The 53,929-nt window shown below is 65.7% G+C and carries 51 protein-coding genes and 4 pseudogenes; 28 read left to right on the top strand and 27 right to left on the bottom strand.

Annotation, left to right across the window (positions count from 1 at the left end; all coding sequences use genetic code 11):
* Together LB547_RS30955 and LB547_RS30950 are read left to right on the top strand one after the other, a co-directional pair.
* A partial coding sequence (locus LB547_RS30955) for an NAD(P)/FAD-dependent oxidoreductase (RefSeq protein ID WP_224703002.1) occupies window positions 1-867 on the top strand: 867 nt, incomplete at its 5' end.
* Window positions 864-1,817 (top strand): annotated as a pseudogene (locus LB547_RS30950) (ABC transporter substrate-binding protein); the annotation flags it as partial. The gene LB547_RS30955 and the pseudogene LB547_RS30950, both read left to right, overlap by 4 nt.
* Before the next feature lie 60 nt (window positions 1,818-1,877).
* Here the strand turns inward: LB547_RS30950 and LB547_RS30945 are convergent.
* A pseudogene (locus LB547_RS30945) lies at window positions 1,878-2,582 on the bottom strand (3-keto-5-aminohexanoate cleavage protein); the annotation flags it as partial.
* Between the two features lie 205 nt (window positions 2,583-2,787).
* Here LB547_RS30945 and LB547_RS30940 point away from each other — a divergent pair.
* On the top strand, window positions 2,788-2,985 hold the full coding sequence (locus LB547_RS30940) for a hypothetical protein (protein ID WP_181165267.1): 198 nt from the start codon (window positions 2,788-2,790) through the stop codon (window positions 2,983-2,985).
* A 120-nt stretch (window positions 2,986-3,105) separates the two neighbouring features.
* Here the strand turns inward: LB547_RS30940 and LB547_RS30935 are convergent, their stop codons facing one another.
* The gene (locus tag LB547_RS30935) at window positions 3,106-5,202 is read right to left on the bottom strand and encodes an EAL domain-containing protein (protein ID WP_140516024.1); all 2,097 of its coding nucleotides are present in this window, start codon (window positions 5,200-5,202) and stop codon (window positions 3,106-3,108) included.
* 216 nt (window positions 5,203-5,418) lie between these two features.
* Between LB547_RS30935 and LB547_RS30930 the strand changes: the two genes are divergently transcribed.
* Both LB547_RS30930 and LB547_RS30925 read left to right on the top strand, forming a co-directional pair.
* A complete protein-coding gene (locus LB547_RS30930; RefSeq protein ID WP_140568049.1) occupies window positions 5,419-5,868 on the top strand; it encodes an ester cyclase in 450 nt (149 codons plus the stop codon).
* A 243-nt stretch (window positions 5,869-6,111) separates the two neighbouring features.
* On the top strand, window positions 6,112-7,203 hold the full coding sequence (locus LB547_RS30925) for a phosphatase PAP2 family protein (RefSeq protein ID WP_140568050.1): 1,092 nt from the start codon (window positions 6,112-6,114) through the stop codon (window positions 7,201-7,203).
* A 54-nt stretch (window positions 7,204-7,257) separates the two neighbouring features.
* On the opposite strand, the gene LB547_RS30920 is transcribed toward LB547_RS30925, so the two are convergent.
* Both LB547_RS30920 and LB547_RS30915 read right to left on the bottom strand, forming a co-directional pair.
* A complete protein-coding gene (locus tag LB547_RS30920) occupies window positions 7,258-7,758 on the bottom strand; it encodes a hypothetical protein (protein ID WP_140500172.1) in 501 nt (166 codons plus the stop codon).
* Window positions 7,759-7,915: 157 nt separating this feature from the next.
* Window positions 7,916-8,242: a DUF1330 domain-containing protein gene (locus tag LB547_RS30915; protein WP_140500048.1), complete on the bottom strand. Its 327-nt coding sequence runs from the start codon at window positions 8,240-8,242 to the stop codon at window positions 7,916-7,918.
* 177 nt (window positions 8,243-8,419) lie between these two features.
* On the opposite strand from LB547_RS30915, the gene LB547_RS30910 reads away from it, so the two are divergent.
* Window positions 8,420-9,112, top strand: a complete 693-nt coding sequence (locus LB547_RS30910) for a winged helix-turn-helix transcriptional regulator (protein WP_140500050.1) — start codon at window positions 8,420-8,422, stop codon at window positions 9,110-9,112.
* Window positions 9,113-9,126: 14 nt separating this feature from the next.
* Here LB547_RS30910 and LB547_RS30905 read toward each other — a convergent pair whose 3' ends face one another.
* Complete coding sequence (locus LB547_RS30905; RefSeq protein ID WP_140561099.1) at window positions 9,127-9,525, bottom strand: helix-turn-helix domain-containing protein; 399 nt, start codon at window positions 9,523-9,525, stop codon at window positions 9,127-9,129.
* 123 nt (window positions 9,526-9,648) lie between these two features.
* Between LB547_RS30905 and ada the strand changes: the two genes are divergently transcribed.
* The 4 genes from ada to LB547_RS30885 all read left to right on the top strand — a co-directional run bounded on the left by ada (window position 9,649) and on the right by LB547_RS30885 (window position 12,414).
* On the top strand, window positions 9,649-10,728 hold the full coding sequence (ada, locus tag LB547_RS30900; protein ID WP_181177970.1) for a bifunctional DNA-binding transcriptional regulator/O6-methylguanine-DNA methyltransferase Ada: 1,080 nt from the start codon (window positions 9,649-9,651) through the stop codon (window positions 10,726-10,728).
* A 12-nt stretch (window positions 10,729-10,740) separates the two neighbouring features.
* Entirely contained in the window at window positions 10,741-10,971 is a 231-nt protein-coding gene (locus LB547_RS30895; protein ID WP_140500055.1) for a hypothetical protein, read from the top strand.
* 157 nt (window positions 10,972-11,128) lie between these two features.
* Entirely contained in the window at window positions 11,129-11,674 is a 546-nt protein-coding gene (locus LB547_RS30890; protein WP_140547273.1) for a methylated-DNA--[protein]-cysteine S-methyltransferase, read from the top strand.
* A complete protein-coding gene (locus LB547_RS30885) occupies window positions 11,671-12,414 on the top strand; it encodes a 2OG-Fe(II) oxygenase (RefSeq protein ID WP_140547272.1) in 744 nt (247 codons plus the stop codon). The genes LB547_RS30890 and LB547_RS30885 overlap by 4 nt, the downstream gene beginning before the upstream one ends.
* A 150-nt stretch (window positions 12,415-12,564) precedes the next feature.
* Here LB547_RS30885 and LB547_RS30880 read toward each other — a convergent pair whose 3' ends face one another.
* On the bottom strand, window positions 12,565-13,152 hold the full coding sequence (locus tag LB547_RS30880; RefSeq protein ID WP_140516033.1) for a dihydrofolate reductase family protein: 588 nt from the start codon (window positions 13,150-13,152) through the stop codon (window positions 12,565-12,567).
* Window positions 13,153-13,292: 140 nt separating this feature from the next.
* Between LB547_RS30880 and LB547_RS30875 the strand changes: the two genes are divergently transcribed.
* Complete coding sequence (locus LB547_RS30875) at window positions 13,293-13,709, top strand: winged helix-turn-helix transcriptional regulator (protein WP_140500061.1); 417 nt, start codon at window positions 13,293-13,295, stop codon at window positions 13,707-13,709.
* Window positions 13,710-13,853: 144 nt separating this feature from the next.
* Here the strand turns inward: LB547_RS30875 and LB547_RS30870 are convergent, their stop codons facing one another.
* Window positions 13,854-14,090: a hypothetical protein gene (locus LB547_RS30870; RefSeq protein ID WP_140500063.1), complete on the bottom strand. Its 237-nt coding sequence runs from the start codon at window positions 14,088-14,090 to the stop codon at window positions 13,854-13,856.
* A gap of 141 nt (window positions 14,091-14,231) precedes the next feature.
* Here LB547_RS30870 and dinB point away from each other — a divergent pair.
* Window positions 14,232-15,471: pseudogene (gene dinB, locus LB547_RS30865) on the top strand (DNA polymerase IV).
* Window positions 15,472-15,518: 47 nt separating this feature from the next.
* On the opposite strand, the gene LB547_RS30860 reads toward dinB, so the two are convergent.
* On the bottom strand, window positions 15,519-16,052 hold the full coding sequence (locus LB547_RS30860; protein ID WP_140500066.1) for a sterol desaturase family protein: 534 nt from the start codon (window positions 16,050-16,052) through the stop codon (window positions 15,519-15,521).
* A gap of 279 nt (window positions 16,053-16,331) precedes the next feature.
* On the bottom strand, window positions 16,332-17,516 hold the full coding sequence (locus tag LB547_RS30855) for a Gfo/Idh/MocA family protein (protein WP_140759772.1): 1,185 nt from the start codon (window positions 17,514-17,516) through the stop codon (window positions 16,332-16,334).
* 331 nt (window positions 17,517-17,847) lie between these two features.
* Here LB547_RS30855 and LB547_RS30850 point away from each other — a divergent pair, with 331 nt between their 5' ends.
* The 8 genes from LB547_RS30850 to LB547_RS30815 all read left to right on the top strand — a co-directional run bounded on the left by LB547_RS30850 (window position 17,848) and on the right by LB547_RS30815 (window position 27,239).
* Window positions 17,848-18,741, top strand: a complete 894-nt coding sequence (locus tag LB547_RS30850; RefSeq protein ID WP_140670998.1) for a MurR/RpiR family transcriptional regulator — start codon at window positions 17,848-17,850, stop codon at window positions 18,739-18,741.
* A gap of 70 nt (window positions 18,742-18,811) precedes the next feature.
* A complete protein-coding gene (locus LB547_RS30845; RefSeq protein ID WP_140759769.1) occupies window positions 18,812-19,594 on the top strand; it encodes an SDR family oxidoreductase in 783 nt (260 codons plus the stop codon).
* Window positions 19,591-21,126: a mannitol dehydrogenase family protein gene (locus tag LB547_RS30840; protein ID WP_140759766.1), complete on the top strand. Its 1,536-nt coding sequence runs from the start codon at window positions 19,591-19,593 to the stop codon at window positions 21,124-21,126. Before LB547_RS30845 ends, LB547_RS30840 begins: the two co-directional genes overlap by 4 nt.
* Before the next feature lie 38 nt (window positions 21,127-21,164).
* The gene (locus LB547_RS30835) at window positions 21,165-22,079 is read left to right on the top strand and encodes a sugar phosphate isomerase/epimerase family protein (RefSeq protein ID WP_140759763.1); all 915 of its coding nucleotides are present in this window, start codon (window positions 21,165-21,167) and stop codon (window positions 22,077-22,079) included.
* A 101-nt stretch (window positions 22,080-22,180) separates the two neighbouring features.
* Complete coding sequence (locus tag LB547_RS30830) at window positions 22,181-23,230, top strand: ABC transporter substrate-binding protein (protein ID WP_140500077.1); 1,050 nt, start codon at window positions 22,181-22,183, stop codon at window positions 23,228-23,230.
* Window positions 23,231-23,504: 274 nt separating this feature from the next.
* Window positions 23,505-25,055 carry a sugar ABC transporter ATP-binding protein gene (locus LB547_RS30825; protein WP_140759760.1) on the top strand — a complete coding sequence of 517 codons (1,551 nt, stop codon included), beginning with the start codon at window positions 23,505-23,507 and terminating at the stop codon, window positions 25,053-25,055.
* Window positions 25,052-26,023, top strand: coding sequence for an ABC transporter permease (locus LB547_RS30820; protein ID WP_140500081.1), 972 nt, complete (start codon window positions 25,052-25,054; stop codon window positions 26,021-26,023). The genes LB547_RS30825 and LB547_RS30820 overlap by 4 nt, the downstream gene beginning before the upstream one ends.
* Before the next feature lie 229 nt (window positions 26,024-26,252).
* Entirely contained in the window at window positions 26,253-27,239 is a 987-nt protein-coding gene (locus LB547_RS30815; RefSeq protein ID WP_140759757.1) for an ABC transporter permease, read from the top strand.
* 48 nt (window positions 27,240-27,287) lie between these two features.
* Here LB547_RS30815 and LB547_RS30810 read toward each other — a convergent pair whose 3' ends face one another.
* Window positions 27,288-27,728 carry a hypothetical protein gene (locus LB547_RS30810; protein WP_140500175.1) on the bottom strand — a complete coding sequence of 147 codons (441 nt, stop codon included), beginning with the start codon at window positions 27,726-27,728 and terminating at the stop codon, window positions 27,288-27,290.
* A gap of 296 nt (window positions 27,729-28,024) precedes the next feature.
* Here LB547_RS30810 and LB547_RS30805 point away from each other — a divergent pair, with 296 nt between their 5' ends.
* Complete coding sequence (locus LB547_RS30805) at window positions 28,025-30,010, top strand: ABC transporter ATP-binding protein/permease (protein ID WP_140630638.1); 1,986 nt, start codon at window positions 28,025-28,027, stop codon at window positions 30,008-30,010.
* Between the two features lie 18 nt (window positions 30,011-30,028).
* On the opposite strand, the gene LB547_RS30800 is transcribed toward LB547_RS30805, so the two are convergent.
* The 12 genes from LB547_RS30800 to LB547_RS30745 form a co-directional block, all read right to left on the bottom strand.
* Window positions 30,029-30,571 (bottom strand): invasion associated locus B family protein, encoded by a 543-nt coding sequence (locus LB547_RS30800; protein WP_140630635.1) that lies wholly within the window; start codon window positions 30,569-30,571, stop codon window positions 30,029-30,031.
* Window positions 30,572-30,717: 146 nt separating this feature from the next.
* Window positions 30,718-31,185 (bottom strand): DUF4189 domain-containing protein, encoded by a 468-nt coding sequence (locus LB547_RS30795; protein WP_140759754.1) that lies wholly within the window; start codon window positions 31,183-31,185, stop codon window positions 30,718-30,720.
* A gap of 50 nt (window positions 31,186-31,235) precedes the next feature.
* Window positions 31,236-31,922: a hypothetical protein gene (locus LB547_RS30790; protein ID WP_140759751.1), complete on the bottom strand. Its 687-nt coding sequence runs from the start codon at window positions 31,920-31,922 to the stop codon at window positions 31,236-31,238.
* A gap of 13 nt (window positions 31,923-31,935) precedes the next feature.
* Window positions 31,936-32,523 (bottom strand): invasion associated locus B family protein, encoded by a 588-nt coding sequence (locus LB547_RS30785; protein WP_140500091.1) that lies wholly within the window; start codon window positions 32,521-32,523, stop codon window positions 31,936-31,938.
* A 7-nt stretch (window positions 32,524-32,530) separates the two neighbouring features.
* Window positions 32,531-36,934: a YadA-like family protein gene (locus tag LB547_RS30780; protein WP_140759748.1), complete on the bottom strand. Its 4,404-nt coding sequence runs from the start codon at window positions 36,932-36,934 to the stop codon at window positions 32,531-32,533.
* A gap of 196 nt (window positions 36,935-37,130) precedes the next feature.
* Complete coding sequence (locus tag LB547_RS30775; protein ID WP_181177969.1) at window positions 37,131-37,550, bottom strand: helix-turn-helix transcriptional regulator; 420 nt, start codon at window positions 37,548-37,550, stop codon at window positions 37,131-37,133.
* Between the two features lie 273 nt (window positions 37,551-37,823).
* The gene (locus LB547_RS32585) at window positions 37,824-39,014 is read right to left on the bottom strand and encodes a helix-turn-helix domain-containing protein (protein ID WP_224655996.1); all 1,191 of its coding nucleotides are present in this window, start codon (window positions 39,012-39,014) and stop codon (window positions 37,824-37,826) included.
* Between the two features lie 107 nt (window positions 39,015-39,121).
* The gene (locus LB547_RS30765) at window positions 39,122-39,322 is read right to left on the bottom strand and encodes a hypothetical protein (RefSeq protein ID WP_140500096.1); all 201 of its coding nucleotides are present in this window, start codon (window positions 39,320-39,322) and stop codon (window positions 39,122-39,124) included.
* A gap of 187 nt (window positions 39,323-39,509) precedes the next feature.
* Window positions 39,510-40,601: a BsuBI/PstI family type II restriction endonuclease gene (locus LB547_RS30760; protein ID WP_140622960.1), complete on the bottom strand. Its 1,092-nt coding sequence runs from the start codon at window positions 40,599-40,601 to the stop codon at window positions 39,510-39,512.
* Window positions 40,598-42,370, bottom strand: coding sequence for a class I SAM-dependent DNA methyltransferase (locus LB547_RS30755; protein ID WP_224655997.1), 1,773 nt, complete (start codon window positions 42,368-42,370; stop codon window positions 40,598-40,600). The genes LB547_RS30760 and LB547_RS30755 overlap by 4 nt, the downstream gene beginning before the upstream one ends.
* A 136-nt stretch (window positions 42,371-42,506) precedes the next feature.
* A complete protein-coding gene (locus LB547_RS30750; RefSeq protein ID WP_224655998.1) occupies window positions 42,507-44,051 on the bottom strand; it encodes an ATP-binding protein in 1,545 nt (514 codons plus the stop codon).
* 254 nt (window positions 44,052-44,305) lie between these two features.
* Complete coding sequence (locus LB547_RS30745; RefSeq protein WP_140759905.1) at window positions 44,306-44,947, bottom strand: glutathione S-transferase family protein; 642 nt, start codon at window positions 44,945-44,947, stop codon at window positions 44,306-44,308.
* 221 nt (window positions 44,948-45,168) lie between these two features.
* Here LB547_RS30745 and LB547_RS30740 point away from each other — a divergent pair, with 221 nt between their 5' ends.
* Together LB547_RS30740 and LB547_RS30735 are read left to right on the top strand one after the other, a co-directional pair.
* Window positions 45,169-45,474, top strand: coding sequence for a hypothetical protein (locus tag LB547_RS30740; RefSeq protein ID WP_140500102.1), 306 nt, complete (start codon window positions 45,169-45,171; stop codon window positions 45,472-45,474).
* 248 nt (window positions 45,475-45,722) lie between these two features.
* Window positions 45,723-46,093, top strand: a pseudogene (locus LB547_RS30735) (endonuclease domain-containing protein).
* 200 nt (window positions 46,094-46,293) lie between these two features.
* Here the strand turns inward: LB547_RS30735 and LB547_RS30730 are convergent.
* The 3 genes from LB547_RS30730 to LB547_RS30720 form a co-directional block, all read right to left on the bottom strand.
* Window positions 46,294-47,124, bottom strand: a complete 831-nt coding sequence (locus LB547_RS30730; protein WP_140759745.1) for an aldo/keto reductase — start codon at window positions 47,122-47,124, stop codon at window positions 46,294-46,296.
* A 160-nt stretch (window positions 47,125-47,284) separates the two neighbouring features.
* Complete coding sequence (locus tag LB547_RS30725; RefSeq protein WP_140759742.1) at window positions 47,285-47,917, bottom strand: PQQ-binding-like beta-propeller repeat protein; 633 nt, start codon at window positions 47,915-47,917, stop codon at window positions 47,285-47,287.
* A 35-nt stretch (window positions 47,918-47,952) separates the two neighbouring features.
* Window positions 47,953-49,173 carry a helix-turn-helix domain-containing protein gene (locus tag LB547_RS30720; protein ID WP_140521470.1) on the bottom strand — a complete coding sequence of 407 codons (1,221 nt, stop codon included), beginning with the start codon at window positions 49,171-49,173 and terminating at the stop codon, window positions 47,953-47,955.
* A gap of 110 nt (window positions 49,174-49,283) precedes the next feature.
* Between LB547_RS30720 and LB547_RS30715 the strand changes: the two genes are divergently transcribed.
* The 3 genes from LB547_RS30715 to LB547_RS32450 all read left to right on the top strand — a co-directional run bounded on the left by LB547_RS30715 (window position 49,284) and on the right by LB547_RS32450 (window position 50,638).
* Window positions 49,284-50,036, top strand: coding sequence for a DUF899 domain-containing protein (locus LB547_RS30715; RefSeq protein WP_140671010.1), 753 nt, complete (start codon window positions 49,284-49,286; stop codon window positions 50,034-50,036).
* A gap of 120 nt (window positions 50,037-50,156) precedes the next feature.
* Window positions 50,157-50,477, top strand: coding sequence for a hypothetical protein (locus tag LB547_RS30710; RefSeq protein WP_140759739.1), 321 nt, complete (start codon window positions 50,157-50,159; stop codon window positions 50,475-50,477).
* Window positions 50,478-50,509: 32 nt separating this feature from the next.
* Window positions 50,510-50,638, top strand: coding sequence for a hypothetical protein (locus LB547_RS32450; RefSeq protein ID WP_263483591.1), 129 nt, complete (start codon window positions 50,510-50,512; stop codon window positions 50,636-50,638).
* A 93-nt stretch (window positions 50,639-50,731) separates the two neighbouring features.
* Here LB547_RS32450 and LB547_RS30705 read toward each other — a convergent pair whose 3' ends face one another.
* A complete protein-coding gene (locus LB547_RS30705; protein ID WP_140500113.1) occupies window positions 50,732-51,730 on the bottom strand; it encodes a bestrophin family protein in 999 nt (332 codons plus the stop codon).
* Between the two features lie 57 nt (window positions 51,731-51,787).
* Window positions 51,788-52,402: a TetR/AcrR family transcriptional regulator gene (locus LB547_RS30700; protein ID WP_140500115.1), complete on the bottom strand. Its 615-nt coding sequence runs from the start codon at window positions 52,400-52,402 to the stop codon at window positions 51,788-51,790.
* A gap of 302 nt (window positions 52,403-52,704) precedes the next feature.
* Here LB547_RS30700 and LB547_RS30695 point away from each other — a divergent pair, with 302 nt between their 5' ends.
* Both LB547_RS30695 and LB547_RS30690 read left to right on the top strand, forming a co-directional pair.
* Window positions 52,705-53,184 carry a (2Fe-2S)-binding protein gene (locus LB547_RS30695; RefSeq protein WP_140759736.1) on the top strand — a complete coding sequence of 160 codons (480 nt, stop codon included), beginning with the start codon at window positions 52,705-52,707 and terminating at the stop codon, window positions 53,182-53,184.
* On the top strand, window positions 53,181-53,929 hold a 749-nt coding region (locus tag LB547_RS30690; protein ID WP_224703001.1), incomplete at its 3' end, for an FAD binding domain-containing protein. The genes LB547_RS30695 and LB547_RS30690, both read left to right, overlap by 4 nt.

The following is a 53,929-nucleotide window of genomic DNA, read 5'->3' as shown; positions in this document are numbered from 1 at the left end:
CCCCCCCCCCCCCCCCCCCTCGACCGGCTGGCCGGCGAATTGCAGGCCATGGTGCCGAGCGTACGCCGCCTCTCCGCCGCTGAGCTGCATGCGCTGGTTCCCGTCATCGATCCGCAAACCACATGCGGCGGTGTCCATGAACCGGGTGCGGTGGACGTCGATACCGGCAAGATGCTTGCGGCCTGCGCTTCGGCACTGAAGGCCAGGGGCGGCATCATGCGCACGAGCGAAGAGGTGCGCGCGATCGCGCGCGCCGGCAATGGCCTGCGCGTCGCCACCAGTGCCGGCGCCTATCCCGCCGACATCGTCGTCAACGCCGCCGGCGCCTGGGTCGATGTCGTGGCCGGCCTGGCGGGGCTCACCGGCCTCGGCTTCCAGCCCAAGCGGCGCACCGCCTTCCTGTTCGACCCGCCCGCGGGCGCCGACATTGCCGGCTGGCCGCTGGTGGTCGATCTGCACGAACAATTCTACTTCAAGCCAGACGCCGGCAGGCTGATCGGCTCGCTGGCCGACGAAACCGATTCCGAGCCTTGCGACGCCTGGCCGGAAGACATCGACGTCGCCATCGCCGTCGACCGGATCGAGCAGGCAACGTCCATGCGCATAGGCCGCCCGTCGACGCCCTGGGCCGGCCTGCGCACCTTCGCGCCCGACCGCACGCCGGTCGCCGGCTTCGACCCGCGCCTGCCCGGCCTCTTCTGGCTCGGCGGCCAGGGCGGCTATGGTTTCCAGGTGTCGCTGACATTGGCGCGGCTCGGCTCGGCGCTGATGCGCGGCCAACCCTTGCCCGACGATGTCACCGCGCTTGGCGTCACCGCCGCGGGGCTGGCGCCCGACCGCTTCCTGGCCCCGGCGGCGAAGCCATGAATTTCATGCCCTTCCCTCAACCAGAAAAAGTGTCATCAGGAGCGTTTGCGATGAAATCCACCGTTCTGCGCACAGTGCTTGGCTCGATCCTTCTGGCCTCGTCCGTCCTTCTCGGCGGGCAGGCTCATGCCAAGACGCTCGTCTATTGCTCGGAGGCCAATCCCGAGACCTTCAACCCGGCGATCGGCATCGCCGACTCCACCATGGATGCCGCCGCCAAGACGATCTTCAACCGGCTGGTGGAGTTCAAGCCGGGCACGACCGAAGTCGGACCGGCGCTGGCCGAGAGCTGGGATGTCTCGCCGGACGGCAAGACCTACACATTCCACCTGCGCCAAGGCGTGAAATTCCAGTCGAACGAGCATTTCACGCCGACGCGCGAGTTCAACGCGGACGACGTCCTTTACACGTTCAACCGCCAGCGCGACGCCAACAATCCCTACCACAAGCTCGGCGGCGGCTCTTACGAATACTTCAACGCGCTGGGCATGGGCACGCTGATCGACAAAATAGACAAGGTCGACGATTACACCGTGCGCTTCACGCTGACGGCCCCCAACGTCACCTTCCTGGCCGGGCTGGCGCTCGACTACCTCTCGATCTTGTCGCTGGAGCAGACCGAAAAGATGGTGGCCGCCGGCACGCCGGAGCTGATCGACAGCCAGCCGGTCGGGACCGGCCCGTTCATGCTCGAGGCCTATGTGCCCGACAGCCAGGTGCGCTACGCCGCCAACAAGGATTACTGGCGCGGCGCGCCGAAGATCGACACGCTGGTCTTCGCCGTCACGCCCGAGCCGACCACCCGCGTCGAGCGCCTCAAGGCCAATGAATGCCAGGTGGCGGCCCCGCCCCCGCCCAGTGCCGTCGCCGAATTGCGCGCCGATCCAGACATCACGGTCCTCGACCTCAAGGGCCAGAATATCGGCATCCTCGGCTTCAACGTCGAACATCAGCCGCTGGGCGATGTCCGCGTGCGCACCGCGCTTGCCAAGGCCGTCGACCGCAAGGCAAAACACCGCCGCCGCCGCCGCAACGATCTCCGCATTGTCCTGCGCCACCTTTCCATCGGGAAGCGTCCTGCCGTCTTCCAGTCCGACCCGCGTCGACCAGCGCCTTCGACGCCCCAGTTCCACGAACGGCCAGACCGTGGCATCGGCGCCGTGCAGCAGGATCGGCCGCCGCACCCCGGCCCGGTCCAGCACGGCGGCGATGCCGTGCGCCTCGGCGAGTGCGGCGGGCAATTCCTGTATGTCGATCTCGATCAGGATGCGCAGCACCCGGCCGTGATCGGCAAGACTGACGAACCGCTCGGCATCTTCCGTTGTGGCAAGGCCGGCCTCGATGCCGACGCCGCGCTGGCGCAAAAGCTCCATCACGGCGGGCGCGTCGGCCTCCGAAAGATTGACCGAGGCATAATCGGGCAGTTCGCGCCAGCCGGCGATCGCCGCGCGGGTGCGCTCGACGTCATTCTCGATCCAGGCGCCTGTCGACACGCCGATCAGCGTGCCGGGACAGGCCCGGCGCACCGCCAGCACGGTCGTGTCCACGGCGGCCAGGCTCTCGCGCCCGTCCACGCCGCGCGGATGGATGTGCAGCTCGGCTGCGCCCGCGACGACGCAGGCGGCCGCATCGCTCGCCATCGCCTGCGCCGTCAGCGGCAATTTCGGATGAAAATCGCGCGGTCGTGCGCCATTGATGCAGGCCTGGACGATCATGGCTGCCATCCTCGGACAAGGGAGTAGCATTCTAGCCGCGTGGCAAGGCATGGCAAAGGGGTTGGGCGTTGTCTCTCCTGACAGCCACCGCCTCGCCCTTCTTGCCGGAATCCCCCGGCATTTGAATAAAATCCGCCTGTGGATATTTACCCTGCGTTCCGCCGGACCGGCCAAGGTATATTAGGGCGAGGTAATGGAGGGATCATTGACCAGCGATTTTTCAGCCGCCCGGGTGCATCTCGAACGCGCCTATCACTATTTGCGCGGCGACGACGAGACAAGCCGCTCGGCATGCGAAGCCCTCGACCTGCTGATCGAAGCGGTCGCGGAGGCGCAGCACAGGCGATCGGAGGCAGAGGTGTTGGAGTTTCCGCGATCGGCACGGTTCGCCGACCGCCAGTGATCGTTCCACCGCGCCCGGCCGACCTCCCGGAGCCGTTCCAGGGCCGTGCTTAACAGCTCTTCGGGATTGCCTAATGGAGTGTTGGAGTGGCTCGGCGATCTGGCGGGCGGCTTGCCCGCTTCAGGCGCGCCGCCTGTCGGGCGTTCCGGCCGTCGCGCGCGAAACGATCGCCTCCAGCGGCTCGGGACGATGCAGAAAGAAGCCCTGACCGTAGGCGACCCCCATGTCCTGGAGCATCGCCAGCGTATCGTGCCGTTCGATCTTCTCGCCCACCACGGCGAAGTCGAGGCTCCTGGCAATGCCGGTCATCGCCAGCACGATCTCGCGGTCGAAGCGGCTGTCGGTGATATGTTCGATGAACGAGCCGTCGATCTTGATCGCATCGACGGGAAAGCGCCTGAGATACTCGAACGAGCTCATGCCGGCGCCGAAATCGTCGAGGCTGACCCGGCAGCGTCGCTCACGCGCCTTGCGCACGAAGTCCTCCGCGGCATCGAAATTGGTGACGGCCGCGGTTTCGGTGATCTCGAATCCGATGCCGGAATGCGGCGCACCGGTTTCCTCGATGGTGTTGTCGACGAAATCCCACAGCCCCGGATCGCTCAATGTCTGAGCCGACAGGTTGAAGCCCAGCGTCAGCGCCCCGGCACGCAGCGCCGGTCCGTGCCGCAACAGCGCCGTGCGAATGATCCAGCGGTCGAGTTTCGAGGCGATACCGAAACGCTCGGCCACCGGGATGAATTCGCCCGGCGGCACCAGCCGCCCGTTGCGCGCGGCGAGCCTCGCCAGCACTTCGACGTGCCGGCACTCTTGCCATGGCTTTCCCAGGAGATGGATTTCCTGGCCGAACAGTTTCAGCCGCCCGTCGTCCATGGCATCGACGGTGTCGGCTGCGATGCGCGCCGCATTGAGGCCGGCGGCTCCCGATCGCGCCGCGGCCGAAAACACAGCGAAGCGGTTGCGCCCCGCCGCCTTGGCCGCGTAGCAGGCGTCGTCGGCGCAAGCCAGCGCATCGGCCACGGTGGTCGTGGCGTCATCGATGAAGGCGATGCCGATCGAGGCCGCCAGTCGGCGCGATGACGCGGCCGGACCGAGATCGGCCTCGCGCACCGCCCCAAGCACGGCCCCGGCGATCCGCTCGGCCTGCACCGCGTCGCAATGCGGCACCAGCAGCGCGAACTCGTCACCGCCCAGGCGCGCCGCATGCGCCGACGACGGCAGGCAGCCGCGTATGCCCCCCGCGACGCTCTTCAGCGCCAGATCGCCGGCGGCATGCCCGGCGAAATCATTGAGCGCCTTGAAGTAATCGAGATCGACATAGAACACCGCCAGCGGCGCCCCCACCGCAATATGCTCGCCAAGCAGCCTGTCGAAGGCGGCGCGGTTCCACAGGCCGGTCAGCGCGTCGTGGCGGGCGGCATAGGCCAGTTCCTGTTCGCGCAGCTTGTCCTCGGTGATGTCGCGCACCGTGCCGAGGATCTGGCCGGCGGCACCGGCGGCGGCGACGAAACGCACCAGCGATTCGACATGACGGATATCGCCGTCGCGCCTGATGATGCGATATTGCGCGGCAATGACGCCGTCGGTTTCCAGCGGCGCCCTGTGGGCGCGTTCGGCCGCCTGCTTGTCGTCGGGATGCAGGTAGCTGTGCCACAGGTCGGCCGTCACCTCGTCGGTAACGGCGACAAGGCCGAAAATTTCCCTGGTGCGGAAATCCCAATAGCTTTTGTTGCTGGCGATGTCGTAGTGCCAGATGCCGGTGCCGCTGGCCGCGAGCGCCAGGCGGAAGCGGATGTTGACCTGTTCCAGCGCGGCCTCTGCCGCCTTCTGTTTCGAAATATCGGTCTGCACGCCCATCAGCCGGATCGGCTGGCCGTCGCCGTCGCGTTCGACGATGCCGCCGCGGTCGAGCACCCAGACCCAGTGGCCTTGCTTGTGCCGGAGCCTGAGCTCGGTCTCGATGGTGTCGGTCAGGCCGGCGATGTGACGGTCGCCGCTGGCCAGCGCCTGCTCGCGATCGTCGGGATGGGTAAGCCGCAGCCAGAGGTCGCTGCTGTTGGCGAGCTCGTCCTCGTCATAGCCCAGCATCCGCGCCCAGGTGGCGGAATAGAAACACTCGCCTGTCCGAAGGTCCCAGTCCCAGACGCCAAGTTGGGCGCGCTCCAGGGCCTTCTCCCAGAACGTTCCATCACGGCTTTTCTTGTCCTGACCCGCCATCTTCCGTTTCGTCCAACCCCGCCGGGGACAATCTGCGGCAAAACCAGAGAAGAAAGCGTTACCACGCCGGTGCCTCCGCCGCGTTCCTCGCTTGCGGTCCCGACTTTCGATTGGCGGGCAAGAAGCGGAGTTTGCCCGCCCGGCGATCCTCCTAGTGTTTGCGCGGGGTCGCCGCCCGCCCTGGCGATCTCGTGCAAACACAAGAGGACTTTTCCCATGACCAAACAGGAAGACAACAAGGCCGTCGTCGTTAGATGGTTCACTGATTTCTGGGGTGAAACCTGCGATCTTTCCGTCGTCGACGCCATCGCCGCGCCCGACATGCTGCTCAAATATTCGCTGCATGAACCGCGCCGCGGCCGCGAGGACATCAAGGCCTTCATGACCGATTTCCGCGCTGCCTTCCCGGACCTCAACTTCTGGGCCACCGCCGACCTCATCGCCGAAGGCGACTATGTCGTCGGCCAGTGGGAAGGCGGCGGCACCCATGCCGGTCCGGCCTTCAGCGATTTTCTCGTCGGTTCGCTGCCCGCCGCCACCGGCCGCACCATGCGCTTCACCGGCACCACGGTGCTGAAGGTGATCGACGGCAGGATCGTCGAGGAGATCGGCCTCGACGACGGCGTCGCGGCGTTGACCCAGCTCGGCCTGATCAAGGCGGCTTGAATGAGAGGGACCATCGCCGTCCAGGCAGTGGTCCCTCTCGATTGCACGTGCGTGACGAAAGGCCTCTTGGCAGCAACCCAACACAGGGCCAGCACCGCCATCGACCTCAGCCCGTATTTGAATACAATACTACACTATTGAGTATTATATTGGAAACCAGACACCATTACGGGTGCAACAAGATATTAATACGTTGCCGCCAGAACAATCATAACAAGTTCGAAAGCTGGCGGGACCTCCCTGATGAGTGGGCACACCGGAACACAGGGCGGCGATCTCCGATCGGTTTCCACTGTTGATCTTGGCGTGGCGACAACCAGAAGCAGCTGGCTGCTGACGGGCCTGTGCCTGGTCTGCGTCGCGACGGCGCTTTGCCTGCGGCCTGAGCGATATCTTCTGCTGTCCATAAAGTACTTCGGGACATTCCTCGGCTTGCTGCCGGTGCTGCTGGTGGTTGGCCTCGGGTTAACGGCATTGGTGTATGGCGGGCCCAGGCCGACAAGATTCATGGTGCACATACTCAAGGAACGCGGGCCGGCGGCCGCGCGGGTCGTCTTGCTATTCTTTCTCGGCATCATCGCTTTCACGACATTCAGGATCACCATACCGGAGATCGTGCCTTACTATGCCGATCCCATGCTGGCCGACCTCGATCGTTGGCTGCACGGCGTCGATCCTTGGGTATGGACGCACGGCATCGTTTCAGAGCCCGCCTCCATGCTGGTTTTCAAGGCCTATATGTCCTGGTGGTTCATGCAATGGCTTGGCGTCGTGCTCTTCGTCGCCTTCTGGAACAGTCCCGCCCGGCGCATCCGCTATCTCTGGGCGTTCGCGCTCACCATGATGTTGTGTGGCACCGTTCTTCCAATCATGCTGTCATCCAGCGGGCCGATATTCTACGACCGGTTCTATGGCGGCAGCCGATTTGCCGGGGTGCTCGCAGCGCTGATGGCAGACCCGTATGCCTTGCCGGTGCGGTTCGCCGCCAGCTATCTGCTCGATGCACACGACAGCGGCAGCTCCGCGCTGGGCAGCGGCATCACAGCAATGCCGAGCATGCATGTCGCCATCGTCACGCTCAATGCCTTCTTCCTCACCGGCTTTGGTCGCCGCTGGGCCGTTGCCGGCTGGTCGTTCGCCGCACTCATCCTGTTCGGCTCGGTCTATACCGGCTGGCACTATGCCGTGGACGGCTACCTGTCGATCCTCGTGGTCTCTCTGCTCTGGTACCTGACCGGACGCTTCGTTCTACCGGCATCCGGGCAGCAGGCTTCCGACGTGGCCCAACAGACTTCCGATACGGGATTGGCGGCCCCCAATCCCGCGCCGCGATAACGGCCGGAGCGGACAGCGTCGAGCCAGGCGGCCTGCACCGCCTGGCTTCATTGCTTACTGGCTGGGTGCCGCCGCGTGTTCGCACGACACTTTCGGGTTCATGTCGGCGAAGGTGCCGGTCGGGTTGCCCTTCCAGGCCCAGACATGCAGCTCGTAGAATTCGCCCAGGCCGTAACGGTTGGGCGCACTGTTGAAGTTGAACAATTGGCCGTCCAGTGACGCCGGCCCCTTGGCGGTGATGTATTCGACCGCCACCAGCTTCAGTGTGCCGTCGGCCATCGGCTCGTACATCACGGCCTCGGGACGCGCGATGTCGATCTTGTCGTCCTTCAGGTATTGCCCGTTGACATAGTGAATGCCCATCGCGCCGCCGGTGATGCCGCTGGCGCAGGGAATGGGCGCATAGCCTTCGTCCGTAGCGACCTTGGCGTCGAGGAACCGGCTGTTCGCCGCCCGCACCTTGCCGGCCAGTGGATTCGCGCCGGATGCAGGCACGGCCTCTTGCTGATGGGCGTGGGCGAAGGTGGCGCAGGCGGCCAGCATGGCCCCCGCCATGAGAAGCCCGTTGCGGAATTTGCGTATCATGTTCATTCCATTCTTCTTGAAAAGGCCCAGCGCGCTGACCGCCGGAAATACGGAGGCGCGGCAGGCAAGCGCCGTGATTGTCGTTGCTCGGAGCACCCGAAAGCGATGCGACGGATGGAGGAAAGCTTCATCCCTTCGGCAGATACGGGATCGTCCCCGCCAGGTCGGTGTTGTCGATCATCTGGAAGCGGCTGTCGCTACCGTCCTGACGGGCCGAGACGAAGGGCGCGTAGGCCGGATCGTTGGCGAAGGCGCGCGCCGCCGCTTCCGACGGGAATGCCATCAGCGCGATCAGAGTGGTGTCGAGCGGCTTGCCTTCAAGCGTCTTCACATTGCCGCTGCGCGACAGATACTTGCCGCCATGCTTGTGGACGAGGTCGTGCACCGATGCGGCGTAGGCCGGCATCCACTGCGGGTTCTTCACCTTGATGTCTGCGATCACGTATGTGGTCATGGTATTCTCCCTGTTACGGCGCACAGGGGAGATCCCCGCGGCCGGTCAAAGGGCTCGCATGGCAGGGCCGGCGCCGGCCAGTCCGCGATCTGTACCGGGCCGGTACAGTTTCCGTACTGGCCGCTTCCTTCATGAAGGCCTAATGTTCAGCCCAGTTTCGAGGGAGGACGTCGGATCATGGCCCAGCACGGATACAAGCAGTTCTGCCCGCTATCGATGGCCGCCGAGGTGCTGTGCACCCGCTGGACGATGGTGCTGATGCGCGAATTGGTGGCGGGTTCGACCCGTTTCAACGACCTGCGTCGCGGCGTCCCCAAAATGTCGCCCAGCCTTCTGTCGCAACGGCTGAAGGAGCTCGAGCTCGCCGGGATCGTCGAGCGCAAGGAGGTGCCGGGCGAGAAGGGCATCTCCGAATACCGGCTGACGGAGGCCGGCCGGGATTTGCGCCCCGTCGTCGAGGCGATGGGCTTTTGGGGACAGAAATGGGTCGAGTCCCGGCTGTCCCTCAAGAACCTCGATCCGTCGCTGCTGATGTGGGACATGCGGCGCAATCTGAACCCCTCGCCGCTGCCCGACGGGCGCACCGTGATACAATTCCTGTACCAGGAGCTGCCGGCGTCCAAACGGTCGTGGTGGCTGATCGTCGAAAAGCATGGCGAGGTCGATCTGTGCTGGTACGATCCGGGCTTCGATATCGACCTCTACGTCTCGACCGACCTGCACACGATGACGGCGATCTGGATGGGATTGATCACCGTCGAGAAGGCCGGCGCGAAGGTCGCCTTGACCGGCGATCAGCACATCGCAAGGAAGATGCAGACCTGGCTCGGCCTCAGCCCGTTCGCGGTCGAGCCCAAACGGGCGGCGTAGGATTCTGGAGCCCGTTAGGCGCGCTTTCGACCCCGATCATTTGCAAGATGATAGGGTTGCACGAGGATTTCGGCCGGAATGTTCCATTCCTTGTTCAGTTTGAAGACCATGTCCAGGGTCAAGGCCCGCTTCCTGTTCAGCACCTCCGTTGCCCGGGGTGATGATCCGATCACCTCGGCCAGAGCCTTTCGCGGCAAGTTGAACAACTCCATGTGGGATTGAATGGCTTCAACGGGATCGGGTGCTTCAATGGGATAGTGCTTGTCCTCATAGGCCTCGATCAGGGTTGCGAGAACATCAAATCGGTCGCCATCGGGAGAGCCGATTTCCGGCTCGTTCTCGAAATATTGGGTGATTTCGGCAATTGCCCAATCGTAATCGGCTTCGGTCTTAAGAGGTCGAATGTTTTCCATCACACCTTCTCCGGATCAATCTTGTCATATCCTTTGTGTGTCCCGACGAATACGCTCGCGTCCACCTCTCAATTGGCAGGAAACGGGTGGCGACGCGGGTCGTCTGCGGCTTCAATGCCGGCCATGTTCATCACCCTTGCCAAGTATCTCAAACCCGCGCCGCTGCCGGTCGCCGACGATCCGCGCTGGACGCAAGTCGTGGCGCGCGACAAATCGGCCGATGGCAGCTTCTGGTATTCGGTGGCGACGACCGGCGTCTATTGCCGGCCCTCCTGCCCGTCGCGGCGCGCCAACCCGAAGAACGTGCAGCTCCACGACACGCTGGACGAGGCCAGGGCGACCGGCTTTCGCGCCTGCCGGCGCTGCAATCCCGACGGACCTTCGCTCGAGGCCGGCAACGCCGCGATGGTGGCCGAGGCCTGCCGCAGGATCGAACAGAGCGAGGAGGAACCGTCGCTCGGTGAACTGGCCGCCGCCGCCGGCCGCAGCGCCGGCTATTTCCACCGCACCTTCAAGGCCGTCACCGGCCTGACGCCAAAGGACTACGCGGCCGCCCGGCGCGCCGAAAGGGTGCGCCGGCGCCTGGAAGACGGCGCCAGCGTGACAGCGGCGATCTACGATGCCGGCTTCAATTCGAGCGGACGCTTCTATGAGAAGTCGGCCGGCATGCTCGGCATGACGCCGACGCGCTACCGCGCCGGCGGCGCCAGCGAGGAGATCCGCTTCGCCGTCGGCGAATGCTCGCTCGGCGCCATCCTTGTCGCATCGAGCAGGAAGGGCGTCGCCGCGATCCTGCTCGGCGACGACCCGGACGCGCTGGTGCGCGACCTGCAGGACCGTTTCCCCAAGGCGCGCCTGATTGGCGCCAACCGCGATTATGAGGCGCTCGTCGCCCGCGTCGTCGGTTTCGTCGAGGCTCCAAGGCTTGGTCTCGACCTGCCGCTCGACCTGCGCGGCACCGCGTTCCGGCAGCGCGTCTGGCAGGCCCTGCGGGACATCCCGGCCGGCCGCACCGTCTCCTATGCCGAGATAGCAGGGCGCATCGGTGCGCCGAAGGCGACCCGCGCCGTTGCCGGCGCCTGCGCCGCCAACGCGCTCGCGGTCGCCATTCCCTGCCACCGCGTGATCCGCAAGAACGGCGCACTGTCCGGCTACGCCTGGGGCGCGGAGCGCAAGCGCGCGCTGCTCGGCCGCGAGGCCTGAGGAGGAGCGGCAATGGGCGCAATGGCAAGGTCTTCCACCACCGATGCGGACATTGGGATCCCACATCGCGGCGCCGTCAGACGCGCCAAAGATGCGCGGTCGCTGGTGATGGCTGCGCTCGGGGAGCTTGTCGAGAGCGGCAAGGCCGAGTGGAGCCGTGGCGCGACCGGCGAGATCGAACTGCGGCTGTTATCAGGCGAGGTTTTTTTGCTTGGCGAGGTTGCTGTCATTCGTATCGCATAAATCAGCGCTCTACGGCGCCCCCCTCTGTCCTGCCGGAGGGGGGCGCCGTAGGGTACTTACCTCCGCACCGTTCCGGAAATTGAATTTGAAAGCAAGCATCGGAGTGAGGAACGGAAGGCACGCGGCTAGGGTTCAGGCACACAGAAGGAGTGAAGCAATGAACCTCATGCAAACCCACACGCCGGCGACAGCCTCCGGCGCCGACACCATCACCTACGCCATCGCCCAATCCGCGATCGGCAAAATCCTCGCCGCGCGCGGTTCCCTCGGCGTCTGCGCCATTCTGATCGACTCCGACGCCGAGGCGCTGGCGCAGGATCTCGCCAGCCGCTTCCCCGGCAGGATGCTGGTCGAGGACGAGACCGCCTTGCAAGGCGATCTTGCGGCGATAACGCGTTTCATCGAAACGCCCGCCGCCGGCCTGGACCTGCCGCTCGACATCAGCCACGGCACGCCGTTCCAGCAAAAAGTTTGGGGCGAGCTTCGCAGCATCCGCCGCGGCGCAACCATCACCTACGCCGCCCTTGCCCAGCGTCTCGGCCAATCGAACGGCGCCCGCGCCGTGGCGACGGCCTGCGCCGCCAACGCGATCGCGCTCGGCATTCCCTGCCACCGCGTCGTCCGCGCCGACGGCACGCCCTCCGGCTACCGCTGGGGCACTGAGCGCAAGCACGCTTTGCTCGACAAAGAGGCCGCGATATGAACGCCCATGCCAAGGTTGCGGCATCGGTGGTGAAAGCCGCCGAGGAACGCGTTGCCGCTTACGACTGGCCAGCCCTAGCCGCCGAACTCGACGGCTTCGGCTGTGCGATGATGGAAAAGCTGCTCACGCCGCAGGAGTGCCGACAACTCGCCGGGCTCTATCCGCATGAGGAACATTTCCGCAGCCATATCCACATGGCCAGGCACGGCTTCGGCAAGGGCGAATACCGCTATTTCCGCTACCCCTTGCCAGACCTGATCGGCGGGCTGCGCACGGCGCTCTATCCCAGGCTCGCCGAGGTCGCCAACCGGTGGAACGAACGCATGGGCATCGCCACGCGCTATCCCGAAACGCATGCCGCCTTTCTCAAGCAGTGCCACGCCGCCGGCCAGGTCAGGCCGACGCCACTTCTGCTGCAATATGTGCCCGGCGACTTCAACTGCCTGCACCAGGACCTCTATGGCGACCTCGCTTTTCCGGTGCAGGTGGCGGTTCTGCTTTCAGAACCCGGCGAGGATTTCACCGGCGGCGAGTTCGCCCTGACCGAACAGCGGCCGCGCATGCAGAGCCGGGTGGAAGTGGTGCCCTTGCGCCAGGGCGATGCCGTCTCCTTCGCCGTCCACAATCGGCCGGTGCAGGGCACCAAGGGCAATTACCGCGTCAATCTGCGCCACGGCGTCAGCCGCCTGCGCTCGGGCATGCGGCACACGGTGGGCATCATTTTTCATGATGCGAAGTGAATTGGTGAGGCCAAGGTGTTGACCAAGAGTACATCGAGGCGCGTGTTCCCTTCGCCCCTGGGGCTAAGGCACAACCGCGCTTGGTGCTGCATCGCCGACTGCCATGCCCAAGCTCAACGGCAGGCATGATATCAGTGCAATGCCTTTCGATTAGCCGGCCGGCGCGTAGCGGCTCACCACCATGCCGCTCGCATAGGATTTCGAGCCGAGCAGCCGCAGCCTGCCGAACCCGCCTTGGTCGAAGATGCGGCGGCCGGCGCCCAGCACGGCCGGGTTGATGAACAGCTGGAACTCGTCGACCAGCCTGGCCGCGATCAGCGCCGAGGCGAAGCCGGCGCCGCCGAACACCGCGATGTCGCCGCCCTCACCCCTCTTCAGCAAGTCGACCTCCCGCGGCAGGTCGCCGCTGACCACTGTCGTGCCCTCCCATCGCGAGGCCTTGAGCCTGTCGCTCGGCACCACCTTCCTCGCCTCGACGATGCGCTGGGCGAAAGCATAGAACGGGTCGCGCGGATATCTCTTCGCCGCATTGCCCCAATGGGTAAGGTAGCCTTCCTCGGCCATCTTGCGGCTCAAGAGGATGGTATCGATGCCGGCGAAGACGGCGTTGAAGTCCCGCTTCAGCTCCTCGTCCCAGGCGCTGTCGTCGCCCCATTCCCAGAGCTGCCAGCGATGATCCCCGGCGGCGCCGACAAAACCGTCGACCGACATCTGCATCTGGAGGATCAGCTTTTTCATTATGGTTCTCCCAGTCAAGGGCCGAGCGGCTCGTTTTACCCGTCCGGCCGGCACGGTTGCCGATGGTTTACATTTGGAACTATTGACCTGAGATGAAAATGATGTCAATAGTAAAGCGATTTAAAAATGGAACCATACACATGTCGACACGGGACCGGTCTGGCTGCCCCATCAACCTGTCGCTCGAACTGCTCGGCGACCGCTGGACGCTGCTCATCATCCGCGACCTGGTCTTCGCCGGAAAAAAGCACTTTCGCGAATTCCTGCAATCCGATGAGGGCATTTCCTCGCGTACGCTGGCCGAGCGCCTCCAGACATTGCAGGACGAAGGTATCCTCACCCGCAGCGGTGATCCCACGCATGGGCTGAAGGCGATCTATCGCCTGACCGAGGCCGGCATCGACCTTGTGCCCGTGCTGGCCACGCTCGGCGCCTGGGGCAGCAAGCACCGCAAGGCCGACGATGATCTGGCAAGGATCGCCGATAAGCTCGCTGCCGACGGCGAGCCGGCGCTGGAGCGCCTCAAGCAGGCGCTGCGGGCGGAGCATCTCGGTTGATGGATGTCGCCAAGGCGGCCTCGGGGACAACGACCCGCACAGGCAACGCGCGTTAGAAAGTGCGTCACGGCCCTCTGTTCGGAATAGCGCAAAAACAAGCAATTGGAACGGTTGCGTGATGCATTGCAGCACGCCGGCGACGAGCTATGGCGTGCGCAATATGTCGGCGCCCGCCTGCTCATCGAACAGCACGGCGCAGCCGCACTGCAGCGCGACTTCACTCAGCGCATTCGCGACCGTTTCGTCGGCCGAGACGAAATCGCCGGTCAGCACCCGCAATTCCTCCACGGCCTTGGCCATCGAAACCAGCCGCCCCGCGGCGCGGTCGGTCGAGCAGGCGTTGACGACGCAAACCAGATCGATCATTTCAAAGTTGCCCATGCCAGCCTCCGCACGCGGCGCCCTTCGGCCGTCAACGCGATTGTGAGCGACAATGTTCCGGCGGATCGCGACCTCGCTTGACAGCGAGCAATGTTTGTTCTCTTTGTGTTCCATACTCTACAACGTCGCGAGGAACCGGGGATGGAGCCCACCATCCTGCATGCCGATCTCGACGCTTTCTACGCCTCGGTCGAGCAGCTTCTCGACCCGTCGCTGCGCGGCAAGCCGATCGCGGTCGGCGGCGGCGTCGTGCTCGCCGCCTCCTACGAAGCCCGCGCGTTCGGCGTGCGCGGCGGCATGCCGGGGCGCAAGGCGCGCGAGCTCTGCCCGCAGTTGATTTTCGTCGGCGGAAATTTCCGCGACTACCAGCGGCTCGGCGACGCCGCGATGAAGGTGCTCGACGATTTCACGCCGCTGGTCGAGCGCATCTCCATCGACGAGGCCTTCCGATGTCGCCGGTTGCACGCATCTGTTCGGCCAGCCGCGGGAGATCGCCTCGACCATTCGCCGCCGCGTGCGAAGCGAACTCGGCCTGCCGATCTCGATCGGCGTGGCGCGCACCAAGCACCTGGCCAAGATCGCCTCGCAGGTGGCCAAGCCCGATGGGCTGGTGGTGGTCGAGCCCGGCACCGAGATCGCCTTCCTGCATGACCTGCCGGTCTCCCTGATGTGGGGCGTCGGCCCGGCGACCAGCGCGCGGCTGGCCGAGATCGGCGTCCAGACAATCGGCGAACTGGCCAGGACGCACAGCGGCGCGCTGGCGCGGCTGCTCGGCCCTGCCGCCGGCGAAAAGCTTGCCGCCTTGTCGTGGAACCGCGATCCGCGCAAATTGGAAACACGTCGCCGCGCCCATTCGGCCGGTGCCCAGTCGGCGCTTGGCCGCAAGCCGGCACTGGAATGCGTCTACATCCCCGTCCTGCTGCATCTGGCCGACCGGGTCGCCAGCCGGCTCCGCGCCAAGGCGCGCCCCGGCCGCACGGTGACGGTGCGCGTGCGCTTCGCCGACCTCAGCGCCGTCACCCGCTCGATCACGCTCGACCAGCCGATCTCGGCGACGGTGATGCTGGCCGAGATCGCGACAGACCTAGTGCGGGGCGTGCTTGCCGATCATCCGCATGACAGGACGATTTCGCTGCTGGCGATCTCGGTCTCGCATCTGGAGGAAAGTGCCGAATTGCAGCTCGAACTGCCGCTCGGCCTCGCCGACGAAAAGCGCCGCCCCGGCACCAGGAAGGGCCTCGCACGCTTCGGCGCCGACCGCGCCATCGACAAGATCCGCGAGCGCTTCGGCAAACAGGCCGTCGGCTACGGCACCGTGGCGCTGGAGGCGGCCCGCTCCGTGCCCGACGAGTTCAGGGAATTGGCGCAGAAGGAATTGTAAGCGGGAATGGCTGTCTGCGCTCCTCGAATGGCGCACACCAGTTGGCTTCAGAGCCGCATCGTGCCGAAGACCCGATCCCAGAACAGCGACGTCACGCCGAAATTGACATTTTCGTCGACATGATGATGCAGCGCGTGGCGGCGCTTCAGCGTGTAGAGATAGCTCGGATGAGTGGGATGCCAGTGATGGATCACATGGTGGATGCTGACGTACCATAGGTAGCCCAGCATCAGCCCGCAGCTCGCCGCGCTGGCGACCGCGAAATCCGAGACCATCCATACGGGAAAGAACGCGACAAGCGCATGCACGCCGAGGCTGAGCCAGGTCGGCGTGCCCACCGGACTGCGCTCCTCGACATGATGGCGGGCGTGCAGATCCCTGATCCAGGGAATGTGGTGAAGGACGAACCGGTGCATGACGTATTCGATCAGCGTCCACAGACACAGGCACGCCAGCGCCGTCGCCAGCCAGCCTGGCGCGCTCTCTTCGCCGGCCTCGATAAGCCCGGCCACAGCCAGCAGGGCGATCGCCAGGGGGTAAACCACGAAGTCGCTGTAGTATCCAATGAGACCGAGTTCCATCGGAGCAAGCCTTCAACGCCGAAGAAGCGACAGATTGCCGAATGCGCGGGCGGGGAGCAACGCGGATGCGCCTGACATAGCGTCGCAATCACCTCGCGCAAGGTCGGCGGCAACGATTTGGAAGCCAGTCAACCGGCTGTTGCCTTCGAAACCAGCCTCGCAACGAGCTGAAAAATGGCGGAACACAGCGCGGTCCCGAATGGACGGCCAACTCTTGATCGCCGTCAACCGCGCGGCACCGTCGGGCGTGGCCGCGATGTCACATTGGATGGCACACCCTCACCCGAACCTTGCCGCCGTCCACGCCCCGTCAGCCGCGTTCGACTCCACCGCCGCGGCGACGAACTTCACGCCGCGCGCGCCGTCGACCACATCGGGCACCTGCGCCGCCCGGGCCGCATCGACGGCGGCGCCCGAACGATGCGCGCGGATGATGTCGGCGGCGTCGCGGTAGAAATTGGCGAAGGCCTCGATATAGCCTTCGGGATGGGCGGCCGGCATGCGCGACACGCGCCGGCTTTGCTCGGTCGAGCCATGGCCGCCGCGCACGAGCGTGCGGCTTTCCTCGCCATATCTGGAGAAGCGCAGTTCCTCGGGCCGCGTGCCCGACCATTCAAGCCCCGCCTTGTCGCCATAGATGCGCGCGGAGAGATCATTATAGTGGCCGGGCGACGTCTGGCTGGCCAGGATCGTGCCGCGTGCCCCGCCCGCCCAGCGCACCAGCACATGCGCGTTGTCATCGAGCCGCCGTCCCGGCACGGCGGTGAACAGGTCGGCCGACACCGTCTCGGCCTCGCGGCCGCTGATGAAACTCGCCAGGTTGAAGGCATGCACGCCGATATCGGCCAGCACCGCGGACTGGCCCGCGCGCGCCGGGTCGGTGCGCCATTCCGCCTGTTTCTGGCCGTCGGCATCGATCGGCCTGGTCAGCCAGTCCTGGATATAGGCGCCGTGCACGGAGACGATGCGGCCGAGTTCGCCCGCCGCCACCATCTCGCGCGCCTGGCGCACCATGGCGTAGCCGGTGTTGTTGAGGGTGACGACGAAGCGGCGATTTTTCTCCCGCGTCAGCGCCACCAGGGCTTGCGCCTCGCCCAGCGTCGTCGACAGCGGCTTGTCGCAGATCACATCGATGCCGGCTTCCAGAAAGGCTGTCGCGACCGGCGCGTGCAGGTGGTTGGGCGTGACGATGACGACCGCCTCGATGCCGTCCGGGCGCGCCGCCTCCGCCTTTGCCATCATGCGGTAATCGGCATAGCTGCGCTCCGGCGCGATGCCGATCTCGGCGGCCGAGGCGGCGGCGTTCCCGGGGTCGGACGACAGCGCGCCGGCCACCAGCGCGATCTGGTCGTCGAGCCGCATGGCGAGGCGATGCACCGCGCCGATGAAGGCGCCCTGCCCGCCTCCCACCATGCCGACGCGCAAACGCTTGCCCGCCGATCCGTCCGATGTCGCATAAACCATGTTTGTCTCCTCCGATTTAAGGATGTTAAGCCAGCACCCACCGTCGAGTTCTGTAGCGCCCCCCTCTGTCCTGCCGGACATCTCCCCCACAGGTGGGGAGATTGGCAGCGTCGACCGCGACGCCTTTCATGCAACGCTGGCAATTTGGCGAAAGCCGGCGTGACATCCGATCTCCCCCCTTGTGGGGGAGATGTCCGGCAGGACAGAGGGGGGCGCCATAGGGTGCTATGTTGAATGCATCGAACTTCTTCGCTGCAGAACAGCTACCACCCTCGAACAGGATTTCCAATTTTCATATTGTAAAACGATCGTATCGCGCTAGCCTGAAATCATGAGCGGGACGCGCAAATCATCCGGACGGTCCAGCGCCGACGAGGCGGCGACCCGCAAGCGCGGGCGTTCGCTGGCGGCGCTCGGCTATATCAAGCCGCAGACTTACGAGGAACTGCGCGCGGTGCTGTCGTCGGGCACTGTCCATTTCCCCAAGCGGCTGCGCCAGGTCGCGATCTTCCTGTGGCAGCATCCGAGCGACGTCGCGCTCGGCACCATCGCACAGGTCGCCGCGCAGGCAGGGGTGCAGCCTTCGACGCTGGTGCGCTTCGCCCAGATCTTCGGCTATGCCGGCTTTTCCGATTTCCAGGGCCTATTCAAGGACCATGTCAAGGCGTCCTGGCCGGAAGGGCGCGGCCAGGAACGCACGCCGCGCGTATCCAATGCCGACCTGCATTTCCTGCGCGGCATGGTCGGCGCCTCGCAGGCCTCGCTCGGCCGCATCGAAACCGGCTTCGATATCGAGAGCTTCGAGAAAATGGTGGCGTTGCTTTCGGCCGCCGAGCTGATCTACGTCATCGGCTCCAAGCGCGCCTTTCCCGTCACCAGCTATCTCTCGCTGACCTTGTCGCAGCAAGGCGTGCGCAATGTGCTGGTCGACAATGTCGGCTCCACCGCGCTCGACCAGGTCGGCTGCATCGGCAGACGCGACGCGGTGCTGGCGGTCTCCTTCAGTCCCTACAATTCGATCACGCCCGACCTCGTCTCGGTCGCCCACGAGCGGCGCGCGCGGATCGTCACCATCACCGACAGCACTTTTTCTCCGCTGGTCAAGTTCTCGGACACCTGGCTGGAAGTTGTGGAACAGGACTTCGCAGGCTTCCGCTCGCTGGCGGCGTCGCTCGCCGTCGGCATGGCTTTGGTCCATGGTGTCGTGGCCCAACGGGCAGAATGATTGCGCGGTTGACTAACGGGAACTGACATTCCATATCTTCAGAAATAGAAACTTTGTTCCGGGAGGAGGAATGGAGCTTCAGCTCGACGGCAAGATGGTGCTGGTCACCGGCGCGACGCAAGGCATCGGCCGGGCAGTCGCCGAAACCTTGGCGCGTGCCGGCGCCGGCGGCCTGCTGGTCACCGGCCGCGACGGGACGCGCGGCGAGGCCGTTGCTGCGGAGCTTTCGCAAGCGGGCACGCCGGCACACTTCATCGCCGCCGAGCTTTCCGACCCGGCAGCCCCTGCCCTCCTGGCGCAAGCCTGCATCGACCGCTTCGGCCGTATCGACGGTCTCGTCAATGCCGCCGGCCTGACCGACCGGGCCTCCTTCCTCGATGCGACCCTCGACGACTGGGCCTCGCTGTTCGCCGTCAATGCCCGCGCCCCTTTCTTCCTCATGCAGGCGGCGATTGCCGACATGCGGAAGCGGGGCCAGGGCGGCGCGATCGTCAATATCCTGTCGATCAATGCCCATTGCGGCTCGCCCGAGCTCGCCGTCTATTCCGCCACCAAGGGCGCGCTGGCGACGCTGACCAGGAACGCCGCCAACGCCCACCGCTTCGACCGCATCCGCGTCAACGGCATCAATGTCGGCTGGACCGATACGCCCGCCGAGCGCGTCATGCAGGCCGAGACGCTCGGCCACGGCGCCGGCTGGCTCGATGCCGCCAACGCCGCGCAGCCCTTCGGCCGGCTGTTCTCGGCGGAGGACGTGGCCAGGCTCGCCGTCTTCCTTCTCTCCGACGCTGCGGGACCGATGACCGGCGCGCTGATCGACCAGGAACAGTGGGTGATCGGAGCCAACCGGTGAGCACAGCCGCGCCCGAGACGCTCGGTCCGGCCTTGCTCGGCCGCCTGCCGGCGACGGTGCAAAGCCCCGGCTATGACCGTGCCTTGCTCCAGGCAGGCATGGCGCACCTCGGCGTCGGTGCCTTCCACCGCTGCCACCAGGCCGAATACACCGACGACCTCCTGGCGCGGAGCTTCGGCCGCTGGGGCGTGGTCGGCATCAACATCCGTCCGCCGGCGCTCGCCGATACGCTCGGCCCTCAGGACGGGCTCTACACCAGGCTCATCCGCCAGGATTCCCATGTCGAGGCCCGCGTCATCGGCAGCATCGTGCGCGTTGTCGATAGCCAGGCGAGCGCTATGCCCGCGCTCGAAGTGCTCTCCTCCCCGGACATCGAATTCGTGACGCTGACCGTTACCGAAAAGGGCTATTGCCATATTCCGGCCAGCGGCGCGCTCGACCTCGACCATCCCGACATCGTCCACGATCTCGCAAACCCGCTGACGCCGCGCAGCGTGCCCGGCATTCTGGCGCGGGCGCTGGAGCAACGCATGGCCACGCACGGCCGGCCGCTGACGCTGCTCTCGTGCGACAACATCCCGGCGAACGGCACCATCCTGGAAAATGTCGTGCGGACTTTTGCCGAACGGCGCGGCAACGGCCTTGCCGGCTGGATCGCGCCCAATGCCGCCTTCCCCAGCGCCATGGTCGACCGCATCGTGCCGGCGAGCACGCAGGCCGATCTCGACGGTGTGGAGCAGCTTTTCGGCTACCGCGATGGAGCCGTCGTTGCCGGCGAGCCGTTCCGGCAATGGGTGATCGAGCAGAAATTCGCCGGCCGCGTGCCGCGCTGGGACCTGGTGGGGGCAACCTTCGTCGACGACGTCACGCCGTTCGAGCATCTCAAGATGCGTGTGCTGAACGGCGCTCAGACGACGCTCAGCTATCTCGGCGTGCTGGCCGGCCTTGAACACACTTTCGATGCGATGGCGGACCCGCTGCTGTCGGCCTTCGTGCGCCGCATGCTCGTCGAGGAGACGCTGCCAACGTTGAAGCCGGTGCCCGGCATGGACCCATCAGCCTATGTCGAGCAGAGCCTTGGCCGTCTGCAGAATACCGCGATCCGCCACCGCAACCACCAGATCGCCACCGACGGCTCGCAAAAGATCGTGCAGCGCCTGCTCAACCCGATCCGCGATCGGCTGGGCGAGGAAAAAAGCATTGCGCTGCTGTCGGTATCCGTCGCCGGCTGGATGGCCTATCTGATCCAGGCTTCATCCCGGTTCGGCCGGCGCTGGCCGGTGTCGGACCCCTATGCCGGCAAGATCGCAGGCATAGCGGAGGCAAGCGGACGCGACGTCCCGGTACTGGCTGCGGGCATCCTGGCGATTGACGCCATCTTCGATCCCGCCCTCGCCGCCAACGACATGTTCCGCAAGGTCGTCACATCGGCGCTCGACGGGCTGTTGTCGGACGATCCGATGGCAACCGTCAGGCATGCATGCGCGCAACCGGCAGATGAGCGGTTGAAGCAACCGGCACGATCTGCATAGTAGGAATCGGTCGTGAATTCACGACCAGGGGAGGCACTATGAGGCTTGGACTGCTCACCGCACCGTTCGCGGAGACGCCGCTCGACACGGTCGCCGACTGGGCAAGCTCGGCAGGCTTCGAGGCGCTGGAAATCGCCTGCTGGCCGAGAGCCTCCGGCGCCAGCCGCCGCTATGCCGGTACAAGCCACATCGACACCGCCGCGACCTCGCCGGCGCAGGCCAGGGACATCGCGGCAAACCTTGCCGGCAAGGGGCTGACCATTTCCGGTCTCGGCTATTATCCCAACCCGCTGCATCCCGATGCCGCCCACCGCAAGACGGTGATCGACCATCTGAAGCGGGTGATCGTGCTGGCCGCGAATATGGGCGTTCCCCTGGTCAACACCTTTTGCGGCGGCGATGCCTCGAAGACCGTCGACGTCAACTGGCAGCACGCGCTCGAAATCTGGCCCGACATCGTCGCCCATGCGCGCGACCACGGCGTCAAGCTCGCTTTCGAGAACTGCCCGATGATCTTCAGCTATGACGAATGGCCGGGCGGCCACAACATCGCCTATTCGCCGCTGGTCTGGCGCCGCATCCTCGAAACCTGGGGCGGCGATGTCGGCATGAATTTCGATCCTTCACACCTGGTCTGGCAGATGATCGACCAGGCCCGCTTCATCAGGGAATTCGGCCCCTACATGTTGCATGTCCACGCCAAGGACCTGATGATTGATCATGATGGTTTGTACGAGCGCGGAATCCTTTCGTCTGGCATAGGCTGGCAGGTGCCGCGCATGCCGGGGCTGGGCGATGTCGGCTGGAACGGCTTCTTCTCCGGCCTCTACCGTGCCGGCTATGACGGCCCGATCATCATCGAGCACGAGGACCGGTGGTTCGAGGGCAGCGACGATAAGGTCAAGCGCGGTTTCCTGCTTGCCCGCGACGTGCTGCGTCCCTTCGTCAAATGAAGGCGCAAAAACAACATCGGGGCGCCGCCTGAATCTCTTTCTGCGCGGCCCGGTGTAACGACTTGGAATTGAAATGAAAATCAAAGTGGAGGAAATCTGAAATGAAGAAATACCTGACCATGGTGCCGCTGCCCATTGTTCCGCTCCTCGCCGGTGCTGCCTTGCTGGCCTCGATGGGCGCCTCGTCCGCCGAGGGCAAATACACGATCGGCATCTCCAACACCGTGCAGGGCAATGGCTGGCGCGAGGAGATGGTCTGCGCCATGAAGGCGCAGGCGCTGGCCTCCGGCGAAGTGACCAAGCTCAACATCGCCCACCGCAACACTGACGCCGCCGGGCAGCTCGAGGACATCCGCAACCTTATCAGCGCCAAGGTCGACGCCATCGTTGTCAATCCGGCTGATCCCGCCGGCATCAAGGCCGGGCTGGAGGAAGCCACCAAGGCCGGCATCGTTGTCGTCGCCGTCGACCAGGCGGTCACCGAGCCCTCGGCCTACATCATCTCCAACAACCAGGAACAATATGCCTATCTCGGCGCCAAATGGCTGTTCCAGCAGATGGGCGGCAAGGGTGAGGTGTTTTACATGCGCGGCGCCGCCGGCGCCTCGGCCGACAGCGACCGCGACAAGGGCTTTAAGAAGGCGCTGGCCGAATTCCCCAACGTGAAGGTCGCACAGGAAGTGTTCACCGGCTGGCAGCAGGACCAGGCCAAGCAGCAGATGCTGTCCTTCCTCGCCACCGGCACGCCGTTCAACGGCGTGTGGACCTCGGGCATCGACAACGTCATCGTCGACGCGCTGGTGGAATCGCAGGCGCCGATGGTGCCGGTCGTCGGCGCCGACAATGCCGGTTTCGTCGGCCAGCTGAATTCGGTCAAGGACCTGGTCGGGGCAGCCGTGACCAATCCCGGCTCGATCGGCGGCGCCGGCGTAACGCTCGCGCTCCAGATCCTCGACGGCAAGAAGCCGGCGCAGCAGACCGTTCTGGTCGAGCCGCAGCTCTGGGAAAACGCCACCGAGGAAGGCAAGGCCAAGCTGAAAGCCGCCGCCGATCCGTCGCTCAGCCCGGAATGGCCGGTCTCGATCTCGATCCCGGACTGGACGACCTACACCAAGGACCAGATCGTAGCGTGCAAGGGGCCGGGGGAGTAAGGGCTATTTTGATTGGCTAGCGAGGATGGCGTTTGCCGTCCTCGCCAACCAAAGGTTTGATAGGTTAGCGCTCTACGGCGCCCCCCTCTGCCTGCCGGACATCTCCCCCATTTGGGGGGAGATTGGCAGTTTCGGCGCCGGCTCTCGTCTTGCCACGTTGAAAATTGGCGAAAGCCGAAGTTACGGCCAATCCCCCCTTGTGGGGAGATGTCCGGCAGGACAGAGGGGGGCGCCGTAGAGCGCCAGCAATTGAGTTTCTGATACGGACAGCAATTTGACCACCAGTCCCCTCCTCGACGCCTCCGGCGTCGCCAAGAATTACGGTGCGGTTGCCGCGCTGCGCGACGCGTCGCTGTCCGTGCTGCCGGGTGAGGTGCATGCCCTGATGGGCGCCAATGGCGCCGGCAAGTCGACGCTGGTGAAGATCCTGACCGGCGCGGTTTCTGCCTCGGCCGGGCGCGTGCTGATCCGTGGCGAGGCGCGTGACATACGCTCGCCCGCCGCCGCGCGCCGCGCTGGCCTTCTGCCCGTCTACCAGGAACCGTCGCTGATCCCCGATCTCGACATACTGTCCAATCTGCGGCTGACCGGCACGCCCGTCGAGCCGTTCCGTGCCTGGGTGCACGAACTTGGTATTCCCGACCTCGACCTGCGCGACACCGCGCGCGACATTCCGCTGGCGGTGCTGCGCGTGCTCGATCTGGCGCGGGCGCTCGCCGTCGAGCCCGACGTGCTGCTGCTCGACGAGATGACCGCGGCGCTCCCCGCCAACCTCGCTGAAAAGGTGCTGGAAGTCGTGCGTCGCCAAGGCGACAGCGGCCGCGCCGTGATCTTCATCTCGCACCGCTTCGTCGAGATTTCGGCGCTCTGCGACCGCGCCACCGTGCTGCGCGACGGCGCGACCGTCGGCGTTCTCGACATCGAGCCCGGCGTGGAGGAAAAGATCGTCGAGCTGATGCTCGGCGCCCGCATCGAGAAGACCAAGATGGCAGCCCGCGCCGCCGGCCAGGCCGCCACGTCGGCCCCTGTCCGCCCGCGTCTCGCCGTGCGCAATCTGCGTGTCGGCACCAAGCTCAACGACGTCTCCTTCGATCTCGCCGACGGCGAGGTCGCCGGCGTCGTCGCGCTCGAAGGCCAGGGCCAGGATGAATTGTTCGCCGCCCTTGCCGGCTCGATCAAACCGTCCGGCGGCACGATCGAGGTCGACGCCCAGCCGGCGAAATTCACCCATCCGATCGACGCCATCCGCGCCGGCATCGCCTATGTGCCGGGCGACCGCTCCGAGGCCCTCGCCATGCAGCGCTCAGTGCGCGAGAACATCGCGCTGCCCTTCAGCGCCGCCTTGCGCAACTGGGGGCCGATCGCCATGCGCAAGGAGCGCGCCACGGTGGCGAGCGCCATCGCGCGCCTCCAGATCGACACCCGCGCGCAAGGCGAGGTGCAGCGCCTGTCCGGCGGCAACCAGCAGAAGGTGACCATCGCCCGCTGGATAGCGGCGGATGCCCGCACCATCCTGTGCTTCGACCCGACGCGCGGCATCGATGTCGGCACCAAGCAGGAGATCTATAAATTGCTGCGCGAGCTCGCCGGCCACGGCAAGTCGGTGCTGTTCTACACCTCGGAACTCGAAGAGGTGCAGCGCGTCTGCGATCGCGTCATCGTCATCTTCGGCGGCCGCGTCGTCGATATCTTCCCGGTCGAGGAGGCGGACGAGCCGGCACTGATGCGCGCCGCCTACGGCCTGCCGCGCGGCGCCAAGGCCGATGTCGGCATTTTGGCGGACCCCACAGCAAATACCCCGGATGCACCGGAGGCGACGCCATGAGCCATCTCCTGCGCCGCCAGGGCTGGGTCGCCGGCCTGTTCGCCCTCCTCGTCGTGCTGTTCGTCGTCACCAAGCTGATCCAGCCCGGCTATGGCAGCGGCGATTTCGGCTCGCTGGCGCGCGCCGTCTTGCCCTACGCCTTTGCCGTGGCCGCGCAGACCGTCGTCGTCATCGCCGGCGGCATCGACCTGTCGGTCGCCGCCATGATGGCGCTGACCAGCGTCACCGCCGCCTCGATGATGGCCAGCGCCTCGGAAGAATACGCGCTGTTCGTGGTGCCTTTCGTACTGGCCATGGGTTTTGTGCTCGGCGCGCTCAACGGCCTGCTCATTGTCGTCACCCGCGTCCCCGACATCGTGGTGACGCTCGCCATGCTGTTCGTGCTGCAAGGGGCAGCGCTTCTTGTGCTCGGCGCGCCGGGCGGCGGCGCCGCCGAATGGCTGAAGGCGATGATTTCAGGCACGGTCCCGATACCCGGCCTGCCGCAGAACATCGACGCCTGGCTGCCGAAGGCTCTGCTGGTGCTGATCATCTGCCTCTGCATCGTCTGGATACCGCTGAGGCGCTCGCGCCTCGGCCTGTCCATCTACGCCATCGGCTCGAGCGAGCTGGCGGCGTTCCGCAGCGGCGTGCCGGTCAAGCGCACCCGCATCATCGCCTATGCGTTGTCGGGCCTGTTCGCGGCCATGGGCGGCCTGGCGCTGACCATGAGCACCGGCATCGGCGCTCCTATTCCCGGCCCCTATCTGCTCGCCAGCGTCGCGGCCGTGGTGCTGGGCGGCGTGGCGCTGGGCGGCGGCAAGGGCGGCCTGCTCGGCCCCATCGTCGCCGTCTTCGTGCTGCGCCTGGTGCGCACCGATCTCACCCTGCTCGCCATTGATCCCAACGTCACCGCCATCATCGAGGGCCTGATCATGGTCGCCGTGGTGATGTTCGGGGCTTTCATTACGATGCGGGGGCGGCAATGATGAGTGGGCGTAAAATGTGGCGCAGCGCTCTACGAGGCCCCCCTCTGTCCTGCCGGACATCTCCCCCTCAAGGGGGGAGATTGGCAGCTTCGGCGTCTCGCTCATTCTTGCAACGCCGACAATTTGCGAAAGCCGCCACCCCATCCGATCTCCCCCCTAGAGGGGGAGATGTCCGGCAGGACAGAGGGGGCCGCCGTAGGGCGCTACATTTGCAGACAAGAGCCACCCCATGAGCACCACCGCAATCACGCCCCAACCCGTCCCCTTCGGCCGCCGTGTCAAACACTTCATGGCCGACCGGCCGCTGATTCCGCTGGTCATCCTGCTGGTCATCCTGGTTGTGATTTTGCAGATCCTGCGCCCCGGCATCGTCAACGAGCGCTGGATCGCCAACACCATCAAATTCGCCATTCCCTTGGCGATCCTTGCCGGCTGCCAGACCATGACCATGCTGACCGGCGGCATCGATCTCTCTGTCGGCACGGTGGCGACGATGAGCGCCTTCATCATGGCTACGCAAGCCGTCAACCAGGACCCGGCCGTGGCCTTCCTCCTGGCGATGATGCCGGCGGTAATGATCGGCCTCGTCAACGGCATCGGCGTCGGCGTCTTCCGCGTCCATCCGCTGATCATGACGCTGGGCACCAGCCTGATCGGCACCGGCTTCCTGCAGGTCTATCAACGCACGGTGATCGCCTCGGGCGCCAAGATCCCCGATTTCCTCGCCTGGCTCGGCACCGGCGTGACCGCAGGGTTTCCCAACGCGCTGCTTCTGTTCGTCCCCGTCGCGGTGCTGATCGTCTTCGGCCTCAACCGCACCGGTTTCGGCCGCCTGCTCTACGCCGTCGGCGACAATGAGCGCGCGACCCGCCTTTCCGGCGTGCGCTACTGGCAGGTCATCACCGCGCTCTACGTCCTCTCCAGCCTGCTCGCCGGCATCACCGGCCTGCTCTATATCGGCTTGATCAAGGCCCCTTCCCTGTCCCTCGCCGAACCGCTGGTGCTGCCCTCCGTGGCCGCCGCCGTCATCGGCGGCACCTCCATCTTCGGCGGCCGCGGCGGCTATACCGGCACCATCATCGGCGCCTTGATCCTGACCGTGCTGACGACGCTGCTGACGATTTTGCAGATGCCGGAGGGGGCAAGAAGGATCCTGTTCGGCCTGATCGTGCTGTTCGTGACGGCGGCCTATCTGCGGATCGTGGAGGAGCGGTAGGGAGGGGCCGCCGGCTCATCCCTCGAAACACCGACGCAGTGACCGCCCTCACTTCACCGTGATGCTCATGCCGCTGAGATCGGCGTTGACTTGCAGCCCTACCTGCCTGCCCGTGAGCTCGAGCTGGGCGCCCTTGTCGTTGGTCATGACGATCACCTGGGCGCCCTTGCCGAGCGCGCCGCCGCCGCCCGCCGCGCCGTACACACCCGTCACGTCCCGGGCGCGCTTGATATGGCGCACGGTGCCCCGGAAATAGGTCTTGGAGGCACCGAAGGCGAGGCCGCCCGAAATGCCGCCGACCGAGATCGGATACCGGCGGCCATGGAAGGTCAGCGTGCCCTCGCCTCCGGCGCCGCCGATGAAGAAGGCCGCCTTGTAGATGGAGAAGCGGATCGTTCCGGTGTCGGCGTGCGCGACACTGGCAAAGCCAACGCCCGCGGCAGTGATCACGGCGATGGCGACTGAACGAAATCTGGACGAAATCTTCATGACAAGGGGCTCCTCAAGGTCGCTGCTCACCCGACCGGGCCGGGACGTCGGCGTCGCATCGAAGTTCATGGCTAAACAGTCTCGCCCATCATTGGTTCCAAGCACACGGTCTCGTTCCGGCTGCGAGGAGACCGTCGCTAAACGGGCCCGCCGGCTGGCGAATTGTCCAGCGGCGGCTGGCGGCATCGCGGGTCGAGCAGGGGAGCACGGGGAGACCCATGGCGCCGTCTGGAGCGGGCCTGGTGAAACTTTTTGATTTTTAGGCCGTTGTCGCCGTTACATCCGAGGCTGAACTCATGCCGAAAACGGTCGACGGCGCCAGGCGGCGCAAGGCAGAGAAGTCGCACCAGGAGAAGGCCTCGACAGTCGAAGTTGCGTCCGAGGTCGTGGGCGAGGCTGCGCCACCGCCCGGGGCCATCGAACCCGGTCCGGAGCTGACGCCGCAGGAGGCCGAGCAGGCGCGCAAGCGATACCTGCTGAGGCGCTTCTGGATCAGCGCGCGCGGCTACTGGAGCACGCGCGGCGACAAGCTGGCCTGGCCGTTCACGCTCGGGCTGTTGATGCTGATATGCATCAATGTCGGCTTCCAGTATGGGATCAACATCTGGAACCGCTCGATCTTCGACGCCATCGAGCAGCGCAACGCCCACACCGTCTATGTGCTCAGCGCCGTGTTCCCGCCGCTGGTGGTTGGAAGCGCAAGCCTTGTCGTCGCGCAAGTCTACCTTCGCATGACGATCCAGCGCCGCTGGCGTTCCTGGTCGACCACCGCCATCATCGCGCGCTGGCTCGCAAGCGGCCGCTACTATCAGCTGAACCTCGTGGGCGGCGACCACACGAACCCCGAGGCACGCATCGCGGAGGATTTGCGGATCGCCACGGAGTCGCCCGTCGATTTCATCTCCGGCGTGATCAACGCGTTTTTGTCGGCCTCCACTTTCATCGTGGTGCTGTGGACGATCGGCGGGGCGCTGACTTTGCCGATCGGAAGCTGGAGCGTCACCATTCCCGGCTTCCTGGTCGTGACCGCGGTGATCTACGCCGCCATCACCTCCACTTCGATGGTGGTCATCGGCCGCCATTTCGTGCGGCTCTCCGAGCAGAAGAACCAGGCGGAAGCCGATTTCCGCTACACGCTGACGCGCGTGCGCGAAAACGGCGAGAGCATCGCCTTGCTCGGCGGCGAGGAGGAGGAGCGCAGCGGCATCGACAAGACGTTCGGCACGGTGCTCCGGCAATGGGCGCTGCTGACAGGCCAGCACATGCGCACGGCGCTGGTGTCGCAGGGGTCGAGCCTGTTTGCACCGGTCGTGCCGATCTTGCTTTGCGCGCCAAAATTTCTCGAAGGCAGCATGACACTTGGACAGATCATGCAGGCTGCCTCAGCCTTCGCCATCGTGCAGGCCGCGTTCGGATGGCTGGTCGACAACTATCCCCGCCTCGCCGACTGGAACGCCTCGGCACGGCGTATTGCCTCGCTGATGATGTCGCTTGACGGGCTGGAGCGCGCCGAACGCAGCGACGCGCTGGGCCGCATCAGGCACGGCGAAACCGAAGACGGTGCGATGCTCAGCCTGGACAATCTCTCGGTGTCGCTCGACGACGGCACCGGCGTGGTCAAGGAAACCGAGGTCGAGATCGAGCCTGGCGAGCGGGTGCTGGTGGCCGGCGAATCCGGTTCGGGCAAGAGCACGCTGGTGCGGGCCGTCGCAGGCCTTTGGCCGTGGGGTGGCGGCAGCGTCGACTTCCACCCCGGCAGGCGGCTGTTCATGTTGCCGCAACGTCCCTACATCCCCTCCGGAACGCTGCGCCGCGCGGTCGCCTATCCGGCCGCCGCCGACAACTGGACGCTGGAGAAGATCAACGCCGCCCTCGACAAGGTGGGGCTCGATTATCTCAAGGACCGGATCGAGGAAGACGCGCCCTGGGACCAGACCCTGTCGGGTGGCGAAAAGCAGCGGCTCGCCTTCGCGCGCCTCCTGCTGCATCATCCCGATATCGTCGTTCTGGACGAAGCGACGTCTGCGCTCGATGAGAAGAGCCAGGACAAGATGATGGAGACGGTCATCCATGAATTACCGAAGGTGACCATCATAAGCGTCGCGCATCGCGCCGAGCTGGAAGCCTTCCACAGCCGCAAGATCACATTGGAGCGGCGCGAGGGCGGCGCAAAGCTTGTCAGCGATATCAATCTTGTCCCGCGCAAGGGCGGACGGAACCTGCTCAGGCGCGCCTTGTGGGGCTCCGGCGCTGCGGCCCAAAGGCCGCGCGAGCTGGACTAAAGCCGACTTCGCCCCTCCTCAGCGCCCGCTCAGCGCCGCGACGCGGTCGAGGGCGGCGCCGAGGCCTTTCAGGGAGACGGGGAAGTTGAGCTTGGTCTCGGCGTCGGTGATGACGTTGAGCGTCAATACGCCGCCCGCCTTCAGCTTCTGCGCCAGCGCCCGATCGATCGGAAACTGCGCCACGCATCCGTTCGGCAGGCAGGTGCGGAACCGCAACTGGCCGAGGGGCGGCTGGTCGTCGATCTGGATCGTCACGCCTGGGTCGAACAGGATACCGAACGGCAGAAGCAGGGTTCCGGTCAATCCACCCTTCGGCCCCGCCCGCAACTCCACCGCCAGCAGCCTCTGGCCGTTCTTCTGCGTCTGGTCCTGCGAAACCGAGCAGGCGCGTGCATTGTCCTGGATGGTGCAGGCCAGGCTCCAGTCCTGATAGGTCTCCTGGAGCGACGACGCGCCGTTTGGAAGCGTGGCCGCCTGCTGCTGTTGCGCACAGGCACTCGATGCGGGCAGCGCCGCCGCGCAGATTGCGGCCGCCTTCAGAAGAACAAATCTGTCAAACAACGATGGCGACCTTCTCTTTCGGGTTCACGCGCGTGACCCGAAAACCGGATGGGATTTTCGGGGCCGCGAGCATGGTCATCTGCCTCACGCAGGGTGCAAAAGCAATTCCAAAGCGCGTCGTATGAAGCCGTCGGGCGCGGTGCGCTTCAGGTACAGACCCACTCGCGGATCTTGCATTCGGTTCCCGCCGCCTCGCAGGCACGCAGAGCGAGATCTTCCGCGTCCTTGCGGGTCTCGGCGGAGTTGGCGCCCCAGGGCGTCAGCCGGTCGCTCTGCTTCTCCTTAGCCACGGCCAGGGCGCCGCAGTGCTTGTAGGGAAAGCCCGTCTCGTCGTCGTCTGTCCAATGGCGATGATTGCGGAACACCGTGACAACAGTGCAGCCCTTGCCACCGGCGTTCTCGCAATATTTCATCGCGGCGTCCTTCGCCTCCTGGCGCTTGTCGGCGCCCCAGAAGAAGCCGTGCTTGGTATCGATGCTGGAATAGGCGATCGCCCCCCAGATGCCCTTTTCCTCCTTCGGCTCCGGCTCCGGCGGCGCCACAAGGTCGGCCGAGACAACCTGCCCGCTCCACAGCAGGGCCATGCACAAAACTGCCAGACGTCGCGATTTCATGGTCTGCAATCCTTTCCAGGAGCCCTCGCCCATTCGCCTATCCCGTTGTCTCACTTCGACGCCGACGCGATGGAAATCACCACGCAGCTATTGCCGGTCGGCAGCAGAAGCGCTTCGCCCGAATTGCCGCCCAGCTCGTACACTTCGACCTGGCCGAGATGGTCGGTGATCTTGCTGCCTTGCGGAAGAACGGACGGGATCTCCGAACACGGGCTGGCGAACGGCGCCACCCGCACCATCGCGCCTTCGCAGCCGGAAGCGGTGGGCGATGCGAAAACCACGCCGGCGGCCGGTCCGCTGTATTTTTCCGTCGCATAATCCATGCCGACGAGGGCCTGCACGGCGTGCTTGTCGGCGGCCTGGTCGTTCCACAAGGATTTGACGCTGTATTTAGAACCCGTCGTCAGCACCTGTCCGAGCACAGGAAAGATCGTCGAGCAGGCCTGCACCCCGGCCTGTTTGACATGTTCGAGGAAGGGCGAGTCCGGCAATGCGGGCGGCGCGATCCCGGCCTGTGCGGCCGTCGGGGTGCCGACGAGACCGGCGATCGCGGCATAGTTGGCGGCAGCGAAGCCGATGCCGATCATGGCCAGCCCCAGCAGCGAGAAGGCTAGGACGCGCGGCCACCGCCGCTGCGGCTCGGCGCCCCTCTTGCGATCGGGCTCGACGATCCTCTTGCGGTCCGGCTCCACGCTCGGGCCGCGCGCTGGGGAGATGAACGGGTCTTGCTGGCTCACGGTGCTGCCTCGGTTATTTGATTGGCGCAAGGGCCTCGGACAGCCCCTTGAGCGTTGCGGTCACGGTAATCGTCTGGCCGTCGACGGTCGGGTAGGAGATGGCCGGCGTCGCTTTCTGCACTATCTGCTGGCGCATGACGGGCCCCACCGGCAGCATGCCGACGCAGACCACTTCGTTGCAGCCGTTCAAGTGGACGTCGATCGGGTCGCGCCCGTCGAACTTCAGCGACACCAGGCCGTCGCTTTTGGCGTTCGGCGCGGTGCGCAGGATCATGTAGGGCTTGCCGTCCTGCGTGGCCGCGAGCGACCAGCTGAAGGCCATCCTGCCGGCCCCGTCCTCGATCACCTGCGAGACATTGCAGACCTTCTTGCGCGCCTTGAGGTTCTCGTCGCAGATCAGCGTCCAGTTCTCGAAGGGCCGGATGGTGCGCTGGTATTGGCCCAGCTTCACATCCGGCGGCACCGCCACGTCGGATGGCTTGATCCTGTAGGGCGCGGTCGCTTGCGCGGCGGCTGGCCCGGCGGCCAAGGACAGGCCGCCGGCAAGCGCCAGGCAGGTCAGGAGGAAAAGCCGGGCATGACGGCTGGTTGCCCCGTTCATTCCCGCCTCAGTTTAACGTGAAGCTCAGGCCGGCGCCGACACCGACATTTCCGCCCGCCGCCGTGCCCGAGACATTGCCGCGGATGCGGCCGTCCTCGCTGGTGTAGCCCGCGCCGAAGGCAAAGGCGCTGGCATCCCGCCAGAAGCCGCCGCCCGCCGCGACGCTCAGCTTTCCGGGACGGTCGTCGTAGCGCAGCGAGGCGGCGGCGAGGCCGATTGCCGCCGCTTGCCGGGCTTCGTCGCGGATGCCGCTGATGTCCGAATTCAGCTGGCCGAGTTTCTGGTCGGTATAGTCGTTGGCCTGTTGCAGGGTCGTGGCCGCCACCTTGTCGGTATAGCTGTTGGATGTGCTGATGGCGGTGTCCAGGCCCTTGGTCAGCTGGTTGACATTGACCGCGTCGGTGCCGGCGACGCCGGGTCCGACATTGGAGATGACGACCGGCGCGTTGACGTCGCCGCCTTGCAGCGTGATGGTGTTCGTCTTGGCGCCGCCCTGCGTGTCATAGGTCACCGCATTCTGGTTGAGATTTCCGACGCCCGTTTGCAGGGCCTCGATCGCCTGGTTGGAGGCGAAGAGCTGCGAACCGTTGATCGCGTCGGTGCTGTCGGCGGCGATCCGTCCGGCAGCGACATTGGTGATCGTCCTCTCCGCGCCGGCATCGCCGACGCTGACTGTTCCGGTCGGCGTCGTGCCGGCAAAGGCATAGGTCTTGCCGTTGATGACGGTGCTGGAGGTGCCGACGGCGCTCTGCGTCACCGAGCCGGAGCCGAGCGCCACATCGTTGGCGTTGTTGGCCTGCGCGCCCTGGCCGAGCGCGACCGCGCCCGCCCCGGTAGCCGTAGAGCCATGGCCGGCGGCCAGGCTGTCGTTGCCGCTCGCCACGCTTTCGGGTCCGATCGCCACGGCGTCGGTGCCGCCGGCGATACTGTCGGCCAGCGACGAATTGGCGTGGAAGTACTTGATGCCGCCGCCATTGCTGATGGTGGTCAAGGCATTGTCGACCGCCGTGAGCCCGTCATAGACGGTCGTGTAGGTGTTGCCCTGGACGGTGTAGGTCGGCCCGCTGATCGAGCCGTCGGGGTTGAGCGTGGTGGTGCCGCCGAACAGGTTGGTCACGTTTTGCGACACGCCGCGCAGCTGCGAGACGTTGACGCCGTCGGTGTCGGCCGAGCCGGCCGCGACATTGGTGAGCTTGCGTTCAGCTCCGGCGTCGCCGATCGACACCTCGCCCACCGAGGTCTGCGGAGCGGTCAGGGCAAAGGCCGCGTAGCCGGCCTGCGCGCCGACCGAGGTGATGGACTGCGCGCCCAGCGCCACGCTGTTGATGAAGGTGCTTTGCGCGCCGGCGCCGAGCGCCACCGACTGGATGCCGGAGGCGAGCGAATTGGTGCCGAAGGCCAGGCCGTCCGCCAGCATCACATGGGCGTTCTGGCCGATGGCGGTTCCGCCGGGCGCCGTCTGGTCGACGATGGCGCCGTTACCGATGCCGATGCCGTTATCGCCGTTGACGACCGTGGTCGGACCGACCGCGACCGATTCCGCGCCGACCGCCAGCGAGTCGGCCGCCACCGAATTGGCATGGAAATACTTGGTCGAGGTGGCCGACACGGCGGCGATGGCGCCCGCGAGCTGGCGCACCGTCACCGCGTCCTGGTCCTGCGTGCCGTCGGCGACATTGGTGATCTGCCGGTAGGAGGTGGCGTTGCCGACCGAAACGGCGCCGAGCAGCGCCTTGTCGGTGGTGTTGTACTCGATGAAGTTGGATGGGCCGGCGGGCAGTTGCCCGGTAGCCGGAGCGATCGGACGATCGGAGAGCGAACCCGAGCCGAGCGCCACGCCGCCGTCGATGCTGGCATTGCTGTCGCGGCCGAGCGCCAGCGCGCTGACGCCGGTCGCGGTCGCATTGTAGCCGACCGCCGTGGAACCGACGCCTTGGGCGAAGGAATCGGTCTGCGCCAGCCCGAACTCGTTGGTACGGGCATAGCGGATGCCTTCGCCATTGGCGTCGGTGAAGACGGTCGACGTGTCGCCGGTGATGTTGTTGATCGTGTTGCCGAGATTGGTCACGCCAGCGCCGATATTGGCAATGTCGGTCGTGTTCTGGGTCACCTGCTGGTTGGTGGCGAAGAGCTGCGAGCCGTTGACGGCATCGGTCGAACCGCCGTTCAACTGTCCGGCCGCGACGTTCTGGATCTGGCGCTCGGCGCCGGCCGAGCCGACCGAGAAGGCGCCCGCCGGCGTGCCGCCGGCGAAGGTATAGTTGACGCCGCCGATCGTCGTGCCGCCGACATTGGTCGTGGCGCCCGACGTCGAATTCAGGCCGATCGCGACATCGCCGGCATTGTTGGCGACCGCATTCGGGCCGACAGCGACGGAATCGGCTCCCAGCGCCTGCGAATCCGCCAGCGTCGAGTTGGCATGGAAATACTTGATGCCGCCGCCGACATTGATGTTGTTGACGACGGCGCCGATGGCATCGACCGCCTGGTTGGTGGCGAAGAGCTGCGAGCCGTTGATGGCGTCGGTGGAGAGCGCGCTGATCCGCCCAGCCGCCAGGTTGGTGATGGTGCGTTCCGCGCCGACCGCGCCGATGCTGACCGTCGAGGTCGGGTTGGTGCCCTGGAAGGCGTAGGTGGTGCCGTTGACCACCCCGCTGGCCGTGCCGACCGCCGTGGTGGTCACCGAGCCCGAGCCGAGCGCCACGTCGCCGGAGCTTGCCGCCGCCGTCGCGCCATCGCCGAGCGCGACATTTCCGGCGAGGCCGGCCGCGCCCGCCGTCGAGCCGTTGCCCAGCGCCACGGAACCTTGCCCGATCGCCTTGTTGCTGTTGCCGATCGCGACGGCGCCGTTGGCCATGTTGGCCGCGGTGGCGGTCGCCGTGCCGTCGCTGTTGGCGATGTTGTTGGCGCCGCCGGTGAAGGCGCCGGTGCCGCTGGCATAGCTCGGATCGCCGATCGACACCGCGCCGTCGCCATAGGCGGTGTTGCCGGAGCCGATGGAGACGGCTTTGCCGCCGGTCGCCACCGCATTGGTGCCCATGGCGACCGCTTCGGCGGAATCCGCCTTGGCGCTGGCGCCCAAGGCAATGGTGTTAGCCGCCGTCGCGTTGGTCGAGGGGCCGATGGCGATGGAATTGGCTCCGCTCGCGGTACTGGTGGCGCCTACCACAATGGAGTAGGCGCCGGACGCAGTGGAGCCTGCGCTGCCCACCACGGTGGCGCCGGCGCCAGTGGCGTTGACGGAAACGCCAAGCGCCACGGCCTGCGTGGCTGTCGCGTTGGTAGAGGAGCCCATGGCGATGGCACCGTCCTCCGTGGCATTGGCCAGCGTGCCGAGCGCCATCGCGTTGTTCTTATTCGCAAGCGCGCTGGTGCCGATGGCGATGCTGTTGGGCACGGCCGTGTCGGCCTGCACGCCTGCCTGCGCGCCCACACCGAATGCAATGGACTGGTTGCCCCAGGCGCTGGCGTTCTTACCCATCGCCGTGGCGCCCGTTCCCGTTGCCTTGCTTTGGCGTCCGATTGCGGTGGTGTCGACCTGAGACGCCGTCACGTCCGTACCGATAGCAATGGCGCTCTGGGCCAAGGCTCCCGTCCCGGCAGCGGTGCGCGAGCCGAGATAGACGGCGTTTATCGCGGTTGCGGTCGACTGGAAGCCGACGGCGACGGCATTTTGGCTGTTCGCAACGGTGCTGGTGCCTTGTGCAACAGCGTCCAGCCCGGACGCCCCTGCGAACTGCCCAATCGCAGTGCTGCGCAGCCCGCTGGCTACGGACCCGTAGCCAGCGGCGAACGCATAGTTGTTGCTGGCCGTGGCGCTGACACCGACTGCGGTGGAGTTCCCTCCCGAAGCTTGGGCGTTGGTGCCCAGCGCGCTGGCCCCGGCCCCAGTGGCACCCGCGGCGACGCCGATCGCTACCGTGTTGATATTGTTTGAAATCGTACCGGAGCCGATCGCCACTGCGCCGCCGGTGCCCGTGGCCGACGCGGTGCGACCAATGGCGACGCCGTATTGCGCCGTCGATTGGGCCTGGAAGCCGAGCGCTATGGCCCAGTTAAGGCTGGCGTTTGAGCCGTTTCCGACCGCGATGGCCTCGGGAGCGGTCGCGGACCCGCCGCCGGCCTGATATTGCGCCTGAGCCGGCGTCGCGGCCATACCCATGGCGAAGGCGCCCAGCGTCACGGCGGTCCCGAGCGCCCCGCCGACGCCCAGCGTTCCCAACCCCAGGCGCTTGCGCCCCATGCCGAGCGCACGATGCGCCATGCGCAGGACCGCCATCAAGCGGCGCCGGGCCGAGCGGGACCGAGGATCGCCATTCGCGATCCAGTGACTGGCGAAATGCGCCGCACGGCGCTGAACAAGGAGCGAGCCGCCCGAAATATGGCCGCCCGAAATATGATTGTCGGTCATGGTTCCCTCTCCGCTGGCCGGCACGAAATGTCTGACACTTCCACTCCACAGCAGGAAGACATGATTCCCCTTCGCGGTATTTCACGAAATTGCTGTCTTGTGAGAAAAGATACGAGCATATACGCGGAGGTTAACGGCTCGTTACCTTAGCAACTGCTTTAAAATCAAGTAATCAAATAATGACGAGAGCGCGGCTTCATCTAATCTTTGCGTTAAACTTGCCCGCCCGCGCCTGCATCGGCGTCATCTGCCGGTATTTCTTCATCATGGTGGTGAAGTGGCTCTGGCTCGAAAACCCGCTGAGATGGGCGATGTCGGCGATGGTCATGCGGCTGTCGGCAAGAAGTCTTTCCGCGAAGTCCAGCCTGAGATCGAGAACATATTGATGCGGCGGCATGCCGAACGTCCTGGAGAAGGCGCGCACGAAGTGGTACGATGAAAATCCGCAGACGGCGGCCATTTCGGCAAGCGCCAGCTTGCGCGAGAAGTTCTCGTTCAGGAACTCCTGCACCTTGCGCGCACTGCGGACGGAAAGCCCGCCCTTCACGTTGAGCAGCGGCTGCCGGGCCGGATTGGCTCCGGATACCGATCCGGGGGGACCATCATCGCCCGGCATTTTTCGGCCTCCCGATATTTCCTAGATGAACTTCAACCCGAGGCCTCCCTCCCCGTTCCCCTGAAAAACAATTCGTGATTGATCGAAGCGGGCCCGCATCGCCAACCCCGCTCATGTGATCGATCCGGCCGGATGGCAAGCAATGCGCGAACTGAATGGCATTCCAAATGACTCCAGCAAAGCTTGGGGCACAGGTGGTGACGGACGTATTTTGAAAAACTCCGGAAGCCTTGTAGGAAATTCCGGTCTTGGATCGCTGGCCAGCAGCTGTTGCTACTTTGCCATGGTCGGGCTTTCAATTCCTGCGGAAAGCGTCACCAGCCCGCCTGGCGTCCTTCCCCTGTATCTCTTCATGGTCGCGGCCAGGTGGCTCTGATCCGAAAATCCGGCAAGGTAGGCGACTTCGGCAATCGGCAACTCTCCGCCGGCCAGCAGCTTTTCCGCGAGATCGAGGCGCAGGTTGATCAGATACCGATGCGGCGGCATGCCGAATGTCCCGGCGAACCTTGCTATGAAATGATTTGGTGACACCCCCGCGACCGACGCGAGCTCGGCGACCATGACTTTCCGCACGAAGTTCTGGTCGAGATACTCTCGCACGCGTCGGGCGCCAACGGCGGAGAGCCCGCCTTTGGGCGACGCGGCCTGCCTCTTGCGACCCGTATAACCGCGCAGCAGATGCACCCCGAACACCGTCAGCAGCGAGTCCAGATAGAGCTCGTTCGGCGGCAGCCTGTCGGTCAGTTCGGCAGTGATCATCTGGGCTATGTTGAGCGCCCTCAGGTCAACCGTGCCGAACGCGGGCGGCTCGAGCTTGACGTCCGGGAGGTCGAACTCATGGGCCGCCAGCTCGGACAGCGCTTCGGGAGAGATCGAAACGACGGCGTTCTCCCTGGTCTGCGACCAGGCCAGCGTGCTGTCGACGCCCGCCGGATTGACGACGAGACAGCCGACCGGCGCATCGTACTGCGTGATCCTGTCACTGCCGAGCGAGGCTCTCAGCTTGCGTGCCGGCCTCAGCACAATCCCCGTGGAATGCTCCCTGGCCAGGAATTTCTGCGATCCCGGACTGCGGACGGAATAGATGACGCTTCCGCGGGCGGTGGCTCTTCTGGGACCAGCACTTTCCGGAATGATATCCAGGACGTATCGAGCTGTCCGCTCTTGATCGACGCCCTGGGAATCGCCGCTTTCCCGAGCCCCGCCCGCATGTTTCATACGTGTTGCCTCAGCCGGCTTACCGCCGCTTGGTATCCCCTTCCCCTGACCCGGAATCAACGTAACGCACACGCCTCGAATTGAAAAGAACTTCCACGCGCAAAGAAAATTCTTTATTCGAGATAAGAAAGAAGAACTGACCGTCGAAGGAAGTTCAGCAGCATTTCTGTCAATAGCGAAGAGCCTTGACGGATCTTCGCTTCCGGATTCGTCGGCCCGGGCGTAAGCCGGCAACGCATCGGTCACGAAGGAGGAGTTCACATGCGAGGCTGTGTCGGCCCTGTGGTTCGACAGCGTTGTTCGGCATCAGTGGCACGCAACGGCGCGGCGCGGAGCCAGTCGTTCACGGCCGTCTATTGCGGGTCCCCGCGACCTTTTTCGTAAAGATCCCACGCGAGTTCCACAAAAGCCAGAAGCACATCATCCTTGTCCCAGCCGGCCGCGACAGCCGCCTCGACGATTTCGCCCACGAGAGGCAACAATTGGCGCTGGCAGGCGAGCGGGATGTCAGCCTCGGATTCATCCACTGGAGGTCCATCGAAGTTGAACTTCATCGTTTGGCGCTCCCCTCGCCATCAAACGAAATGCTACTCGTTCCCAACAAACGAAGTGCTATTCGCCAGACCTTATTCCTATACAATAACTCCAACATTAAACATAGCAGGCTAGGCCGCCAACGGAGCGCAACACCGGATAATCCGTGTATCGACCGGCTGTCCTAGTGACGCTGGGGAAGCGTTATTACATCACTGTCCAAGGCAAGCTGCCGAATGGACGCCCGTCGGCCGCGCCGTCATGAAGCACGAGGAGTTGGCCGGGTTCGGAGACGAACCAGGCGAACGAGCCCCAGGCAAGCTGCGCGACGGTCTTCTTGAAGCCGGCGGACTGGCGATCCTGATAGGCGGTCAGGAACGCGATCTGTTTTCGGTCGAAACCGGCCGCGTCCGTGACAGCATGGAGGGCATCGCGCCGGCGATCCGTGATCGCGCCATCGGTCGCCACCACTTCCACGAACAGGATCAACGGCTCCTTGCGGCCGAGATCGGCGAGGATGATGTCGGGCAAGTTCCTGTCGGCCTCGATCTTGAGGCCGATCGCACTGGCGATGGCGTCGTCGCGCAGGACCACCTTGTTGCCGCTCTCGCTCAGCCACAACATGGCAGGGGCGGCGAGAAACCGTTTGGCGAACACCTCGATGACGGCTTGAGCGATGACCGAACTCGGTCCCGGCGCCAAAAGCCTGGTGTCGCCGTTCGGAAACGTGACGCGGATGCCGGCGGTGTTGGCGACAGCGCCGGCGCGCATGATGGTCACGCGGGCCAGCGCGCCCTTGCTGAGATGCGTTTCCTGGAAGTCCGCGATGGCGGTTTCCAGCGCCTCGCCTTCCAGCGCCGGGTCGAACAGGGCTGCAAATGCCGCCCTCAGCGCATAGCGGGGCTGGCCTGAAGTCGTCGGCAGATCCTCGCGACGCAGCACCGAGCCGATCGCCACCAGCCCGTCCCGCAGCGTCTCGTCGCGGATGGGCTCGCGCGTATTGTCCGCGTACCAGCGTGATCCCGCGACGGCGCCGTTCTTGCGCAGGACAGTTGCGGCATAGGCATCCCGATCTGCATCGTCCGCCAGCGCCGCCTGCTCGCGGGTCATGCGATAAACATGGACAGGGCCCAGGAATCGCCCCGAACCCTCGACGGCGCCGATGTAGAGAGCGGCGAACACGGTGCTGGCGGCAAGTTCGCGGATGCAATAGATGCGGTTCGGCGTGCCTTCCGGAAAGATCAGCGGCAAGCGCCCGGCGACAAGATCGCGCGTCGCATAGGGCGGCCGTGCCGTCATGCAGGCTCACCGTAGAGGCGGCTGCATTCCGCCTCGATCCTGTCGCGCGGTGCACCGGCGGTGACCAGCCTTTCCAATGCCTGGATGCTCCTGGGCGGCGGCAGCGGCAGCGCTTCGAGCTCGAAGGCGGAAACGGCGACGCTGCCGCTGATGCAGCGGAAAAGATCGTCGACGACACGGCTATTCAATAGCGCCGCCACGACCGCCGCCGGCACCTTCGTGCTGCCGGTCGCGCGGACCATGTTGAGATGGTTTTCGACGACGACGCCGCCATGCGCATCGATGAATTCCTGGCGAAGTTCGGCGGCGATCAGGCGGCGGGCCTGTTCCTTGGCGGTGGTGCGCTGGACGAGGATGCAGGGCTCCTCGACAAGCAGCCAGCCATCGCCGGCCTCCAGCTTGAAGTAAGGGGCGTGGTTCTTCTTGCGCGCGCGATAGGCGAACTGGCCGTCGGAGGTCACGGCTTCGGCCCAGATCAACGGATGCACCCCCTTGCCGCCGGCGCGATCGCGCAATTGACCCTTGAAGCGGTTCCAGACCAGCGGGCCGGTCGAAACCCCATAGCCCCAGTCGACGAGGCGATGCGTCATCGTCTCGGCCCGGGCGATGAGCCGGCTGTGCTCCGGCGTGCGCGGCGCAAGCCAAGGCATGGCGCGGTCGGATGGCAAGCCTATCGTGCCGTTGCGGGCAATCCCGGCCTCGGTCTCGGAGGCGACGGTCACGTAGTGGATCTGCGCGCGCCGCGGCTGCGCGCCGTTGACATAGACGGCAAGCAGCGTCTCCTGCAGCACGTCCTCGAAAACGCCGCGCCGCGCATGCACGAAGTCGATCGCGACGGGCGGCGCCTCGTTGGCCAGAAGGCTGCGCAGCGCCGAGTAGTATTGGCCGCCGAGAAAGCTTGTCGGCGTCAGGAAGGCGATGAGGCCGCCAGGCTTGGTCCAGCGCAGCGCGGCGTCGGTGAAAACGCCGTAGAGATTGGCGTGCCCGTAGAGGCCGCGCGCATAGCGCTCGCGCAATCGCGACGGCAGCGAGACCCGCCCATAGGGCGGATTGCCGACGACGAGATCGAAGACGGGTTCCGGATCGGCTTCAAGCGTGTTGCAGGCCGTCACGATGGCGGGGGCGGCGCGCCCGGCCCTGGTCGCGATATCGGCGAGCGCGATCTCCAGGGCGCCTTGCGCCAGCCGCGCCGCGAGGGGATCGAGCTCGAAACCGGCAAGCCTGGTGCCGACATGGCTGAGCGCGAAGGCTGGCTCGCAATCGCCGAGCGCGGCGATCATGCGGTGCGCGGCATGAAACAGAAACGTCCCACCGCCGGCGGCGGGATCGAGAACCCGTGCGCTGCGCCAGTCCAGGCCCTCTTCCTCGGCCTGGTCGAGCAGGCGATTGACCAGCGCCGGCGGCGTGTAGAAGGCACCGCGCTCACCGCGCTCCCTGGTCGGCAGCAGGACCGGATAGAGGCTGGTGACGAGATGCAGCGCTTCGAGGATCGGCAGCCGCGCGGCGGTCTCCCCGATGCTGTGCGCAAGCGCGGAAGCCGGCTCGTCCAGCGCCTCCGTATCGAAGGCGAGCGAGGGGCAGATCGCCGGGGAAATGCCGAGGGCCGCCGACAAGGCCTCCAGCGCGCGCCGGGTCAGCGAAACCGCATAGGTTTCGCGGTCGCATTCATCGATCGTCTCGCACCATGCGCGCGCCAGCAGGCGAGCCTTCGACAGCTCCGCGCGCGCCACTCGCAATGCATCAGCCACCGAGCGCAAGACGGCAGGCAATTTCGACCCGCGAATCTGTGAAACTTTTCCCATCGCCCTCGACCGTACCGCGCAAGACTCACCGATGCGATAGAGTATCACATGTTCTCGTTATGTTCCAGTGGAAAACCGCAACCGTGCCGCGCGCATGCATTGATCACAGCGCCAGGCTACCCTGCTCCGTCTCCTCGGTATTGGGATCGCCCGGCGCCGCGTTGCGGTCGCCCGGCGCCGCATTTGGGTCGCCCGGCGCCGTCGCCCAGGCGAGTTCCACCAGCGTGACGGTGCGCCGGCCGGTACCGTCGAGCTGGCACACGATCAGGCCCTGCTCTTCGATATAGGTGAGCAGGCGCCGGGCGCGGCGCATGGAGTGCGAGCCATAGGCGCGGGCGATCGCGGCGTCGCTCGGGCAAGGCCAGCCTTCCTTGGCCGCGCGGGCGATCATCATGAACACGCCCTGCATGTCCTCGGGTAGCAGCGAAGCGCGCACGGAGACGTCGCGCCACGCATCGTCCTCGGCCATATCGGAGCCGACGCCGGCGCGGGCGCGCGTCAGCATGCGGCGAAACTCCTGCAGATCGGGCACGACCGAGGCCAGTCCCTCGATGCGGCAGCGCACCACGAACTCCTGGTAGAGCACGCCGATGACGCGGAAGCCCGCATCGGGCTCCGCCAGGATGGCGCGCAGGATGCGGTCCATCCGCTCGCGCCGCTCCGCCAGGTCCTCGGCGCTGGGCGCCGGCTCGGCCGGTTCGGGGCGGATCTCCAGCGCCGCCGACTTCGCCGCCATCAATTGGTCGAGCAGGTCCGGCGATGTCATCCGCCGCTGCGGCCGCGCGGCCTCCGGCGGCGGTGCCGCCAGGATGATCGCGCGGGCATCCTCCAATGCCGCTTCCGGCAACGGCATCAGGCGCGGCGTGCCGTTGCGCGGGCTCGTATCCGTCGGCCCGATGCGCAGGCCGAGCGGGCGGCGCGACAGCGCCGGGCCCAGCGCCATGAAATGCCCGCGCTCTAGGTCGCGAAAAGCCTCCGCCTGCCGCCGCTCCATGCCAAGCAGATCGGCGGCACGTGCCATGTCGATGTCGAGGAAGGTGCGGCCCATGAGGAAATTGGAAGCCTCGGCCGCGACGTTCTTGGCAAGCTTGGCAAGGCGCTGCGTGGCGATGATGCCGGCAAGCCCACGCTTGCGGCCGCGGCACATCAGATTGGTCATGGCGCCGAGCGAAAGCTTTCTCGCTTCGTCGGAAACCTCGCCGGCCACCGCCGGCGCGAAAAGCTGCGCCTCGTCCACCACCACCAGCATGGGATACCAATGGTCGCGCGCCACCTCGAACAGCCCGCCGAGGAAGGCGGCGGCGCGCCGCATCTGGTTCTCGGCGTCGAGCCCTTCGAGATTGAGCACCGTGGAGACGCGGTGGATGCGCGCCCGCTCGCCGGCGCTCTGCAACCCGCGCTCGGTATGTTCCTCGGCATCGATCACCAGATGGCCGAAGCGTTCGCCCAGCGACACGAAGTCGCCTTCGGGGTCGATGATGGTCTGCTGCACCCAGGGCGCGCTCTGCTCCAGCAGCCGGCGCAACAAATGAGATTTGCCGGAGCCCGAATTGCCCTGCACCAAAAGCCGCGTCGCCAGCAGTTCCTCAAGGTCCAGCGCCGCCGGCGCGCCGGCGGTCGTCTGTCCCATCTCGATCGCAACGGTCATGTCAGACTCAGCCGCTCCTTCGCAGAGGGACTTATCAATCCGATTGCAAAGCGTCGAGCGCCGATGGCCGCCGGTTGGGCGTTGCGCACAGTTGTGCGAATGCTGCCTGCCTGATGCGAACCTCGGACCGGCTGAACGATCGCATGACAAGCGCGCAATCGTTTCGGATGGACGTGAAAACAAGCAGTTGAAGCGGAATCGCGAATCAAATCCTGAAGCCTGGTCGGCCGCTCCCGCGTCGTCTCACGCGGGCATCACCGTCCGGGGACCGGCGCCAATGCGGGCGCGTCCAGCCCCTGGAACGGATCGCGCCAGGCCTCGATCTCTTCGAGCCGGCGATACCAGCGCTCGATCTCGGGATGGTCGCCGAGCGGCAAGCGGGCGGCGTCGTTGAAGGGCAGGAACGTCGCCATGCGGAAATCGGCATACGAAACCGAAGTCCCGGCCAGCCATGGCCGCCGGCCAAGTGCCGCCTCGAGGATCAGCGCCGTCCTGTGGAACTGTTCCAGTCCCTCCGCGACCTTTTCCGCGTCGATCGGACCGATGCCATAGCGCTGCTTGGTGCCGCGCTCGAAATGCACGATGTCACAGGCCCTGACGAACTCTTCCTTGCCCCAGCTCAGCCAACGGATCATCTCGGGTTCGTCGTCGCCCGCGCGCCAGAAATCCGAACCCATGTCGCGCGAAAGCCGGCAGGCTATGGCGTCCGCTTCCCAGAGGCTCCCTCCAGGCCAGGCCAGCAAGGGCAGGGAAAGATTGGGATTGAGCGGACGGAACCGCTCCGCCTGCCCCGGCGCCATAGGCGAAGCGAATTCGAACGCGACCTTCGCCCCGAGGTGACGGGCCACCGCGACTCCCAGGCGCGGATTGGGGTTGCGGCTGAAGAACAGTTTCATCTCCGCGTCCGCCCCGTGCGGTTTCGGCCCGACCTTGTCACTCGCCATCGCCTCGCTCCTTGTTGCGGCATGCACGCCAAGGACGGATAGCGCCGATCGAATCCGACAATGCGGTCGCGACCGCAACGACGGGTTTTGCGAAAAGTCCGGGTTGACCGCTTCCGGACGCGAGGCGACTATCCCTCTCGAAGCATGGCAATGGATCTCGAGGAGGATGAGCGATGGATGAGCCCGACCGCTGGCGCCACATGTCAAGCGCGCCCAAGGACGGCAGCCGGATCCTCGTCACGGTCCGGCCGTCCGAGCAGGGGCCGGCGGAAGTCGACCTCGCCTATTGGTCGGATGGCGACCAGTTCGGCGAAGAAGGCTGGCGCGCGTCGGACTCCTCGCCCGGCCGCATCGTCGAATATGCCGAGCCGGAGCTGAAATGCTGGATGCCGATGCCCTCGGCCAACCTCGCCCGCGCCTCCATGCCCTCGCCCTGGGAAGGCGACGACGCCCAGCAGCTGGACGGCTCGGGGATTTGAGGCACTGAAGCTGCTGATCTCCTGAGACGCCGGCGGGACAGCCCCCCTCTGCCCTGCCGGGCATCTCCCCCACAAGGGGGGAGATCGGCTGTCGCGAATGCTTTCGCCAATCTTCAACGTTGAAGAATGTAGCGCCGGAGCCAAAGCTGCCAATCTCCCCCTCGTGGGGGAGATGTCCGGCAGGACAGAGGGGGGCGCCGTAGAGTAAAAACGTTGGTGACCAACTTCAGCATCAAGCCTCTCACACCATGCCACACACACCCTTGCCCCCAAGACACCGCGCTAACGCGAAATCGATGCGCAGGATCATGACCGATGCCGAACTAAAGCTCTGGAACGAGCTGCGTGCGCATAGGCTGATGGGCCTGGCTTTCGCAGGCAATTCCCCATCGCCGGCTACATCGTAGACTTCGCCTGCCCGGAGAAAAAGCTGATTGCAGAGGTCGACGGTTCACAACATGGCGACCCGGGTCTTGCCAATGCTGACGAGGCCAGAACCAAACGCTTGGAACAGGATGGCTGGATCGTCTTGCGCTTCTGGAATGACGATGTCATCCGCGACATAGACAATGTCTGCCAGCATATCGTTATCGCGGCTGGTTTGGCAGACGCGCCCTGACAGGCTGGCGGGACAGCGCCCCCCTCTGCCCTGCCGGGCATCTCCCCCACAAGGGGGGAGATTGGCAGCTTTGGCTCCAGCGCCACATTTTTCAAAGTTGAAAATTGGCGAAAGCATTCACGACAGCCGATCTCCCCCCTCGTGGGGGAGATGTCCGGCAGGACAGAGGGGGGCGCCGTAGAGTAAAAACGTTGGTGGCCTCAAAACAAGAACGCCGCCGTCGCAGGGTTCGGCCCGACGCGGCCGTCGGCTGAATCCATGCCGCGGATGGCCTTCAGGTCCTGCGCGTCCAGTTCGAAATCGAAGACGTCGAAATTGGCCGATATGCGGTCCTGGTGGACCGATTTCGGGATGACGATCAGCCCTTCCTGGAGATGCCAGCGGATCATCGTCTGCGCCGCGGACTTGCCGTGCTTTGCGGCGATGCCTGCTATGGTCGGGTCGCCGAGCAGCCTGCCGCTGCCGAGCGGGCTCCAGCTTTCGGTGTGGACGTTGTGCCGGGCATGGAACTCCCTGATCTCGCGCTGCTGGAAACGCGGATGCAGCTCGATCTGGTTGACGGCTGGCGTGACGCCGGTTTCGCCGATGATGCGCTCCAGGTGATCCCGGTTGAAATTCGACACGCCGACCGATTTGATCCGGCCGGCTTTCTGCAGCTCGACCAATGTCTGCCAGGCCTCGACATATTTGTCCTGGCTGGGCACCGGCCAGTGGATGAGGAACAGGTCGATCTGTTCGATACCGAGCTTGTCCATCGTATCCTCGAAGGCGCGCAATGCGGCATCGCGCTGGTGCGCGCCGTTGCGCAGCTTCGAGGTGATGAACAGCTCGCCTCTCGGCACGCCCGCGCTCCGGATCGCCTCCCCGACGCCCTTCTCGTTCTGGTAGCCTTCGGCGGTGTCGATCAGCCTGTAGCCGGCCTTGATCCCCCAACCCACCACCTTGGCGGTGATAGCGGGATCGACTTGCCACACGCCAAGGCCGAGCCGGGGAATGGTCGAGCCGTCGTTCAACGAAATCTGTTCAGGCATGGTCTGGTCCTCTGCGAAGATGGTCCAGCCTATCTAGGCCCGGCATCGGGCAACGGCCAGCCGGCGGCGGACAAATTGCCGAATCTGTGATCGACACAGACGATGCTCCTGTCGCTTGTCCGCAGGCGTCGGCACGTGAGCTCACCGCAAAGATCAGCCCTCATTTCGGTCGGCGCACGGTCCTCACCACGCCGCCCGGGCCGCCGCCGCAGAAGAAGCGGTCGCCGCCGTCGGATTCGAGCCCCGACACGCCCTTGCCGGGCGGCATGTCGAGCCGTTCCAGCACGTCTCCGTTCTCCGGGTCGACGCGCCGCACATCGCTCTGGTCGCCTTCCCAGGTGCCGTGCCACAGCTCGCCATCGACCCAGGTCACGCCGGTGACGAAGCGGTTGGATTCGATGACGCGCAGGATCGCCCCGGTCTCAGGGTCGATCTGGTGGATCTTGCGCTGGCGGTTCTGCCCCACCCACAACGTGCCCTCGGCCCAGGTGAGGCCGGAATCGCCGCCGCCGCCGGGCGCCGGAATGGTGGACAGCACCGCGCCGGTGCCGGGATCGATCTTCTGGATCCGGTCCTTGGCGAGCTGGTAGAGGTACTGGCCATCATAGGCCGTCCCGGCATGCGCGGCGACATCGATCGAGCGCACCGCCTGCCCGCTCTCCGGGTCGAAGGCGGTGAGCCCCTTGCCCGAGGCAAACCAGACGTTCTGCCCATCGAAGCTCACCCCATGCACGCCGTCCACGCCCGCAAAGGGGCCGTATTCACGCAGGATTTCGGCCGCCGCATGTTTCATGTCTTCATCCTCACCCTTGATCGTGTGATCCATTCCTAGCCGTTCGGCAACGGCGCCGGGAGTAACAAGGTGGTCGTGAAACCCGCCACCGGCGGCGTCATCCAGCGGCGCGCCCGGCCGTGGCCGAACCATTGCACCTTGCCGGTCTCGGCAAGCTGCTCCAGCGCGCGCTGCACGCTGCGCTGGCTGGATGCGAGCGCCAGCGCCAGTGCCGAGCTCGACCAGGCTTCGCCGTCGGCGAGGAAGGCGAGCACTGCCGCATGCCGCTCCTCGAGAGGCCGCGCCAGCACCACCACTTCGCCGCCCCGTTTCGGCGCCAGCGAAAAACCGCGCTTCGTCGCCTGGATGTCGGCCAGCCCGCGCAGCTCGGCGCGCAGCCGGCCGATCTCGACCCGCAGCCGGGCGCGATGCGATTCATCGGCGTGCCTGCCGCCGAAGGCCCTGGCGATGAGCGCCGCACGCGGCATGTCGCCGGGCCAGGCCTCGGCCAACGCGCGCGCCAGCGCAAACAGCACCGGGCGCGTCGCCAGAGAGGCCCGCGCCTCCTGTCTGCGCACGGCATAACGAAGACCGTCGACCACCAGCGCTTCCGATGCCTGCAAGGTCTCGACTTCCTCGAGCAGCAGCGGATGCTCCTGGCCGTTCGCGATCAGCCGCGCCGCCGGCGTTGCCAGCACCCGGAACGCGCTGTCGACCTCGGCCATCAGTCCGGGAATGCCGGCCCGCCATGCGGCGTGGCGGGCCCGCTCGAGTGCCGCGCGCGCGGTCTTCGTCCTGAGGCGCCGCATGGCGATGCCGGCGACGACCAGCTCGTGCGCGGCCCGCGAAGCCGGCGGAAACGGCGTCGCATCGAGCCCGGCCAGCACCTGCTCGGCCTCGTCGAGACGGCCGATCAGCAACAGGAATCGCACTTCCAGGTGCCGCGCATGCGCGGCGTTCAGCCGGTCGCCTTGCTTTTCCAGCGTCGCCCGCGCCGCGTCGAGCGCCTTGGCCGGCCAGCCGAGGTCGCGCGAAACCAGCGCGATCTCGGCTTCGGCGATGACGCATCTGGCGCGCGCCACCGCTTCCCTCGGCCCGAAGGTGCGCCCCGCCCGCCGCAGCAGAGCCCTGGCCCGGTCGAGATCGCCGAGCTGCGCCATGGCGATGCCGCGCAGCGCCAGCGCCGGCGCGTCCTCGCGCAACGCCACGCGGTCGAGCGCGCCGAGCGGGTCACCCGCCGCCAGCAACAGCCCCGCGGCCGTGATCAGCGAATCCATCAAAAAAATCCCGCCACGGCGAATCCCGCCACACTTGTAACTCTCACCATCCCGCTGTCCGGCGCTATGTCAGTCGCGTCACATCAAACCGGAACAGCGAGGCAAAAGCCATGACCAAGCAAATGCACACACCGCCGATCGTTTCCCAGCAAGCATGGGAGGCGGCGCGCCAGCAGTTGCTCGTAAAGGAGAAGGCGACGCTCCGCGCCAAGGACGCACTGGCCGCCGAGCGCCGGCGCATGCCGTGGATGGCCGTCGAGAAGGATTACACGTTCGAAGGCCCCAACGGAAAAGCGAGCCTGCTCGACCTGTTCGAGGGCCGCCGCCAGCTGATCGTCTACCGCGCCTTCTTCGAGCCGGGTGTGTATGGCTGGCCCGATCACGCCTGCCGCGGCTGCTCGCTGGGTGCCGACCAGGTCTCCAACCTCGCCCATCTCAACGCCCGCGACACCACGCTGGCCTACGCCTCGCGCGCGCCGCAGGCCGACATTGCGCGGTTGAAGAAGCGGATGGGCTGGGCAATGCCCTGGTACACCATCACCGACAGCTTCGACAAAGATTTCGGCGTCGACGAATGGCACGGCCACAACGTCTTCATCCGCGACGGGGACCGCATCTTCCGCACCTATCTGATCAACAACCGCGGCGACGAGGCGATGGGCACCGTCTGGAGCTACCTCGACGCCACGCCGCTCGGCCGCCAGGAGGTCTGGGAGGACTCGCCCGAAGGCTATCCGCAGACCCCGACCTACAAATGGTGGAACTGGAGCGACAATTACGACGCAGACACCGCGCCGGACAGGAAATGGGACGAAGTGTCTGCTGCCGGCGAGGCGGCGTTCCGCAACAAGGACGTCCAGTAGAGCCTGGCTAGAGCGCCGGCTCCACGCAAGCGCGGCCGGACGCTCTTCACAAGGCGGCAGCTTTCCCAGAACTGCTGCTGCTTTCCGGGCTTGCGCCAATGCGCAACCGAGGAGAAAGACATGAGCGACATCCATACAGACGCCCGCCGCTGTCCCGATCAGGACGCGGCCCGCCTCGGCATCGCCGACTGGCTGGGCCTCGCCGCAGCGCCGATCTTCGCCCTGATGGCGCTGCTGGCCGGCATCTTCGGCGGCGATGCGGCGATGCTGTGCATGGGCACCTCTTCGCCGCTCACCGGCATGCCGGCCATGTACCTGCTGATGAGCGCCTTCCATCTGGCGCCTTGGCTGCGCGTGATTTCCAACAGGCAGGCGGGCCGGGAGAAAGCAAAGCGCTTGGAGAAAACTCTGCAAAAACAGAGCATTGCGCAAGCAGCTTGAATCGCCGATGCAACCCATCAAGGAGAAGAACCATGACACGGACGAGTGAGACGCACGGTCCCGACACACGGGAGCCGATCGAGGCGGAGCCGACACGGCGCGGCGACGAGCCGTCGCAACCCGCCAAGGGCTGCCCCTGGTGCACGCCCGAAAAGACCTGACGCTTCGACGGCGGCGCCGACGCGCCGCCCGGGGCGAAACACATCGCCAATGACGCCCGGGCGGTTCGCGCTTATCGCCGTAAGGCACTGGCCTTACGTCGCGATGTCGTTGACAGGCAGCAATGGCGCGGGAAGGTCGATCTCGCCGAGCCCGGTCCGCATTTCGATCTCTATGTCGCGGCAGATCTGCGAGATCGGCACATCGTTGGCGTTGCCCTCGAAAGGGTTGGCGCTGCTCTCGCCGACCTGGTCGAGCGACATGTATGCCCAGCCCAGCAGCGTGCTGAACGGGATCGTCAGCCAGATCGCGATCGAGCCCAGCGCGCCGCCGAATTTGCCCATCTCGGCGAAGACCGGAACGACGCCGAACGGCAACAGCGTGCAGAAGATCATGACGAACATGGAACTGACGATGGCGTATTGGCGGGGATAGGGATTGTTCTTGATGCGGTCGCAGCGCGCCTGCTGGTCGTGGAAGTCGCGGATGAGTTTTGTCAGTTCGCCATAGATCTGCGGAGGAATTTTGGCGTCCTTGAACAAGCCGTTGACCTGCACCGATTGCATTTCGAGCAAGGCGATCGCCGGGCGGGGCGATTTCAGGACGCCCCCGGTCTGCTCGGCTAGCAACGGCCGCAATTCGTCGGTGATCGAGCCCGTATCCTCCTGGACATGGTAACGCCGCCGGTATTCGATATTGGCGGCCCGCGCCATGGATTCCCATGGCATCGGCCGCCGCAGCGCGAAACGCAGCGCCGTCATCCAGGCGATGTGGCGATAGATGAGTTGCTTCGCTGTCGGGGCGTCGGTGAAGTCCCTGCAGAAATTGGACCACAACCGGCTGCTGGCCGTGATTTGCGCAAAGGCCTGCAGCGCTTCACCGCTGCGGGTAAACACCTGCGAATTCTTGAAGCCCGCAACCAGTGACACCGTGGTGCCGAGCACCAGCACGACAGACCACGGCACCGAGAACCCGGCAAGTCCGGGAAAACGGTAGGCGGCCACCGCCAGTCCGCTCACCACCACCATGTAGATGACGCTGCGCCGCGACCAGAGCGCGAAATCCATCACCTTGTAGGAACGGCCCACATACATAAGATGCCCCCAAATCGCGGACGTGCCCGCTAGCCGCAGGCCAGTCTCCAGTCGCCCTCACCTAGCCTTGGCGGCGCCGAACCGCAATCCGTCCATCAGCAGCCGGACCAGCCGGCGCGAGCGATCGCGCCAATCCGGGGTGTCGGGCGCCGAATAGATGCCGCCCAGCGCGTGCAGCACGTCGGACGCGTCGACATCGCCACGGATGGTGCCCTCGGCCACCGCCGCCTCGACCAATTGCCGCAACGCCGCCGAGACCCGACCCGACGTGTCGGAATAGAGATTGGCATTCGCCGTCAACAGGATCCGCAGGCTGGTCGCAAGCCCTCGCTTGGTGGCGATATAGTCGACGAAGCGCCGCATCCATTCTTCCAGCGCCACGTCGGACGGATGCTTTGCCGCCAGTTCGCCGGCGGCCGCGCACAGCCCCTCCACCTCGCGGCGGTAGACCACCTCGACCAGGTGCTCGCGTGTCGGGAAATGCCGGTAGAGCGTGCCGATGCCGACGCCCGCGCGGCGCGCGATCTCCTCCAGCGAGGCGTCGATCCCGCGCTCGGCGAAGACCGACGCCGCCACCTCGACCAGCCGGTCGCGGTTGCGCTGCGCGTCGGCGCGCAGCGGCTTGGCCTCTGCGGTCTTCTGGTCGGGGATGGCGGACGGCTCTGCGGCCAATTTTTTCTCCACTGTCGAAATATGGGGCTTGAACCCCATCGGGTCAGCCCCCACGTAATAAACGGAGGCACCTCCGCTTTAGTGGAGCACCTTTATCATATAATCAGGGGAACCGGTATGTCACGTGCTGAAAGCTTGCAAGCCAAAGCCGATTTCCGTCAGGGATTGGTGAAGGCGCCGAAGAGCGTAATCTCCCCCCGCACGGGGGGAGATCGGCCAAGCTGACCACATTGCGCCTTGCCCTTCCCCGCCCCGACACCACTTCATTTCCCTCAGCGTCAAGCAACTGGAGCCAGACGCCCATGACGAACACCACAATCCCCGTCCATCTCGATATCAACGGCCAGCCGCATACGCTGGACCTCGAACCGCGCGTCACACTGCTCGACGCCTTGCGCGACCGCCTCGGCCTGACAGGCACCAAGAAGGGCTGCGACCACGGCCAGTGCGGCGCCTGCACCGTGCATGTCGACGGCGAGCGCGTGCTGGCTTGCCTGACGCTCGCGGCACAGGCCGAAGGCCGCACCGTCACCACCATAGAGGGGCTTGCACGGGAGGGCGAACTGCATCCCGTGCAGGCTGCCTTCCTCGATCAGGACGCCTTCCAGTGCGGCTATTGCACATCTGGCCAGATCATGTCGGCGGCCGCCTGCATCCGCGAAGGCCATGCCGGCTCCGATGACGAGATCCGCGAATACATGGCCGGCAATCTCTGCCGCTGCGGCGCCTATCCGCACATCGTCGCCGCCGTGCGCCAGGCAGCGCTGGAGGCCGCGTCATGAGGGATTTTTCCTATCTTCGCGCCAACTCCGTCGACGCCGCACGCCAGGCGGCCGCCCTGCCCGGCGCCATGCTGCTGGCCGGCGGCACGACGCTGATCGACCTCGCCAAATGCGACGTCGCCGAGCCCGATAGCCTGGTCGACATCAGCCATCTCAAGGGGCTCGATACCATCGAGATCGACGAGCGCGGCGCCGTCATCGGCGCGCTCGCCAGGATGAGCCATGTCGCCGACCACGCCGGCATCAAGGGCGGCTTTCCCGCTGTCTCGGAGGCGCTGTGGCAGGCGGCTTCGGCGCAGCTCCGCAACATGGCGACGGTCGGCGGCAATCTGATGCAGCGCACACGCTGCCCCTATTTCCGCGATCCCTCGAATTTTGCCGCCTGCAACAAGCGCGAGCCCGGCAGCGGCTGTTCGGCGATCGGCGGCGTCACCAGGGGCCATGCGGTGCTCGGCACCAGCGAGGCCTGCATCGCCACGTATCCCGGCGATCTCGCCACCGCGCTGGTCGCCTTCGATGCGGTGGTCCATCTCGGAGAACGCCGCGTCTTGGTCGACGACTTTTTCCTGCTGCCCGGCACCACGCCTCAGAAGGAACACGCGATCGAACCGGGCGAGATGATCACCGCCATCGAAATCCCGGGATCCGCCGCCGCCCGCCGCTCGAGCTACGTGAAGGTCCGCGACCGGCAGTCTTACGAGTTCGCCGCCGCCAGTGCCGCCGGGGGGGGGGGGGGGGGGGGGGG

It is taken from the genome of Mesorhizobium sp. B264B1B, assembly GCF_020165765.1.
In the GTDB taxonomy this organism is placed as follows: Bacteria; Pseudomonadota; Alphaproteobacteria; order Rhizobiales; family Rhizobiaceae; genus Mesorhizobium.
The sequence above is the reverse complement of the archived record's forward strand: the minus strand, read 5'-3'. Positions and strand labels throughout refer to the sequence as shown.

What these genes read in the sequence shown, in the direction of transcription:
- LB547_RS30835 (WP_140759763.1), top strand. Translation starts at nt 21,165, where the DNA reads ATGAGGCTTGGACTGCTCACCGCACCGTTCGCGGAGACGCCGCTCGAC.
- LB547_RS30880 (WP_140516033.1), bottom strand. Translation starts at nt 13,152, where the DNA reads ATGAAAAAGCTGATCCTCCAGATGCAGATGTCGGTCGACGGTTTTGTC.
- LB547_RS30830 (WP_140500077.1), top strand. Translation starts at nt 22,181, where the DNA reads ATGAAGAAATACCTGACCATGGTGCCGCTGCCCATTGTTCCGCTCCTC.
- LB547_RS30805 (WP_140630638.1), top strand. Translation starts at nt 28,025, where the DNA reads ATGCCGAAAACGGTCGACGGCGCCAGGCGGCGCAAGGCAGAGAAGTCG.
- LB547_RS30915 (WP_140500048.1), bottom strand. Translation starts at nt 8,242, where the DNA reads ATGACCACATACGTGATCGCAGACATCAAGGTGAAGAACCCGCAGTGG.
- LB547_RS30910 (WP_140500050.1), top strand. Translation starts at nt 8,420, where the DNA reads ATGGCCCAGCACGGATACAAGCAGTTCTGCCCGCTATCGATGGCCGCC.
- LB547_RS30715 (WP_140671010.1), top strand. Translation starts at nt 49,284, where the DNA reads ATGACCAAGCAAATGCACACACCGCCGATCGTTTCCCAGCAAGCATGG.
- LB547_RS30925 (WP_140568050.1), top strand. Translation starts at nt 6,112, where the DNA reads ATGAGTGGGCACACCGGAACACAGGGCGGCGATCTCCGATCGGTTTCC.
- LB547_RS30890 (WP_140547273.1), top strand. Translation starts at nt 11,129, where the DNA reads ATGAACCTCATGCAAACCCACACGCCGGCGACAGCCTCCGGCGCCGAC.
- LB547_RS30710 (WP_140759739.1), top strand. Translation starts at nt 50,157, where the DNA reads ATGAGCGACATCCATACAGACGCCCGCCGCTGTCCCGATCAGGACGCG.
- LB547_RS30745 (WP_140759905.1), bottom strand. Translation starts at nt 44,947, where the DNA reads ATGAAACTGTTCTTCAGCCGCAACCCCAATCCGCGCCTGGGAGTCGCG.
- LB547_RS30795 (WP_140759754.1), bottom strand. Translation starts at nt 31,185, where the DNA reads ATGAAATCGCGACGTCTGGCAGTTTTGTGCATGGCCCTGCTGTGGAGC.
- LB547_RS30920 (WP_140500172.1), bottom strand. Translation starts at nt 7,758, where the DNA reads ATGGCGGGGGCCATGCTGGCCGCCTGCGCCACCTTCGCCCACGCCCAT.
- LB547_RS30860 (WP_140500066.1), bottom strand. Translation starts at nt 16,052, where the DNA reads ATGGAACTCGGTCTCATTGGATACTACAGCGACTTCGTGGTTTACCCC.
- LB547_RS30705 (WP_140500113.1), bottom strand. Translation starts at nt 51,730, where the DNA reads ATGTATGTGGGCCGTTCCTACAAGGTGATGGATTTCGCGCTCTGGTCG.
- LB547_RS30750 (WP_224655998.1), bottom strand. Translation starts at nt 44,051, where the DNA reads ATGACCGTTGCGATCGAGATGGGACAGACGACCGCCGGCGCGCCGGCG.
- LB547_RS30855 (WP_140759772.1), bottom strand. Translation starts at nt 17,516, where the DNA reads ATGGTTTATGCGACATCGGACGGATCGGCGGGCAAGCGTTTGCGCGTC.
- LB547_RS30760 (WP_140622960.1), bottom strand. Translation starts at nt 40,601, where the DNA reads ATGACGGCACGGCCGCCCTATGCGACGCGCGATCTTGTCGCCGGGCGC.
- LB547_RS30895 (WP_140500055.1), top strand. Translation starts at nt 10,741, where the DNA reads ATGGGCGCAATGGCAAGGTCTTCCACCACCGATGCGGACATTGGGATC.
- LB547_RS30875 (WP_140500061.1), top strand. Translation starts at nt 13,293, where the DNA reads ATGTCGACACGGGACCGGTCTGGCTGCCCCATCAACCTGTCGCTCGAA.
- LB547_RS30935 (WP_140516024.1), bottom strand. Translation starts at nt 5,202, where the DNA reads ATGGCGGGTCAGGACAAGAAAAGCCGTGATGGAACGTTCTGGGAGAAG.
- LB547_RS30885 (WP_140547272.1), top strand. Translation starts at nt 11,671, where the DNA reads ATGAACGCCCATGCCAAGGTTGCGGCATCGGTGGTGAAAGCCGCCGAG.
- LB547_RS30810 (WP_140500175.1), bottom strand. Translation starts at nt 27,728, where the DNA reads ATGAAGATTTCGTCCAGATTTCGTTCAGTCGCCATCGCCGTGATCACT.
- LB547_RS30725 (WP_140759742.1), bottom strand. Translation starts at nt 47,917, where the DNA reads ATGAAACATGCGGCGGCCGAAATCCTGCGTGAATACGGCCCCTTTGCG.
- LB547_RS30845 (WP_140759769.1), top strand. Translation starts at nt 18,812, where the DNA reads ATGGAGCTTCAGCTCGACGGCAAGATGGTGCTGGTCACCGGCGCGACG.
- LB547_RS30815 (WP_140759757.1), top strand. Translation starts at nt 26,253, where the DNA reads ATGAGCACCACCGCAATCACGCCCCAACCCGTCCCCTTCGGCCGCCGT.
- LB547_RS30850 (WP_140670998.1), top strand. Translation starts at nt 17,848, where the DNA reads ATGAGCGGGACGCGCAAATCATCCGGACGGTCCAGCGCCGACGAGGCG.
- LB547_RS32450 (WP_263483591.1), top strand. Translation starts at nt 50,510, where the DNA reads ATGACACGGACGAGTGAGACGCACGGTCCCGACACACGGGAGCCGATC.
- LB547_RS30785 (WP_140500091.1), bottom strand. Translation starts at nt 32,523, where the DNA reads ATGAACGGGGCAACCAGCCGTCATGCCCGGCTTTTCCTCCTGACCTGC.
- LB547_RS30930 (WP_140568049.1), top strand. Translation starts at nt 5,419, where the DNA reads ATGACCAAACAGGAAGACAACAAGGCCGTCGTCGTTAGATGGTTCACT.
- LB547_RS30740 (WP_140500102.1), top strand. Translation starts at nt 45,169, where the DNA reads ATGGATGAGCCCGACCGCTGGCGCCACATGTCAAGCGCGCCCAAGGAC.
- LB547_RS30820 (WP_140500081.1), top strand. Translation starts at nt 25,052, where the DNA reads ATGAGCCATCTCCTGCGCCGCCAGGGCTGGGTCGCCGGCCTGTTCGCC.
- LB547_RS30765 (WP_140500096.1), bottom strand. Translation starts at nt 39,322, where the DNA reads ATGAAGTTCAACTTCGATGGACCTCCAGTGGATGAATCCGAGGCTGAC.
- LB547_RS30695 (WP_140759736.1), top strand. Translation starts at nt 52,705, where the DNA reads ATGACGAACACCACAATCCCCGTCCATCTCGATATCAACGGCCAGCCG.
- LB547_RS30905 (WP_140561099.1), bottom strand. Translation starts at nt 9,525, where the DNA reads ATGGAAAACATTCGACCTCTTAAGACCGAAGCCGATTACGATTGGGCA.
- LB547_RS30780 (WP_140759748.1), bottom strand. Translation starts at nt 36,934, where the DNA reads ATGACCGACAATCATATTTCGGGCGGCCATATTTCGGGCGGCTCGCTC.
- LB547_RS30730 (WP_140759745.1), bottom strand. Translation starts at nt 47,124, where the DNA reads ATGCCTGAACAGATTTCGTTGAACGACGGCTCGACCATTCCCCGGCTC.
- LB547_RS30720 (WP_140521470.1), bottom strand. Translation starts at nt 49,173, where the DNA reads ATGGATTCGCTGATCACGGCCGCGGGGCTGTTGCTGGCGGCGGGTGAC.
- LB547_RS30775 (WP_181177969.1), bottom strand. Translation starts at nt 37,550, where the DNA reads ATGCCGGGCGATGATGGTCCCCCCGGATCGGTATCCGGAGCCAATCCG.
- LB547_RS30870 (WP_140500063.1), bottom strand. Translation starts at nt 14,090, where the DNA reads ATGGGCAACTTTGAAATGATCGATCTGGTTTGCGTCGTCAACGCCTGC.
- ada (WP_181177970.1), top strand. Translation starts at nt 9,649, where the DNA reads ATGTTCATCACCCTTGCCAAGTATCTCAAACCCGCGCCGCTGCCGGTC.